Origin of the sequence: Thiohalobacter thiocyanaticus, from assembly GCF_002356355.1 — a bacterium.
GTDB classification, from domain to species: Bacteria; Pseudomonadota; Gammaproteobacteria; order Thiohalobacterales; family Thiohalobacteraceae; genus Thiohalobacter; species Thiohalobacter thiocyanaticus_A.
In genome coordinates this window covers 2,688,909-2,745,534 of the sequence record NZ_AP018052.1, presented here as the reverse complement: position 1 = coordinate 2,745,534, position 56,626 = coordinate 2,688,909, and the positions used below count along the sequence as shown (strand labels likewise).

The following is a 56,626-nucleotide window of genomic DNA, read 5'->3' as shown; positions in this document are numbered from 1 at the left end:
CCAGCATGGCCTTGTCCTTGAAGAAGATGATCTCGCGGTAGGCCTGGCCGCCCAGCTGAAAGCCGAGGGTGACCTGGGTCAGGGTGACGCTGCCGATGGCGCCGCCCTGCCGGAATACCCGGCCCTTGCCGTAGGCGCCCCCGATACCCATGCCGCCCTTGCCGACGGTGGGGAAGACGGCATAGCCATGGGCCTGGTCGAAGAAGACCTGCATGCTCGGGTCCCTGTTCTTGAAGGCGGCGATGGCTTCGTGCACCCCGGCGTCATCACCCGGCTGGTCCGCATCCTTCTCCTTTGCCAGCGGATTCCAGCCGGACTGGGCCGGCAGGGCCGGCAGCAGGCAGATGAGCAGCAGTAAGGGTCTGAGCAGGTTCTTCATGACGTGCCTCGTATGTGAATAGGTCAGATTCAGGCCGCGCAGAAGGCCTCGATGCGTTCGATCTTGTGCCGGTGCCAGAGGCGGTAGAAGTGCCGCAGTTCACGGGTGAGACGCTGACCGCGGCAGGGACGCAGGAACCGCTCGTAGAGGCTGCGGCAGTAGCGCTTGGCATGGTGATTGGCGGTGCTGTAGCGCTGATGTTCACTGCGGTCGAGTTCAGGACTGTAGCGCACCCGCTCGAACAGCAGCGGATGCAGTTCGTCCGGGATGCCGCCGAGCTGGCGGGCGAACAGGGCCGCGGCCAGGCAGTACTTGTCCACCTCGGCCTGCAGCTCCATCTCCAGTTGCGAAATGGGCCGGTCGTGGCCGAGGTTCCAGGCCAGGTAGACGAAGTGACTCACCCCTTCCAGCGCAGTGAGGAATTCGTTCAGGTTGCCACGGTGCAGTGAGTGCAGCGGGTTCTGGGCGCGCAGGCGCTCCACGATGACCTGGTGCAGGTAGAGCGAAACGTCGATGTCTTCGCCTGACTGTTCGATCAACAGCTTTTCCGGGATATCCCGTGGCCGCGGGCTGCGGTCGAGCAGGGCAGCCAGCCGCTGGTCGGTGATGAGAAAATCCTCGACATCCAGCCCGATGTCGATCTCGTAGAGTTGTTCCAGCAGAGATTGCAGGTGGCGCAGCTGCATGCGGATGTCCTCCCTGTCAGGGTAGCGGCAGCCCCGGAAGGATTATTAATGCATACACACGCGCGGCTGAGAAGCCCGTTGCCGCGGTGTGCGCGCCTGTCGAGTGTCCACTCAGTCCTGCGGCGGTGCCTGCGGCTGCAGCCGATAGACCGCGCGCTCCAGTCTGGGCAGCCGGAAATGCTGCTCGCCCGGACGCACCTGGAGGATGAAGTCTTCGGTCCGGAACGGTCCGATCCGGCTGGGTGCCGTCATCAGGCGGTAGTTGCCGGTAGCGAGTTGGCGGGTCTGCAGCTGCCAGTGGTCGCCGGCGTCGTGGAGGCGGTAGCCGCTGAACGGGGCGGCCAGCGGCTCGCCGATGAAGATGCCCTCCCCGGGCATGGCCACGCTCTTCCAGTAGGCCTCGAGCAGGGTCGCGCCCTGCAGGTAGTAGGCCATGAGGATACCGGGATTGGGGAACTTGCCGATGTAATTGCAGGGTTCCTTGACCGCGCCGAAGCTGCCGGTCGCGCCGGCCTCCAGCCAGCGCAGGGCGCTCATCTGCCAGCCGGCCGTGAGCTGGCCGGCGCCCGAGGTCAGGTGATCGGCGATGGCGCCGGGAACGAAGCCGAGGGTATCCAGGCCCTGCACCCGTTTCTGGCCGGTGAAATAGAACAGCACGTCATCGCGGTCGTACAGATGGTCCTGCTGCAGCGATTCGATCCGCAGATAGTTGCCGAACACCTCATGAATGCGTGGGAAAAATGCGGCACGGATGGTGCGCGCCTTGTCCGAGGTGTCCAGCAGATAGGCCGTACCCGACGGCCAGCTGCCATCGCTGGCGACCCCGCGGTCGATCAGCACCCTTGCGGCATCGAAATCCAGAGCGGCGATGGACAGGGTGGGGCGCAGATTGTGATCCTGCCAGGGCTGGAGGCTGGGGCTGTTGTAGTACTCGCCCTGCGCCGTCGGGGTGCATTTGCTGCCGCGCTCCGAACACCACTTCTCATCGAAGCCGCCGTAGGCAATGGCGGTGGTGATGGACATGCACTTGACGCGATAGGGTTCCACCCAGGTCAGGGCATAGGCCTGGACGGAATCAGGGGTCTGCGCCGCGATCCGGGCCTGAATGGAGGCGAATTCCCGGTCGCCGATCTGCTTGCGTCCGGTCGGGATGCGTACATGGATCAGGTTCTGCTCGGGGATGTCGCGTGCCTGCCGGTAGTATTCGGCAATGCGTACGCTCAAGGGGTCCTCGTCGTTTACGATCACGCCCAACTCCTGCGGCAGGATGCGGGCCTTGGGCATCAGGATCTCGGGTTTCGCACCCTCCGCCCGGACCTGGGTCGTGACGACAACGAACAGAAGGGTAAGGAATGTGTTGAGTGTACGGATCGCTGATTTTTTCATGGTCCGGGCTTGTACATGATATGCAAACACTTTGCGCCTCTGCGTCTTCGCGTTCTCCGCGTTATTGCCGCAAACGCTAATAATAGTATCGTAGGTCGGATTAGCCCGGAGGGCGTAATCCGACGTCAGTCATTGAGCTGTCGGGTTGCGCTGCACTAACCCAACCTACGAGACTAATAATAGCTCCGCAGCTTCAGTTCCTCCGGACACATGTGCAGGTAGCTCTGGTTGGCGATATAGTCATTCGGAAACCGGCGGAAATGATGATTCAGCAGGGTGATGGGTACAATACGGGGTACCCGTCCCAGTCGGTAGGCTTCGATGAGTTCCAGCAGTTCCTGCTTGTCGTCGCTGTCGAGCTGCCGCTTCAGATAGCCCATCAGGTGATGCAGGACGTTGGTATGGCGTTTGGCCGTGGCGCGCACCTGCAGGGCGCCCATGAATTTCCCGATATAGGCATCCGCCAGTGGGCGCAGCGGTCCCTTGCCGGCATCGGCGACCAGCTGACCGAGTTCCTTGTAATACTTCGGTCCGTGCGCCATCAGCGCCAGCTTGTGGCGGGTGTGAAAATCGATCAGGGCGCGGACGGTCAGTCGCTGCCGGTTGAGTTCCTGCCAGCGCCGCCAGGCGAAGACCCGTTCCAGCCAGTTGTCGCGCAGCATCGGGTCGCCCAGCCGGCCCTCCTCCTCGCAGGGAAGCAGCGGATGGGCGGCCATGAATTCACGCGCATACAGGCCCACGCCCTGGCTGCTAACGCCGCCCTTGTCGGTGTAGAGCTTGACCCGCTCCATGCCGCAACTCGGTGATTTGCTCTTGAAGATGTAGCCGGTGAGGTCCGTCAATTCCCGCGCCTGCCGGCGGCCGTAGCGGACCAGCTTGTCGGTGACGTCGAGGGAGGCATCCTTCACCCCGACCGCGCGCGGCGCCTCCGGCGCGCCCAGCAGCCGGATGGTCGGCCGTGGCACGCCCATGCCGATGGCGACCTCGGGGCAGACCGGCACGAATTCAAAGAACTCGCCCAGGGTGCCCAGGATATAGTTGTCCTGCTTGTGGTTGGCATCGAAACGCACCCGCTGACCGACCAGACAGCTGCTGATGCCGATGCGGATGGGCAGGCGGTCTGTTTCCTCGTGCGGCATGGTCATCCTTCTTTAAAAAGCGCCACGGAATACACGGAAAGCACGGAAAGGATTGTTGCAGAAACCATGCAGTTCCTCCGTAGGTCGGGTTAGCCCGAACGGGCGTAACCCGACGTGCCTGCCGCGAGTGTCGGGTTACGCTGCGCTAACCCGACCTGCATGGCTGGCCCAATCATGGCATGAATTGCGGTTGTCGTAACCGTCATCGTCATCCCCGCGCAGGCGGGGATCCAGTGACCGCAGCGGTATCTGGATTCCCGCCTGCGCGGGGATGACGGGTAAAGTGTCAGACAGAAGCTGGGCTGATTCATTTGTACTGTCCGTGCTTTCCGTGTATTCCGTGGCGCTTTTTGAATCATCTCTCCGCGCCCAGCGCCTTGGCCCGGCGCAGGCGTCCCTGGCGCATGGTGGCGTAGGCCTCGCTGCTCCAGTTGCCGGCCTCCGGCCAGCCGCTGACCTCGTTGCACACGATCTGGGTCAGGGCCTCGATGTGATCGGTGCGTTCGTTCAGTGCCGGGATATACTCGAAGCGCTTGCCGCCGTGCTCCAGGAACAGGGCCTTGTTCTGCATCTGGATCTCCTCCAGCGTCTCCAGGCAGTCGGCGCTGAAGCCGGGGCAGATGACCTGCACCCGTTCCACGCCGGTTTCGGCCCATTCCTTCAGCGTGGCGTCGGTATAGGGTTTCAGCCACTCCTCGCGGCCGAAGCGCGACTGGAAGGCGAGTTGCCACTGGTCCTCGTTCAGCTGCAGCGCCTCGGCCAGCAGCCGCGCGGTCTTGTGGCACTGGCAGTGATAGGGGTCGCCCTGGTCCAGGTAGCGCCGCGGCAGGCCATGAAATGACATCAGCAGACGGGCGTTGTCACGGCCATGCGCCTCCCAGTGCTCGCGCACGCTCGTCGCCAGGGCCTCGATATAGGCATGCTGATCGTGATAGTGGGTGACGAAGCGCAGCGACGGGACCCAGCGCCAGCGCTTGAGGATATCGGTTACGGCGTCGAAGGTGGAGGCGGTGGTGCTGGCCGAGTAGTGCGGATACAGCGGCAGCACCACGATGCGCCGGGCATTGGCCTGGCGCAGTTCCTCCAGGGCCTCGGCGAGTGATGGCTCGCCGTAGCGCATGCCGAGGCTGACCTTGACCGGTCCGGGCAGGCGCGCCAGCAGCTGGGACTCCAGCGCTTCGCGCTGGCGCCGGGCGATGTTGAGCAGGGGCGAGCCGTCTTCCTCCCAGACCGAGGCATAGGCGTGGGCCACCCTGCCTGGGCGGAAGCGCAGGATCACCCCGTGCAGGATCAGCCACCACAGCGGCCGCGGGATCTCCACCACGCGCGGATCCCAGAGGAATTCGGCCAGATATCTGCGCACGGCCCGGGGCGTCGGTGCCGTCGGGGTGCCCAGATTGGTGATCAGTACGCCCAGCCGTTCGTGCGCGTCGTGGTGGAAGTCGGTTTCGCCTAGGTAGCGGTTCATGGGGTCCCTGCCCTGCGCTGTTGGGGTGATGGGTAGGATGGGTGAAGCACAGCGCAACCCATCGTTGTCCGCCGGCCGGGTGATGGGTTACGGCGCCGCGCGCCTTCACCCATCCTACCTGTTGTTCAGGGGAAGTATACCCAAGTGATACAGGCGTCGACACAACGCCGGAGGGGAGCGGAGAGGCGGGATCAGGCCGAGTCGGGCTGGGAGAACCGGTGCTGATCTTCCTCGACGGGATCGGCCAGCAGGTACTGGATCTTGCCGACCTGTTCCAGCCGGCCGTGGAAGGCCTCCAGGCAGCGGGGGTCGAAGTGGGTGCCGTTGTGCCGATCCATGAAGCTGATGGCCTCGCGCGGGGTCCAGGCCTGCTTGTAGGGGCGGTTCGAGGTCAGGGCGTCGTAGACATCGGCCACCGCCACGATGCGGGCGGCCAGCGGGATCTCGTCGCCGCGCAGACCGTTGGGATAGCCGGTGCCGTTGAACTTCTCGTGATGGCCCAGGGCGATGACCGCCCCCATCTGCAGGAACTGGGAGGGGCTGTCCTTGAGAATCTCGTAGCCGATGACCGTGTGCTGCTTCATGATCTCGAATTCTTCCATCGGCAGTTTGCCCGGCTTGAGCAGGATCTCGTCGGGGATGCCGATCTTGCCGATGTCGTGCATGGGCGCGGCCAGTTCGATGATCTCGCAGTCCTCGCGCGACAGCCCCAGTTCCTCGGCGATCAGCCGGGCGTACTTGGCCATGCGGATGACGTGGTTGCCGGTTTCCTCGTCACGGTACTCGCCGGCCTTCGCCAGTCGCAGCAGGGTTTCCTGCTCGCGCACCCGGATGGCGCTGGTGGCTTCGGAGACCTGTTTCTCGAGCCAGTGGTTGCGGTCGCGGATGATCTTGTGCTGGCTGAACTGGGTGAGCAGGTTGCGGCAGCGCACCCGGCACTCGATATGGTCGATGGGTTCGATCAGGGAATCGGTGGCGCCGGCATCGAGGGCGGAGTAGCGGGCGTACTTGTCGTTGTATTCGGTGAGGATGATCAGGGGGAGGTGGGCGCAGTTGGGAAGTTCCCGGACCCGGCGGATGAATTCCACACCGGTGATCTCCGGCAGATCGTAGCGGGTGATCACCAGGTCGGCCGCATGCCAGGTCAGCCAGCGAATGGCCTCATGCGGATTCAGGAAGGCCTCCACGCGCATCTGATGCTGGAACGTGTGTGCCAGCTCGGTCAGCGTGGTGCGGCTTTCTGACTGATCGTCGACAATCAGAACGGTTGGCATCGAGTTTCCTGTGCCAGTTTTTGTTATCGGGCTCCCCGGACGCCCCCCTTGCTGCATGCGTCCTGATCCGTGGGGAACCTGCGTTTCCTTCCTTGTGCCGCCTGTTAGCGGGTACTCCTCCCTGTGCCTGTGAAGAATACGAGATATCTGATTGATAATGCAACCCGTAGGTCGATACTTACACAGGCAAGAGGAAATATCGGACAGAAGGCGCTGATCCTTGAATAAAAAAACGCCGCGGCCCGGGTGCGGGCGACGCGGCGTTGTCAGGCCTGGCCGATGCTCAGAGTGCGGCGATTTTTTCCTTCTGTGCCATGAGGTTGGCGAGTGCGGTTCGAGTCTCTTCTGCCTTTTCGCGCTCCTTCTGCACCACGGCCTCGGGGGCCTTGTTGACGAAGTTCCCGTTCTCGAGTTTTTTCGAGACACGCTCCAGATCCTGCTCTTTTTTCTCAATTTCCTTTGCCAGTCGCTCCAGTTCGGCGGCCTTGTCGATGAGTCCGGCAAGCGGGATCAGCACCTTCATTTCGCCCACCAGCGCGGTGGCGGCCTCGGGCGGCTCGGCCTCCGGTGCCAGCGGGGTAATGGATTCGGTGCGGGCCAGGAACTCGAGGTAGTGACGGTTGGATTCCAGTCGGGCGCGGTCCGCAGCGGAGCTGTTCTCCAGTACCACCGGCAGCGGCTGGGAGGGTTTGAGGTCGTAGCCGGAGCGGATCCTGCGCACGCCCAGGATGAACTGCATGACCCAGTCCATGTCCTCGATGGCGGCGGTGTCCACCAGGCCGTCATCCGGTTCCGGAAAGGGCTGGCGCATGACGGTCTCGCCGGCGACCCCGGCCAGCGGCGCGACCCGCTGCCAGATCTCCTCGGTGATGAAGGGCATCAACGGGTGGGCCAGGCGCAGCAGGGTCTCCAGTACCTGCACCAGGGTGCGGCGGGTGCCGCGCTGGCGCGCGGCGGGGCTGTCCGGGTGGGTCAGCACCGGTTTGGACAGTTCCAGATACCAGTCGCAGTATTCGTTCCAGGTGAATTCGTAGATGGCCTGGGCGGCATGGTCGAGCCGGTAGGTGCGGATCGACTCGATCACCTCCTGTTCGGCCTGCTGCAGCCGGGCCAGGATCCAGCGGTCGGCCACGGTGAGCTCGACTTCCTTCTCCTCCAGTTGACCGCAGTCCTGACCCTCGGTGTTCATCAGCACGTAGCGGGCGGCGTTCCACAGCTTGTTGCAGAAGTTGCGGTAGCCCTCGATGCGGCCGAGGTCGAAGTTGATGTCGCGCCCGGTGGAGGCCAGCGCCGCGAAGGTGAAGCGCAGGGCGTCGGTGCCGAAGGCGGGGATGCCGTCGGGGAAGTCCCGGCGGGTCTGCTGCTCGATCTTTTTCGCCATCTGCGGCTGCATCAGGCCGCGGGTGCGCTTTTCCACCAGGGCGTCGAGTTCGATGCCGTCGATCAGATCGATGGGGTCAAGCACATTGCCCTTGGACTTGGACATCTTCTGGCCGTGGGCGTCGCGCACCAGGCCGTGGATGTAGACCTCGCGGAAGGGCACGTCCTGCATGAAGTACTGGCCCATCATCACCATGCGCGCGACCCAGAAGAAGATGATGTCGAAGCCGGTGACCAGCACCGAGGTCGGGTACCAGGTCTGCAGCGCCTGGGTCCGCCCGGGCCAGCCCAGGGTGGAGAAGGGCCACAGGGCGGAGGAGAACCAGGTGTCGAGCACGTCGCTGTCCTGCTCCAGTGCCACGTCGGCGTCGAGCTTGTACTTCTCCCGCGCCTCTTCCTCGCTGCGGGCGACGTAGCCGTTGCCGGCCTCGTCGTACCAGCAGGGGATGCGGTGGCCCCACCAGATCTGGCGCGAGATGCACCAGTCCTGGATGTTGCGCATCCACTCGTAATAGGTGTTCTTCCAGTTGTCCGGCACGAAGCGGATGCGGCCGGATTCCACCGCCTCGATGGCCGGCAGGGTGATGCGTGCCCGGCCGCCGGGGCGGCCGTCGGCCTGCTCATCGCGGGTCAGGTCCACGAACCACTGGTCGGTGAGGTAGGGCTCGATGACCACGCCGGAGCGGTCGCCTCTGGGGACCATCAGTTTGTGGTCGTCGATCTTCTCCAGCAGGCCGAGTTCCTTCAGATCATGGATGATGGCGTCGCGGGCCTCGTAGCGGTCCAGGCCGCGGTATTTCTCCGGCCCGTTGGCGTTGATGGCCGCATCCACGGTGAAGATGTTGATCAGGGGCAGGTCGTGGCGGCGGCCGACCTCGTAGTCGTTGAAGTCATGCGCCGGGGTGATCTTCACGCAGCCGCTGCCGAACTCGGGGTCGACATAGTCGTCGGCGATGACCGGGATCTCGCGCCCGGTCAGCGGCAGGGAAATGGTCTTGCCGATGAGGTTGCGGTAGCGTTCGTCCTCCGGGTGCACCGCCACGGCGGTATCGCCGAGCATGGTCTCCGGCCGGGTGGTGGCGACGATGACGTGCCCGGAGCCGTCAGCCAGCGGGTAGCGCATGTGCCACATATGGCCCTGCTCCTCCTCGGAGATGACCTCCAGATCGGAAACAGCGGTGTGCAGCACCGGGTCCCAGTTCACCAGCCGCTGGCCGCGATAGATCAGGCCGTCCTCGTACAGCCGGACAAACACCTCGCGCACGGCCTCCGACAGCCCTGCGTCCATGGTGAAGCGCTCGCGCGACCAGTCCAGCGAGGCGCCCATGCGCCGCAGCTGGCGGGTGATGGTGTTGCCGGACTCGGCCTTCCACTCCCAGATGCGTTCGATGAAGGCCTCGCGGCCCAGGTCGTGGCGGGTCCTGCCCTCGGCGTTGAGCTGACGCTCGACCACCATCTGGGTGGCGATGCCGGCGTGGTCGGAGCCGGCCTGCCACAGGGTATTGTCGCCGCGCATGCGGTGGAAGCGGGTCAGGGCATCCATGATGGTGTCCTGGAAGGCGTGGCCCATGTGCAGGCTGCCGGTGACGTTGGGCGGCGGGATCATGATGCAGAAGGGCGCGCCCTCGCCGCCGGGGGCGAAATAACCCTTGTCCTCCCAGGTCTGGTACCAGCGCTGCTCGATGGCGTGGGGGCTGTAGGTCTTGTCCATGGATCCGACGTCTCCGGGCCGTTGCGGGCAAAGGCGGGATTATACAGGCGGGAGGTGCAGGGCGTGAAACCCGGGATGGCCACGAAACCCACGAAAATCTCCGGTCATGCATTGCCGGGCGCGCCGCGCCACGACAATGGCAGGGAAATCTTTGTGTGCTTTATGTTCCAGTGTTGCTTAGGGGCTCACAGCTTGTGCGAGTGCAGGGGGTAGCCGCGCTCCTGGTAGAAACGGTAGCGCTCGCGGCCGCCGGTGAGCAGCTCCGGCTGCTGGTCGAGGACCTCGGCCAGGCGGGCGAAGCGGCTGAAGAAGGTCGGGACCTCCGGCGCCAGATTGATCAGCAGATCGGTGTGGGTCTGCGGCTCGCGGTCATGGCCGATCAGGACCGGCGGCGGAAACGCTCCGGGGTCGGCGTCGGCCAGGGCATGGGGCAGGAAGCTGCCGGCGCGGAAGGTCCAGAGCAGTTCGTCCAGTTCCCGCGCCGCGGCATCGGAGCCGGTGTGGATGAAGATGCGGTAGTCCTGCTGCCAGGCCTTCTCCGCCAGTTTGCAGGCAAACAGGGCCCGTTCGCGTTCGGCGGCCTGGGGCAGGATGTAGAAATCGATCCTTGTCATGCTTCAGTCGTTGAGCCTGGTTGAAACCTCAACGCAGAGGCGCAAAGGCCGCATGGAAATCATATGTAATTCCGTCATCCCGGCGAAGGCCGGGATCCAGATGCCGCTGCGGTCACTGGATTACTCGCTGCGTTCGCCCTTCGGGCCGCCCTACGGGCGTTCAACGCGCTCCGCGCTTTTGTCCCGCCTTCGCGGGAATGATGGAGAAACTGAAATCCTGCCGATTCAAGCGCCACTCATATTTACTCTGACTTCGCGCCTCTGCGTCTCTGCGTTGAAAAGATCTACTTATCCGCCACCCGATCCAGCAGATACTGGGTCAGCAGCGGCACCGGGCGGCCGGTCGCGCCCTTCTCCTTGCCCTGTTTCCAGGCCACGCCGGCGATGTCCAGGTGGGCCCAGTGATATTTCTTCGTGAACCGGGACAGGAAGCAGGCGGCGGTGATGGTGCCGGCCTCGCGGCCGCCGATGTTGGCCATGTCGGCGAAGTTGCTGTCGAGCTGACCCTGGTAGTCGTCCCACAGCGGCAGCTGCCAGGCGCGGTCGGAGGCGGCCTCGCCCGCCTGCAGCAGGTCGTGCGCCAGCGACGGCTGGTTGCTCAGCAGACCGGCGGCGTGGCTGCCCAGGGCGATGACGCAGGCGCCGGTCAGGGTGGCGATGTCGATCACCGCGTCCGGCTCGAAGCGCTCGGCGTAGGTCAGGGCGTCGCACAGGATCAGCCGGCCCTCGGCGTCGGTGTTGAGGATCTCGATGGTCTGGCCGGACAGACTGGTGACGATGTCGCCCGGCTTGATCGCCTTGCCGCTGGGCATGTTGTCGGTGGCGGGGATGACGCCGATCACGTTGAGCGGCAGTTCCATCCGGATCACCGCGGCCAGGGTGCCGAGCACGCTCGCCGCCCCGCACATGTCGAACTTCATCTCGTCCATGGCCGCGCCGGGCTTGAGCGAGATGCCGCCGGTGTCGAAGGTCACGCCCTTGCCCACCAGTACCACCGGCTTGTCGCCCTTCTTCCCGCCCTGGTATTCCAGGGTGATGAGTTTCGGCGGCTCGTCCGTGCCGCGGGCCACGGCCAGCAGGGCGCCCATGCCGAGCTTTTCCATGTCCTTGCGATCCAGGACAGTGGCCTTGACCTTGCGTTTGCCTTTGGCCAGTTCGCGGGCCTGGTCGCCGAGATAGGTCGGGGTGCAGATGTTGCCGGGGAGGTTGCCAAGCTCGCGGGCCAGGCGCACGCCGGCGGCGATGGCCCGGCCCTCGGTGATGGCGGCCTGGGCGTTGCCGGCGTCTTTCTTGTCGGTCACGCCCAGGGCGAGCTTGCGCAGGGGGCGGCGGACCTTGTCCTTTTCGCTTTTCAGCTGGTCGAAGACGTACAGCGCGGCCTCGGTCGCCTCGACGATCTGGCGCAGCTTCCAGTGCGTATCCCGGCCCTTGACGTGCAGGTCGGCCAGGTAGCTGACCGCGTCAGAGGCCCCGGTCTCGTTCAGACGCTGCGCCGCGGCCGCCACCGCGTTGCGGTATTTGGTCGTATCGAGTTCACGTTCCTGACCGCAGCCGACCAGCAGCAGGCGTTGGCAAGCGGTGCCGGGCACGTCGTGCAGCAGCAGGGTCTGGCCGCACCTGCCGTCCATGTCGCCGCGCTTGAGGACGTTTTTCAGATAGCCGCCGGCGGCCTTGTCCAGGCTGCGGGCCGCCGGAGACAGGCGCCGGGACTCATACACGCCTACCACCAGACAGGCGGTGCGCTGCTTCTCGGGGCTGCCGCTTTTGACGCTGAATTCCATGCTTGACTCCACTGGGTTGTGCTCGCTGGCCGGGCAGGCCGCGATGGCGGTATGATGCGGGCACGCGCATCGCCTGGACCTGACTCACCAGTCTACTGGAAGCGATGTGAATTTACACCGGGGGCATGGGGCCCGTCGGGCTCCCGGTCCGCCCTTCCCGAAACCGCCCGATGCTGTCAGTCCTCGATCGCTATCTGCTCAAGGAGGTCATTGCCAACTGGCTGGCGGTGATGCTGGTGTTGTGGGCCATCGTGGTCACCAACCGCCTGGTGCGCTACCTGGGCGAAGCGGCGGCCGGCGAACTGGCCGGCAGTATGATCCTCACCCTGATCGGGCTGAAATCAGTGGCCTATCTCGCCACCCTGGTGCCGCTGTCGCTCTATCTCGGCGTGGTGCTCGCCCTGGGTCGCTTGTACCGGGACAGTGAGATGGCCGCGCTGGCGGCCTGCGGGGTGGGTTACCGCCGGCTGTACCGCCCGCTGCTGGTGCTGGCCGGGCTGGTGGCCGGCATACTGCTGCTGCTCACCCTGCTGGTGGTGCCGCGCACGGCGGAACTGGGCTACCGGGTCGAGGCCGATGCCGAACACCGGGCCACCATCGAGGCGGTCAGCGCCGGGCGCTTCCAGGAGGCGCGTGGCGGGCGCATCGTCATCTATGCCCGCGAGGTGGCGCCCGATGCCAGTCATCTCAGGCAGGTGTTCGTGCGCAATCTGCAGACCGACCCCCCCATGCTGGTGACTGCCGAACGGGCCCGGCCCGTACGCGACCCGGACAGCGGCGTGCGCTACCTGGTGCTGGAGGAGGGGCAGCGCTACCAAGGGTTTCCCGGGGATCCGGTGTTCCGGGTGCTGGAATTCGAACACCACGGCATCCGCATGGATCAGGACGCCCGGCCCGAGGTCCGCCTCAAGCAGGACGCGGTGCCGACCCGTGAACTGCTGGCCGGCGGCGGCCCGCGGGAGCTGGCCGAACTGCACTGGCGCATTGCCCTGCCGCTGGCCGTGGTGGTGCTGCTGATCCTGGCCGTGCCGCTCAGCCGCACCAGCCCCCGGCAGGGGCGCTATGCCCGGCTGTTTCTCGCCATTCTGCTGTTCATCATCTATTACAACCTGCTGGGCACGGCCCGGATGTGGCTGGAGAAGGGCCAGCTGCCGGGGCTGATCGGCCTGTGGTGGGTGCACCTGCTGCCGCTGGCCGCGGCGGGGTGGCTGTTCCGACAGATGCGGCCGCGCCTGCCGCGGAGACCGCCGGCATGAAGGTGCTGGATCGCTATCTCGGGCGGGTGGTGATCCTCGCCAGCCTGTTGGCTCTGCTGGTGCTGCTGGCGATCGACCTCTTCTTCGGTTTCATCAACGAGATCCAGGACATCGGCCGCGGCAGCTATGGTCTGGGCGACGTGCTGATCTACCTGGGGCTGAGCGTGCCCGGGCGCATCCATGAACTGTTTCCGATGGCGGCCCTGCTCGGCACCCTGCTGGGACTGGGCAATCTGGCCGCCGGGCATGAGTTGGTGGCGATCCGTGCCGCGGGCGTTTCGGTGGGGCGGATCCTGGTGGGCGTGATCAAGGCCGGCCTGGTGTTGCTGGTGCTGGCCGGCGGGATTGGTGAATGGGTTGCGCCGGCCGCCGAGCAGCTGGCGCAGCAGCAGCGCAGCCAGGCCCAGAGCCAGCGCATCACCCATTTCAGTCCCTACGGCTTCTGGGCCCGGGACGGCAACCTCTTCATCCGCATTCGTGAGGTGCATCCCGATGGCCGCCTGGGCAGCCTCGAGGTATTCCAGCTGGGTGAAGACGGCCGGCTGGCATCGGCCTATCGTGCCCGCGCGGCCGAGCATGTCGACGGCCGCTGGCATCTGCAGGGCGTGACCGGCGGTCGTATCGGGGAAGGGCGGCTGCAGCTGGTGCAGGACAGTCGGCTGCAGCTGGAGACACTGCTCGATCCGGCGCTGCTGAACGTCGTCATGATCGAGCCCGGCAGCCTGTCCGCGCGCGATCTGTATCGCTACGTCGAATACCGGCGTCAGAACGCACTGGAGACCGCCCGCTACGAACTGGCGCTGTGGCAACGGCTGGTTGCACCCTTCACCTCGCTGGTGATGCTGTTTCTCGCCGTGCCTTTCGTGTTCGGTCCCTTGCGGGATCGGGGCGCCGGACAGCGGCTGCTGATCGGGGTGCTGGTGGGGCTGGGGTATTACCTGCTGACCCAGACCCTGAGCCATACCGGGCAGGTCTACGGTCTGCCGCCGCTGCTGAGCGTGCTGGCGCCGCCGCTGTTGTTTCTGCTCTGGGGGGCGATCCAGTTGCGGCGCGTGGGCGGGTGAGTGGCGGGCGGGCCGGGCCGATTCATCGGCGCTTCTTCGGCAGGACGACGATCACGGTTTCCGAGAAACGGTCGTGCCAGGTGCCGCGCTCACGATCCAGCAGCAGCCACAGGTAGCCCGCTCCAGCGGCCAGCAATGACACCCAGGCCATCAGGTAACGCAGCATGGCCTGACCCCAGCTGATGGGGCGACCGTCCCGGGTCTGCACCCGCAGTCGCCAGGCACGCATACCCAGCGTCTGACCGCCGTGGATCCAGAACCAGGCGAAAAACAGGAACAGCACCAGGAACAGATAGGCCGTGAACAGCGGGTTGCCGGCCGCGACCGCCTCGCCGCCGGTCAGCGGCAGTACCAGCGCGGCGGCCAGGAACAGCACGGCGCCTGCCAGCAGGCTGTCATACAGGATGGCGGCGAGGCGACGCAGGAGGCCGGCGCGAGGGAGATCGGCATCGACGGGGTGCATGCGGGCTTTAGCGGATCAGACAAAGGATACATTGTTAGCAGAACCCCCGTTGCATCGCAACCGTGACACCTCCCGCGTTTTTGTGTAAACAGAGAGATACAAACACGATAAACAATTACAACGATAGCGAGAGGGAGGTGACATGTCTCTGGTAGCCGATCTGGCCGAGATGCCGGGCGTTATCGCTGCGGGTGAATATTCCTATCGCGGTGACCGCTTCTCCTACAAGGGCCAGCTGACCGAGGAATACGCCCGTATGGCCTCGATCATGTGCCGGGCCACCACCATGGGCGTGCACATGCAGACCGACATCCTGGCGAGTTTTCGTGCCAATACCGGCGTTGACCCTTCCCGTGGCTGGGTGGTCAAGGGGCCGCGTTTCACGGTCTGCGTGCTCTACAACGTCTTCTGTTTCATGGATAACACCAGCGGATCGCTAAATGAAGTTATGAGTCACATGAGTGACGCGCTGGCTGATGCCACGGACGATCTCATCTGATCGCTGTCTGATTGCCGGACACAAACCAATAATATGCGAGGGGAAGGCATGAACGATCTGAGCAAACTGATGCAGCTCAACGGCGCCCTGGCCGCCTTTTGTTTCAATGACCGCGGCGAACTGGCTGAGCACAATATTGCCGAAGGCAGCAATCTGGATGCCGAGGTGCTGGATCTGCTGGCCCATGTGCTGGTGGCCAATACCGCCATCGCCACCATGCAGGCCAGAGGCTGGGAGAAGACGACCGGCCAGTCCGGCTTCTATCCCATCGAGGGCTTCACCATGATCGGCTTCGACTGGTCGGCGGTCGCCCGCGGCAACTGCGGTGTGGTGCTGCAGAACGATCAGGCCGATTACGAGGCGGCCTTTGACGCCCTGTCGGCGTAGGGGGGGGCATGCTCAAGCGATTACTTGCGCTGGACGGGGTCAACGCCATCTGCCAGTTCCGCGATGACGGCGCCTTCGTGGAAGGCTACGGCCTGCTGGATCAGCCGCAGATGGAACACCTGGCGCGCTTCGCGCTGGAGTACAAACGCATCGTGCAGGGCAATGCCGATCAGCTGTCGATGTTCACCCAGATGCGCGGCTGGACGCCGCCGCGCGGCTGGATCGTGCGCGCCGCGCAGGGCACGGTGTGCAGCGTGGGCAACCTGGTCTGTCTGCTGGACACGGCGGAAGGCTCGGTCAACGAGGTGATGCAGGAACTCAACGAGGCCGCGAGCTACTAGGCCTGTTGGACCGGCCGCGGGGCGGGGTGATTGGCGCTCCCTAGGGGACTCGAACCCCTGTTACCGGCGTGAGAGGCCGGTGTCCTAGGCCACTAGACGAAGGGAGCGACGTTGTCCGCATCCTGCGGGGCAGGACGCAGGTGGTGTATTATACGCAGAGTCGGCGGGGAAACAATCACCGCTGTCGGGTCGTGCGTGCCGGACAGGCCCCGGCCGGTTGCATTCGATTTAGAAGGATCCATCCACTATCAGCGCTCAGTCACTCAATATCATCCCGCGTCCGGAACACGGGATCTCGCGCTCCCTGATCAGCCCCAACGCCCTCAAGGTGCTCAACCGGCTGAACCAGGCCGGGTTCCGGGCCTGCCTGGTCGGCGGCGGGGTGCGCGACCTGCTGCTGGGCCGCGAGCCCAAGGATTTCGATGTCGCCACGGATGCCACCCCGGAGCAGATCCGCCAGCAGTTCCGCAACTGTCGCCTGATCGGTCGCCGTTTCCGCCTGGCCCATGTGCTGTTCGGGCGCGAGGTGATCGAGGTGGCGACCTTCCGTGCCGCTTCCGATCCGGACGAGGACGACGAGACCCAGGTCAACGATGCCGGGCGGCTGCTGCGCGACAATGTCTACGGCAGCATCGAAGAGGACGCGTGGCGGCGTGATTTCACCGTCAATGCCCTGTATTACGATATCAGCGACTTCAGCATCCGCGATTATGTCGGCGGCATGGAGGATCTGGAGGCCGGCCGGCTGCGCATCATCGGCGATCCGGAGGCGCGCTTTCGCGAAGACCCGGTGCGCATGCTGCGTGCGGTGCGCTTTGCCGCCAAGCTCGGCTTCACCCTGGACCCCGAACTGCAGGCGCTGATCCCCCGACTGGCCCCCCTGCTGCACGATATCGCCCCGGCGCGCCTCTACGAGGAGGTGCTCAAGCTGTTCCACGGCGGGGTGGCGCTCAATACCTTCGAAATGCTGCGTCACTATCACCTGTTCGAGCCCCTGTTCCCGCTGACCGAGGCGGTGCTGGCCGAGGAGGAGAATCACTTTCCCCACACCCTGATCAGTCATGCCCTGGCCAATACCGATGCCCGGGTGGCCGAGGGCAAACCGGTGACGCCGGCCTTCATGTTCGCCGCCCTGCTGTGGGAGCCGATGCGCCGCGAGATGCCCGACCCGGACCAGCCCGACATGAGCGAGATCCAGGCGATCCAGATCGGCGGCGCGCGGGTGGTCACGCAGCAGGCACGGCATGTTTCCATCCCCAAGCGGTTCAGTCTGCCGATGCGCGAGATCTGGTCGCTGCAGCCGCGGTTCCAGCGCCGCCAGGGCCGCCGGGCCCTGCAACTGCTGGAGCATCCGCGCTTTCGCGCCGCCTATGACTTTCTGCTGCTGCGGTGCGCCGCCGGCGAGGTGGAGCAGGAACTGTGCGACTGGTGGACCGAGATCCAGACGCAGGCGCCGGAGGCGCGCGCCGAGCGGGTGACCGCAGGTCGCCCGCGCAAACGCCGCCGGCCGCGGCGGCGCAAGCCCAGATCCGAGCATGGGTGAGATCGATACCGCGACCGCCTGGATCGGCCTCGGCAGCAATCTCGACGACCCGGTGGCGCAGGTCAGCCGTGCCCTGGATGAGCTCGACGCCATCGAGGCGACCTACCTGCTGCACGCATCCAGCCTCTATGCCAGTCCACCCATGGGACCGCCCGACCAGCCCGAGTATGTCAACGCCGTGGCCGGCCTGCTCACCACGCTGGCGCCGGAGGCGCTGCTGGATGCTCTGCAGGCGATCGAACAGGCCCACGGCCGGGTACGCACCGGGGAGCGCTGGGGACCGCGGACCCTGGACCTGGATCTGCTGCTCTACGCTGACCTGCAACTGGAAACCGCACGCCTGAGCGTGCCGCATCCCGGGCTGCGCCAGCGTGCCTTCGTGCTGCATCCGCTGGCCGAGGTCGCCCCGGAACTGGTGGTGCCGGGACTCGGGCGCGTGCTCGAACTGGCGCGGGCCTGCCCGGCCGACGGGCTGCGCTGCATCGGCAGGGCGGGCCTGTCATAATGAGCGCCAACCCTGGATATCGAACTGGAGTCATGCAGGAACAACGCCCGGACTATATTGTGGTGGAGGGCCCCATCGGCGTCGGCAAGACCAGCCTGGCGCAGCGGCTGGCCGAGAGCTTCGGCTGCGACCTGCTGCTGGAAGGCGCCGACGACAACCCCTTTCTCGAGCGCTTCTACCGCAATCCCAGGGAAGGCGCCCTGCCGACCCAGCTGTTCTTCCTGCTGCAGCGTGCCCAGCAGATGCAGGCACTGCGCCAGGCGGACATGTTCCAACCGGTGCGGGTGGCGGACTTTCTGATCGAGAAGGACCGGCTGTTCGCCCAGCTCACCCTGGACGAGCAGGAGTACCGGCTCTATGACCAGGTCTACTCGCATCTCACCCTGGATGCGCCCAGTCCCGACCTGGTGATCTATCTGCAGGCGCCGGTGGAGGTGCTGCTCAAACGCATCCACAAGCGTGCCCGGCCGCACGAGCGCAGCATCGACGCCGCCTACCTGGAACGGCTGTCCGAGGGTTATATGCGCTTTTTCTATGATTACGAGGCCGCGCCCCTGCTGATCGTCAACGCCGAGCACATCGATCTGGTCAACAGCGACGAGGACTACCAGGCGCTGCTGGAGCAGGTGCACCGGGTGCGGCGCGGCCGGCATTATTTCAATCCCATGCCGGTGAGCCTGTGAGTACGCGTACCCTGGAACAGCTGCAGGCGATGAAGCGTGCGGGCGAGAAGATCGCCTGCCTGACCGCCTACGATGCCAGTTTCGCCCACTGGCTGGATGCCGCCGATGTGGACATCGCCCTGGTCGGCGATTCCCTGGGTATGGTGGTGCAGGGGCAGGCGTCCACCCTGCCGGTGACGGTCGAACAGATGGTCTATCACGCCGCCTGCGTGGCCCGCGGCTGTCGCCAGGCCTATCGTATTGTCGATATGCCCTACAAAAGCTACGACACCCCCGAGCATGCCCTGACCAATGCCCGCCGGCTGCTTCAGGGCGGGGAGGCGATGATGGTCAAGCTGGAGGGCGGGGCGCCGGCGCAGCTGGCGGTCATCGAGTCCCTGCTCGGGGCCGGCATTCCGGTCTGCGGCCATCTGGGGCTGCTGCCCCAGTCGGTGCGCGAACCCGGCGGCTACCGGGTGCAGGGGCGCGAGCCCGAAGCCGCCGAACGCATTCTGAATCAGGCGCAGGCGCTGGAGCGGGCCGGTGTCGGTCTGCTGATCCTGGAGGCGGTGCCGGCGGCACTGGGGCGACGCGTCAGCGAGGCCCTGCAGATCCCGGTCATCGGCATCGGAGCCGGCGTGCATTGCGACGGTCAGGTGCTGGTCCTGTACGACCTGCTCGGCATCACCCCGGGGAAGCGGCCCCGATTCAGCCGCGACTTCCTGGCCGGCGCCGGCTCCGTCGAGGCCGCACTGCGGGCCTATGTGCAGGCGGTGAAGGCGGGCGAGTTCCCGTCCGCGGCGGAGAGTTTCAACTAGGTATGAATCCGTAGGATGGGTGAAGGCGGGAACGCCGTAACCCATCGCTGTCCGGCGAGGGATGGGTTGCGCTTCGCTCCACCCATCCTACAGTGCGTAGGATGGGTGGAAGCGCGTAGCGCTGCAACCCATCGGCATCACGGGCGACGATGGGTTGCGCTTCGCTCCACCCATCCTACAGGTTACCGATTGGTTCGATCTGGCATGAAAACAGTCAATACTGTAGAAGCGCTGCGGGAACAGATCCGCGCCTGGCGCGGCACCGGCGCGCGCATCGGCTTCGTACCCACCATGGGTAACCTGCATGCCGGGCACCTGTCGCTGGTCGAACAGGCCCGGCGCGACGCCGATCGCGTGGTGGTCAGCGTGTTCGTCAATCCCATGCAGTTCGGGCCCGGCGAGGACTACGACAGCTACCCGCGTACCCTGGACGCGGACCGCGCCCGGCTGGAGGCGGCCGGTGCCGATCTGCTGTTCGCGCCGCCGGTGGAGGAGGTCTACCCGGTGCCGCTGGCGGAGATGACCCGGGTCGAGGTGCCGGAGGTCGGTTCCATTCTCTGTGGCCGGTTCCGACCGGGCTTCTTCGCCGGCGTGGCGACGGTGGTGACCAAGCTGTTCAATATGGTCCAGCCCGATCTGGCCGTGTTCGGGGAAAAGGACTACCAGCAGCTGATCGTCATCCGTCGGCTGGTGCGCGATCTCAGCCTGCCGATCCGGATTGAGGGCGCCGCCACGTTGCGTGAGCCCGACGGCCTGGCCATGAGTTCGCGCAATGCCTACCTCACGCCGGCCGAGCGCGAGGTCGCTCCGCAGCTGCATCATGTCCTGGAGGGGCTGATTGCCGCCCTGGGAGCGGGCGATCGCGACTTTCCCGCGCTCGAGCAGCAGGGCATGCAACAACTCGAACTTGCCGGCTTCCGCCCCGATTATGTCAGTATCCGCCGGGCTGTGGACCTGAGCGTGCCTGACCGCGAGGAGGCGGAACTGGTGGTGCTGGCCGCGGCCTGGCTGGGCCGGGCCCGTCTGATCGACAACCTGCGCACCGCCCCGGGGACGGACAGGGCCTGAGGCCGATTGCGCCATTCGGGAGGATGGGCGATAATTCCCTTCCCCACGAATCCTGCACTACATTCCCATGCACCTGACCCTGCTCAAATCCAAGCTGCACCAGGCCCGAGTGACGCACGCCGAACTCGAATACGAGGGTTCCTGCGCCATCGACGCCGCCCTGCTGGAGGCGGCGGGCATCCGCGAGTACGAGCAGATCCAGATCTACAACCTGGCCAACGGCGAGCGCTTCATCACCTACGCCATCCGGGCCCAGGAAGGGTCGGGGATCATTTCCGTCAATGGCGCCGCCGCCCACAAGGCCGGTCCCGGCGACCGGGTGATCATCTGCACCTACGCCATCCTGGACACGGCCGAGGCCGCCGGTTTCAAGCCCACCCTGATCTACCTCGACGCCGACAACCGCATCAGCCGCACCGGCCACGACATCCCCGTTCAGGTCGCCTGACGTTTGCTGGTCCCCTGGTCGCGTTTTTTTCAACGCAGAGGCGCCAAGGCGCAGAGGACGCAAAGGGAAATCCTTTTGTAGGTTGGGCTTCGCTGCGCTCAGCCCAACCTACGACACTCCAGAAACATTTCAATATCTCTGCGTCTCCGCGCCTCTGCGTTGAATAATCCTCCAATCCCACCCGATTTTCAGCCTGGTTTCAGCCAGCCCCCGCATACTGGGCCCCACTGAAACAGGAGGGCTGAATCATGCAATCCGATACCATCAAGGTCTGGGACCCGCTGGTCCGGGTGTTCCACTGGACCCTGGTCCTGGCCTTTTTCACCGCCTATCTGACCGAGGACGACTGGCTGGATCTGCATACCCTGGCCGGCTACACCGTGCTGGGACTGGTCGCTTTCCGGCTGCTGTGGGGGCTGATCGGCACCCGCCATGCGCGCTTCGGCGACTTCGTGAAGCGGCCGCATGAGGTGCTGACTTATATTAAGGAAGTCCTGACCCTGCATCCCCGGCGCTACCTGGGCCACAACCCGGCCGGTGGTCTGATGATCGTGCTGCTGCTGGCGAGCCTGCTGGCCACCACCGGCTTCGGTCTGGCTGTCTATGCGGCCGAGGAGGGCGCGGGACCGCTGGCGGGCATGCTTATCGGCGTCAGTGAGAGCACCGGACATCTGTTCGAAGAGGTGCACGAGTTCTTCGCCAACTTCACCCTGTTCCTGGTCGCGGTGCATGTGGCCGGCGTGATCGTCGAAAGCCTGTTGCACGGCGAGAACCTGGTGCGGTCCATGGTGACCGGACGCAAGCCGGCGCCCTGAATGCGCCACAACATCCACGAAATTCCATCTGCCAGGGAGTGCAACCGTCACAGGGATGTGAGCAACTCTGACTGGAGGTACGCAAGCATGACGAATATGATCAAGAAGGCATCACTTCCCCTGGTTATCAGCCTGCTGCTGGCAGGGGGCGGGCCGGCGCTGGCCGATGATCACGACGAGATCAGGGAGCTGGTACGACAGGGGCAGATTCTGCCTCTGCAGACGGTGCTCGAGCGCTCCGGCATCAATCAGACCGGCCAACTGCTGGAGGCCGAACTGGAGAAGGAGGACGGAATCTGGGTTTACGAACTGGAGGTGCTGCGTGACGACGGCCGGGTATACGACATGTATTATGATGCCAGGACCGGTGAGCCTCTGCCGGAGTTCGATGACGACTGAGTCCGTCAATATCGTGTTGAAGGAGTACCAGGGCCTGTTAACACTAATCTCATCGTCTCTGTTGTGCCTGAAAAAGCGCCAATCGATACCCATAGGGCATAAATACCCATAGGGCATAAATACTCATAGGGCATGAAGGCGCGAGGAGGGTAGTTTGGTGATTCCAAATAAGCGAGAGTCTGCTCCGCGAGCGCAGCGAGTGTTGTGGGTACGAGCAACGACGAGTGGTGTTTTTTCAGGCGCAACCCGCAGGGCTGGGGCTGATTTCCCGCCCAGCGGCGTTATCATTCGCTCATGTAGAGTGACTACACATCGCTCATTCTGCCTTGCTGGACGAAAAATCAGCCCCAGCAGAGGCGATGAGATTAGTGTTAACAGGCCCTAATGCGCCTGCTGCTGGTCGAGGACGACGCGTCGCTGGCCGGCCGCCTCAGGCAGGACCTGCAGGCGGCCGGCTATGCCGTCGATCACTGCGACAACGGCATCGACGCCGAGCACCTGGGCCTGGAAGAGCCCTATGATGCGGTGATACTCGACCTGGGGCTGCCGGGACGCAGCGGACTGGAGGTGCTGGGCCGCTGGCGCCGGGAAGGCCTGGATACGCCGGTGCTGATCCTCACTGCCCGCGATGCCTGGCATGAGAAGGTCGAGGGTTTCCAGGCCGGGGCCGACGATTACCTCGGCAAGCCTTTTCACGTGGAGGAACTGCAGGCGCGGTTGAGCGCATTGCTGCGCCGCGCCAGCGGGCGGGCCGCGGCGCAGCTGAGCGTGAACGGTCTGAGCCTGGACGAGGCGACCCAGACGGTGACCACGCCGGACGGTGCGACCCATGCGCTGACCGGCACCGAGTTCCGGCTGCTGCGCTACTTCATGCTGCACCCGGATCATATTCTGTCCAAGACCGAACTGACCGAGCATGTCTACGACTATGACTCGGACAAGGACAGCAACGTGATCGAGGTCTACGTGCGCCGGCTGCGCAGCAAGCTCGGTGCGGACTTGATTGAAACCCGCCGCGGCCAGGGTTACTGCTTCCCCGCGCGTTGACCATGGAATCCATCCAGCGGCATCTCAATCTGCGTCTGGGACTGGCCCTGCTGCTGGTGTATGTCCTGTTCGGCCTGGCGGCCAGCTACAGCTTCCGGCTGCTGACCGAACACTACATCGGCACCCGACTGGAGCATGACGCTCAGGGCCTGCTGGTGGCGCTCGGGCCACCGGTGGACGGCCAGACGCCGCGGCTGCGGCCCGCGCGCGTCAGCCCCATCTATGACCGGACCTTCTCCGGCCATTATTTCCAGATCGAGTCGGGCGGGCAGGTGCTGCGCTCGCGTTCGCTGTGGGACCAGGCGCTCAGCCTGCCAGCGCTGGAGGCCGGACAGGCGGTCCTGCTGCGCCAGCGCGGGCCCGGGAACCAGCTGCTGCTGGTGCGGGTGCGGCACTACATAAAGGGGGAGCGGGACCTGCTGCTGGCCGTGGCCGAGGACCTGACGCCCATCCACGACAATGTCCGCCGGCTGCAGCTGATCTATGCCCTGCTCGGGCTGGCCGTGCTGATCGGACTGCTGGCCTACCAGCGCCGGGCCCTGCGTCTGGGCTTCGCCCCGGTCAGCCGGACCTGTCGGGAACTGGAACGGCTGCAGCAGGGCGAACTGGCGCGACTGGATGAAAGGGTGCCACGTGAACTGTATCCGCTGGTACAGCAGATCAACCGCCTGCTGGAGGTGCTGCAGGGACGGCTGACGCGCTCGCGCAATGCCCTGGGCAACCTGGCGCATGCCCTGAAGACGCCGCTGGCGCGGCTGCAGCAGGAACTGGATCACCTGCCCGCCGGGGAGGACCCGCAGCTGCGCGAGCGGCTGCAGCAGCAGCTGGATCAGATCCGCGCCCTGATGGAGCGCGAGTTGCGGCGCGCGCGTCTGGCCGGCCGCTCCGCAAGCGCGGCCCGGCTGGCCCTGCGACCGGTCTTCGACGGCCTGCTCGGGGTGGTGCGGCAGGTCTATGCCGACAAGGGGCTGCGCATTGAGTGCGAGGTCGCGGACTCCCTGACCCTGCAGGCCGATGCGCAGGATCTGATGGAGTTGTTCGGCAACCTGCTGGACAACGCCTGCAAATGGGCGCGCGGCCGGGTCAGGGTGCGTGCCGCACGGCAGGAAGGGTGGCTGCGGGTGCGAATCGAGGACGACGGTCCCGGCGTGGATGCCGGGCACCGTGCCAACCTGAGCGAACGCGGCGTGCGCGCCGACGAGCAGGGCGTGGCCGGGCACGGCCTGGGACTGGCCATCGCGGCGGACGTGGTGGAACTCTATGGCGGGCGGATGGCGTTCGGGCAATCCGCCGAACTGGGTGGTTTCAGCGTCGAGGTGGAATTCCCGCAGGCGTAATGCGCCACGAAATCCACTAAACCCACGAAATGATCGATATTGCATTGCCGTGGCGCATCGGCGCCCGGCAATGATGTAGTAAAGTCAGGGAAGCTCTGGTTAATTACGTCATTGCGAGGAGCGAAGCGACGTGGCAATCCCCAGCCGATTGATTTCGCATTACGTGATTGCCGCGCTTTGCTCGCAATGACGGGTGTTTTCTAATTAATCAGGGGTTCCTCAGGATTATTTTTTCGTGGATTTGGTGGTTTTCGTGGCGCATTAATGGGTCTCGAGCTTCCTCAACTCCGCCAGGATATCAAGCACCAGCTTCTCGCTGTTCTCGCCCAGGCCCTCGCACAGCTTGTCCGGATCCCGTTCGCCCAGCACCAGCGGCCGCACCAGGCCGGCCAGTCGCGCCATGTCGCCACCGGCCTGCAGCATCTGATGGGCCATGGCGGCAATGGTATGCAGCGCCTGGTGATCGCCGGTGCGGGCGGAATGGATCAGCGAGGCCAGCCCGGGGGCGGCCAGGTTGGCGTCGAACTGGGCATTCAGATCGGGCAGGGTGTGGGGATCCTGCAGTCCGCGCAGGATGGCCTCGACGATGGCGCGGTCCTCCTCGTCCAGTCCGCGGAAGGCATCGAGGCTGCGCTCACCCTTGAGGATGCGCCGGATCGCGGCCACCAGGTCATACCACTCGTTCTGCTCGGCCTGGCGCAGCAGTTCGTTGACCTCGGGACGCAGATCACGGTTCTGGCAGGCCTGTACCACCCGATGGATCAGGCCGGCATGGGCATGCAGGATCTGCTGGGTCTTTTCCGGGACATCGGGCATCTGAGGTTCCCCGCGAGGTTTCATACTTATTGGTATGCGCCAGTGTACCGACTGGCACCGATGTGACAAGCCATACCCTCACTTGAAAACTTTACAGGGCTTAATCAGGGAGACCCTGATCAATCCGTCATCCCGGCCTGCGCCGGGATGACGAAAAGTGCGCCGGTATGACGCAAGGGAAATTAATCAGAGTTTCCCTGTAGTTATTCTGGATCAATACCTGCTTAAAAATCGTCTGATTAGTCCGTCATTGCGCGGATGCACTGACCCGCAGGACGCACCTTCGCGGCCATGGCTGGCCGTCGTGACTATTCGGATTCCTCCCGCGTATTGATCGGCTGGGTGCCGCTGTCCTGGATGTTGTTCCAGTCCCGCTCGGCGGGGAAGCCGCTGCCGCAGAAATCGCGCCACTGGTTGACGATGGCGCAGAACAGGTCCGCGGTGCGCTCGGCGTCATAGAGCGCCGAGTGGGCCTCGCCCTCGTCCCACTTGATGCCGGCGGCCTGCACGGCACGGGCCAGTACCGTCTGGCCATAGGCGAGCCCGGCCAGGGTGGCGGTGTCGAAGGTGCTGAACAGGTGGAAGGGATTGCGCTTGATGTTGCAGCGCTCGGCGGCCGCCTTGATGAAGGCCAGGTCGAAGGAGGGGTTGTGCCCGACCAGGATGGCGCGGGTGCAGCCGGTCTCCCTGATCTGCTGCCGGATCGGCTTGAACATCTGCGCCAGGGCGTCCTTTTCCGGCTTGGCGAAGCGGAACGGGTGGTAGGGGTCGATGCCGGTGAAGGCCAGGGCGCGCGGGTCGAGATTGGCGCCGGCGAAGGGCTCGACATGCACCGCATGGGTCTCCCGCCGTGTCATGTGGCCGCTGTCGTCCAGTTGCAGGGTGACGGCGGCGACTTCCAGCAGGGCATCCTTGCGGGCATTGAAACCGGCGGTTTCCACGTCCACGACCACGGGCAGGAAGCCGCGGAAACGCCGCGACATGGGGGAGACGGGGGCGGGATCAGACATGCTGTCAGCATACCCAATGCCGGACGGATTTGCGATCATGGCAGTTGGCGACGAATGCTGCGGAGCGGGAGAATGAGGCGAACAAAGTCCGATGCAATGGCCACCCCGGGGTGGGGCGTCACGCTGATCTGGCTGCTGCTGGGGTTGACATGGCTGCTGCCTGTCGGGGCAGAGGCGCAGGGCCGGCTGTGGCGCATCAGCGCTGCGGGCGTCGAGCCGAGCTACCTGTTCGGGACCATGCATTCGGAGCACCCCGAGGTGACTCGTCTGCCGCCGGCCGTCGAGCGGGCCTTTGTCGGTTCCGAGCGACTGGTGCTGGAGATGGTGCTGGACCAGACCGCGATGCTGTCTACGGCCCAGGCCGGTCTGTTCGAATCCGGACGCGATCTCGAGGATGTGCTGCCGCCGGCACTGTACCGGCGCACGGTCGAGGCCATGGCCGACTACGGCGTGCCCGAACCGGTACTGCGCCGGTTCAAGCCCTGGATGATCTTCTCCACCCTGATGCTGCCGCGCTCGCGCACCGGCATGTTTCTCGATCTGCGCCTGTACCAGCAGGCCGTGGCGGCGGACAAACCGGTGGCGGGACTGGAGACGGCCGCCGAGCAGATCGCGGTATTCGACGGCATGAGCATGGCCGACCAGATCAGCATCCTGCGCGATACCCTGGACAACCTGGAGCGCTTCGACGCCTGGTTCGAGGAGATGCGCCGGGTCTATCTGAGCGGGGATCTGGATGCCCTGGCCCGGTTCAGTGACGGCATGATGAGCGATATCGACCCGGCACTGGCGCAGCGTTTTCAGAGGCGGTTTGTCAGCGAACGCAATCACCGCATGGTCGAGCGGCTGCAGCCGCTGCTGCGCCAGGGCGGCGCCTTCGTTGCAGTCGGCGCCCTGCACCTGCCGGGCGAAGACGGCATCATCGCCCTGCTGCGCGAGGCGGGGTATGAAGTGAGGCGTGAGGAGTGAGGCGTAGGATGGGTGGAGGCGCGCAGCGCCGTAACCCATCGTCTTATCGTATAGCGATGGGTTGCGCTGCGCTCCACCCATCCTACAATTGCAGCCGCCAGGCGATCTCCCCGCCCGCGCGCAGCGGAATGACCTTCGCATCCGCCAGCGGATAGCTTTCCGGCACCGTCCAGGGTTCGCGCACCAGGGTGATGGTATCGGTGTTGCGCGGCAGGCCGTAGAAGTCGGCGCCGTGATGACTGGCGAAGCCCTCCAGCTTGTCCAGGGCGTTGGCCTGCTCGAAGGCCTCGGCGTAGAACTCGATGGCGGCATGCGCGGTGTAGAGTCCGGCGCAGCCGCAGGCGCTTTCCTTGGCGTGCTGCGGATGCGGTGCGCTGTCGGTGCCGAGGAAGAACTTCGGGCTGCCGCTGGTGGCGGCGGTGATCAGCGCCTCGCGGTGGCTTTCGCGCTTGAGCACCGGCAGACAGTAGTAATGGGGACGGATGCCGCCGACCAGCATGGCGTTGCGGTTGTAGAGCAGATGATGGGCGGTCAGGGTCCCGGCCACGTTGGGGCCGCTGCCCTGGACGAACTCGATGCCCTGACGCGTGGTGATGTGCTCCAGCACCAGCTTGAGTTCGGGCAGGCGCCGTACCAGCGGTTCCAGGTGGCGCTCGATGAAGACCGCCTCGCGATCGAAGATGTCGATGTCCGGATCGGTCACCTCGCCGTGGACCAGCAGCGGCAGGCCGGCCTCGGCCATCGCCTCCAGGGTGGGCAGGGTGTGCTGGATGTCGGTCACCCCGGCATCGGAATGGGTGGTGGCGCCGGCCGGATACAGCTTGACGGCGTACACATGGCCGCTGGCCGCGGCAGTGCGGATCTCCTCCGGGCTCAGGTTGTCGGTGAGATACAGGGTCATCAGCGGGGTGAAGTCCACCCCCGCGGGCACCGCGGCCAGGATGCGCTCGCGGTAGTCCAGCGCCTGGTGCGTGCTCACCACGGGCGGTTTGAGATTGGGCATGATGATGGCCCGCCCGCACTGGCGGGCGCTGTGCGGCACCACGTCGGCCAGCACCGGGCCATCGCGCAGGTGCAGGTGCCAGTCGTCGGGGCGGGTGAGGGTGAGTTGCATAAAGCGGCTCCGATTCGGTCGCCTGCCGGAGGGTTCCGATGCGCCTCCGGCAATGATAGCGTCCTTGTTTTGGAAGGGTTTTTTTGTTCAGTACTGTGACATGCCTCCGCCCTTCTGCCTTGACCTGACGGGACAAAACACAGATCATATCGCGCTTGTTTTGATTCGGGTATCCCATGCGGACCCCGGCGCGTGTTCCCTGCGCGTCCATATCCAGCTGATGCGCCGTATTTTTGGCGTACTCAGGGTATCCCCAGCGTGAGATCCAAGGGAGTTTCATGAACGTCGCGGACAAGAAACGGCTACTGCGCGAAATGCTTTTTGCGCGGCGCTTTGAAGAACGCTGCTACGAGGCTTATGTCGAGCGCAAGATCGGCGGCTTCCTGCATCTGTATCCCGGCCAGGAGGCCTGCGCCTTCGGCGTGATGGAAGCGGCGCGCCCGGGCCGGGACTATGTGATCACCGGCTATCGCGACCACGTCCACGCCATCAAATGCGGCGCCGACCCCAAGGCCGTGATGGCCGAGCTGTTCGCCAAGGAGACCGGCTGCAGCCGGGGCCGCGGCGGTTCCATGCATATATTTGATGTCGAGCACCGTTTCATGGGCGGCTACGCCCTGGTCGGCGGCCCCTTCCCGCTGGCCGCCGGCATGGCCAAGGCCATCAAGATGAAGGGCGACGACGACATCGCCATCTGCTTTCTGGGCGACGCCGCCAACAACCAGGGCACCTTCCACGAGTCGCTCAACATGGCCGCGCTGTGGGATCTGCCGGTGCTGTATGTGTGCGAGAACAACCTCTACGGCATCGGCACCCGCATCGACCGTTCCACCGCGGTGGTCGAGCAGTACAAGCGCGTGGATGCCTACGGCATCCCCTCGGCCCAGGTCGACGGCCAGGACATCGAGGTGGTGTTCAAGGCCGCGCAGAAGGCGGTCAAGCATGTGCGTTCCGGCAAGGGGCCGTACTTCCTGGAACTGCTCACCTACCGTTACCGCGGCCATTCCATGTCCGACTCCAACGCCTACCGCTCCAAGGACGAGGAGAAGATGTGGAGCAAGCGCGATCCCATCATCATGCTGCGCGACCGGCTGATCGAGGCCGGCGAGATCACCAAGGACGACTACAAGGCGATGGACACCGAGATCCTGGACCAGATCGAGGACGAGATCATCGCCCATGCCGAGAGCTCGCCCGAACCCAAGGTGCAGGAGCTGGAGAAATACACCCTGGCCGAGAACGATCCCTGGGTGCGCGGAGGTAGGAACTGATGGCAGAACTGATGTACTGGGAAGCGATCCGTCGCGCCCACGACGAGGAGATGGCCAACGACCCGCTCGTGATCTGCATGGGCGAGGACATCGGCATGGCCGGCGGCACCTACAAGGCCACCCAGGGCCTGTACGACAAGTACGGCGCCGAGCGGGTCATCGATACCCCGATCTCGGAGAACGGCTACACCGGCCTGGGCATCGGCGCCTCCTTCCTGGGCGTGCGGCCGATCATCGAGATCATGTCGGTCAACTTCGCCTGGCTGGCGCTGGACCAGCTGTTCAACTCCGCGGCCAAGGTGCGCTACATGTCCGGCGGCCAGCTGGAGGCACCGGTGGTGGTGCGCTCGCCCGGCGGCACCGCCCACCAGCTCGGCGCCCAGCACTCGGCGCGCATGGAGAAGGTGTTCATGGGCATTGCCGGCCTGCGCGTGGTGACCCCGAGCAATCCGCGCCAGGCCTACGGCCTGCTCAAATCCGCCGTGCGCTGCAACGATCCGGTCTACATCAACGAACACGAACTGATGTACAACCTCAAGGGCGAGGTGCCGGACGAGGAATACTTCCACCCGCTGGAAGGCTCGGAGGTGGCGCGTGAAGGGAAGGATGTCACCCTGTTCGGCTACAACATCTCCGTGCACTGGTGCCTGCAGGCGGCCGAGACGCTGTCGAAGCAGCACGGCATCGAGGCCGAGGTGGTCGATCTCTATGCCCTGAGTCCGCTGGATCGGGCCGGTATCCGCGCCTCGGTGGGCAAGACCCACCGCGCCGTGATCGTCGAGGAGGCCGAGGCCCCCGTCGGCGTTGGCTCCGAGGTGATGGCAATCATCAATGAAGAGTGCTTCTTCGAACTCGACGCTGCGCCGGTGCGTGTCTCCGCGGCGAATGTTCCCATACCCTACAACCACACCCTGGAGCGGGCGGCGATCCCCAAGGTCGACGACGTGGTGGCGGCCGTGCGGAAGATGTTCGGGAAGTAAAGCGAGACACAAGATACAAGCACGAAACTCTTTGCACTTATCGGATGCTTGTGTCTTGCATAAACGGCGCACGTTCAAGCCGGTTAACACTCGTCATTGCGAGGAACGAAGTGACGCGGCAATCTCCAATCGACTGACTCTGCAGCATGAGATTGCCGCGCTGCGCTCGCAAGGACGACCAGAGCAAGTGCCGTGCGTATCTTGCATCTGTATCTTGCAACTGATCAGAGATCATCCATGTCAGATCCCTACGTAATCAAGATGCCCCAGCTCTCGGACACCATGACCGAGGGCGTGATCGTGAGCTGGGAGAAGAACATCGGCGATCGTGTCAGCCGCGGCGACATCGTCGCCACGGTCGAGACCGACAAGGCCATCATGGATGTGGAGGTGTTCCGCGAAGGGTACCTGTCCGGTCCCGTCGCGCCGGTCGACAGCACCGTGCCGGTGGGCGAAGCCATCGCCTACATCGTCGCTTCCAGCGAGGAAGTGCAGGAAGGCGAGGCCGAGGCGCCCGCCGCGCCGGCAGCCGCTGAAACCGGCGGCGGGGAAGCGCAGGCGCAGGAGGGGGAATCCGCCGCTGCAGCAGAGCCGGCCGCCGCGCAGGCCCCTGCCGGCAGCCGGGAACCCGAAGGCGCTCTGCATACCATCAAGATGCCGCAGCTCTCCGATACCATGACCGAGGGCGTGGTGGTGAGTTGGGAGAAGCAGCCCGGCGATGAGATCAAACGCGGCACCGTGGTGGCCCAGGTCGAGACCGACAAGGCCATCATGGACGTCGAGGTGTTCAAGGAAGGCTACCTGTCCGGCCCCATCGCGCCGGTGGACAGCACCGTGCCGGTGGGTGAGCCGCTGGCCTACCTGGTGGCCGAGTCCGGCCAGGTGGTGACCGGGGAGGCCGCGCCTGCCACCGCGAAGCAGCCGGCCGGGAAGGCGGAAGCCGCTGCGTCCGCGTCGTCCGCGGCGGCCGCCCCGGCCGCGCGGCCGTCCACCCCGGCCTCCGTTCCCGGCGGCACCCCGGCCCCGCGGCCGCAGGGCCGCGGCGCCACACCCTTCGCCCGCAAGGTTGCCGGCCAGCAGGGCGTGGATCTGAACACCGTGCCCGGCAGCGGCCCCGGCGGGGTCGTGGTCGCGGCGGATGTCGCCAACGCGCGGCCCGCTGCCGGCGCCGCCGCCCCTGGCGGCTTCCCCGAGGTGGATGTGCCGGGCGAGGGTCGGAAGATGAACAAGCTGGAGGCGGCCATCAGCCGCTCCATGACCGAGTCACTGTCCATCCCCAGCTTCCATGTCACCAGCCACATCAAGCTGGGTGGCCTGATCAAGGCCGCCAAGGCCAAGGGCGTGTCGGTTACGGTCGCCATCGCCAAGGCCTGCGCCGAGGCGATGCAGCAGCATCCGAAGATGAACTGGTGCTACAAGCCGCAGGATCAGCTGGTCGAGCGCAGTAACGTGGATGTCGGCATGGCCGTGGCCGTCGAGGGCGGCCTGGTGGTGCCGGTGCTGCGCGGCTGTGAGTCGCGCAGCCTGGAGGAACTCAACGAGGACTGGCAGGACCTGGTCGAGCGTGCCCGCAAGCGCCGGCTCAAGCCCGAGGAGTATTCCGGTTCGACCTTCCAGGTCTCCAACATGGGCATGTTCGGCGTCAGCCATTTCGATGCCATCGCCACGCCGGGCATCGCGGCCATACTCGCCATCTCCGCCGACACCGAGCAGGGCAGTCCCTTCACCATCACCGGCGATCACCGGGTGGTGAACGGCGCCGATGTGGCCCTGTATCTCAAGGACCTGAAGGCGCTCATCGAGGCGCCCGAGTCCTGGATGGGCCCGAGCGGCCCGGCCATCCCCGAGGGCGACTGGGACTATGACGTCGTGGTCATCGGCGGCGGCCCCGGCGGCGAGGACTGCGCCCGCGACCTGGCCGGTCACGGCCACAAGGTGGCGCTGATCAACGACTCGCCCTTCCCCGGCGGCGAGTGCCTGTGGCGCGGCTGCATCCCCTCCAAGGCCTGGCGCGCGGCGGCCGACCGCATCCGCGACCGCGGCCATGATGCCGACCTGGGCATCCAGGGCACCAACCAGGCGAAACTGGAATGGAAGACCCTGGAGGCGCATCGGCGCAACGTGCTGGAGACGCGCGGCCAGATGGCGCTGAAGACCGACAAGGGCGTTAAGATCAATTACATCCAGGGCTATGGCCGCTTCGTCGACGATCATCATGTGATGATCGATACCGGCGGCAACCAGGACGATCCGCACAGCCGCGCCACAGCCGGTGACGGCAAGCAGACCAAGACGGTCAGTTTCGGCTGCGCCGTCATCGCCACCGGCGCGCCGCCCTTCGTGCCGCCCATCGACGGCGCCCGCGAGGGCCTGGAGTCGGGTTCTGTCCTGACCTCGGATACCGTCTGGATGCTGGACACCCCGCCGAAAAAACTGGTGGTGGTCGGCGGCGGCGCCATCGGCGTGGAGATGGCGCAGATCTTCCAGGACTTCGGCGCCGAGGTCACCCTGCTGGAGGCGCAGGACCGCATCCTGGCCGAGGTCGAGCCCGAGATCGCCAAGCACCTGACCCAGGTATTGAACGACGATCCGCGCCTTTCCGTGCACACCGCGGTCAAGCTGGAGAAGATCAGCGGCAAGCCAGGCGCGGTGACCGCGAAATACACCGACAGCGAGGGCAAGTCGCACCAGCTCAAGGCCGACTACGTCATCATGGCCACCGGCAAGCGCCCCGAGATCGACGGCCTCAATCTGGACAAGGCCGGCATCGCCACCGACGGCCCGGCCGTGAAGGTCGATGCCCGCTGCCGCACCAGCGTGGGTCACATCTTCGCCATCGGCGATGTCATCGGCGGCCTGATGCTGGCACACACCGCCGCCCAGCAGGGGCGGGTGGCCGCCATGAGCATCCTGGGCGAGGACATGAAGTACGACCAGGACAAGGACTGCGGCGTGATCTTCACCCGCCCCGAGGCCGGCTTCGTCGGCCTGTCGGTGGCGCAGGCGAAGGAGAAGGGCATCGACGCGGTCGAGGCCAAGGTGCCGATGAACATCGATGCCAAGGCGATGATCAACCGGGAGGAGCACGGCCTGATCAAGCTGGTCGCCGACAAGGCCACCGGCCGCATCATCGGCGTGCACTTCCTGGCCGACCACACCGACACCCTGATCGGCGAGGCGGTGATGATGGTCAGCGCAGGACTCACCCTGGAGCAGGTCGGCAACGCCATCCACCCGCACCCGACCCAGACCGAACTGTTCGGCGAACTGGCGCGGCGGCTGCTGTCGCGGTTGCGGCGCAGTGCGAAGGTCAAGGCGAAATAAGGAAGGGTAACCGCCAAGACGCCGAGGGCGCCAAGGAAAGGCGTGAACCGCCAAGGCGCCAAGGGCGCCAAGAAAGTATGTAATGCGAAATTTCGCAGGCACGCACAGGGAGGTGCGTATGGAACCGTCCGTCGAACTGGATGGGGTGGCACGACAGGTTATCGGGGCTGCCATCGAAGTGCATCGTACGCTGGGGCCGGGTTATCTGGAATCCGTATATGAAGAGGCTCTGGCTGTGGAACTGGAGTCCCTGGGTATCGAGTGTGATCGTCAGGTGCCTGTATCCATAGATTACAAGGGCAGGGTTGTTGGTGAGGCCCGGCTGGACCTGGTGGTTGCTGACAAGCTGGTGATTGAACTGAAGGCAGTTGATGCCTTGCTGCCGATTCATCAGGCGCAGGTTTTGTCTTATCTGAAGGCGACCCGGCGACAGCTCGGTCTGCTGATTAATTTCAATGTAGGCGTTCTCCGCAACGGGGTGAAAAGGGTTGTGTTGTCGCAGCGGGCGGAGACTTGATTACCTGCTGCTATGATTGATAATTCGCAGTGCCCGATCATTGAATAACCTTGGCGCCCTTGGCGTCTTGGCGGTTCACAAGTCTTTCCTTGGCGCCCTTGGCGTCTTGGCGGTTCAATAACGAGGTCTACCCAATGTCCAACGTCAACAAAGTCGTGCTGGCCTATTCCGGCGGCCTGGATACCTCGGTCATCCTCAAATGGCTGGAGGATACCTACAACTGCGAGGTGGTGACCTTCACCGCCGACATCGGCCAGGGCGAGGAGGTCGAGCCGGCGCGGGAGAAGGCGAAGGCCATGGGCGTCAAGGAGATCTACATCGAGGACCTGCGCGAGGAGTTCGCCCGCGACTATGTGTTCCCGATGTTTCGCGCCAACACCATCTATGAAGGCGAGTACCTGCTCGGCACCTCCATCGCCCGGCCGCTGATCGCCAAGCGTCTGGTGGAGATCGCCAACGAGACCGGCGCCGACGCCATCGCCCACGGCGCGACCGGTAAGGGCAACGATCAGGTGCGCTTCGAACTGGGCGCCTATGCGCTGAAGCCCGACGTGAAGGTGATCGCGCCCTGGCGCGAGTGGGACCTGCTGTCGCGCGAAAAGCTCATGGCCTATGCGAAGGAACACGACATCCCGGTCGATTTCGCCAAGGCCGGCAAGAAGTCGCCCTATTCCATGGATGCCAATTCCCTGCACATCTCCTACGAGGGCGGCATCCTCGAGGATCCCTGGGCCGAACCGGAGGAGGACATGTGGCGCTGGACCGTGTCGCCGGAGCAGGCGCCGGATACCCCCACCTATATCGAACTGACCTACCAGAAGGGCGACGTGGTTGCCATCGACGGCAAGAAGGTCACGCCGGGGCAGGTGATGGAGCAGCTGAATAAAATCGGCGGCGACAACGGCATCGGCCGCGCCGATATCGTCGAGAACCGCTATGTCGGCATGAAATCGCGCGGCGCCTACGAGACGCCGGGCGGCACCATCCTGCTCAAGGCCCACCGCGCCATCGAATCCCTGACCCTGGACCGCGAGGTCGCGCATCTGAAGGACGAACTGATGCCGCGCTACGCCGAGCTGATCTACAACGGCTACTGGTGGAGCCCGGAGCGCGAGATGCTGCAGGAGATGATCGACGCCTCGCAGCAGACCGTGAACGGCAAGGTGCGGCTGAAACTCTACAAGGGCAATGTCATCGTGGTCGGCCGCCAGTCCGACTCCGACAGCCTGTTCGACGAATCCATCGCCACCTTCGAGGACGATGCCGGCGCCTATGATCAGAAGGACGCCGAGGGCTTCATCAAACTCAACGCCCTGCGTCTGCGCATCGCCGCGCGACGGCGGCGGTGATTATAAAAGAGCGCCACGGAATACACGGAAGCCACGGAAAATTCCATATTGTTCACTTCGAACCTTGTGTAGGTCGGGTTGGCGCAGCGTAACCCGACGGGTTCGGCGCCAATGTCGGGTCACGCCTCACGGGCTAACCCCACCTACGGATCGCAATCATTAAAAAATCAATTTTGTCCGTGTTTTCCGTGTATTCCGTGGCGCTCTTCTCTTTCGATCTTCTCGGTCAGGCCGGCTCGGCGCGCTTGTCCAGCAGCGTGGCCTGGACCGAACGCGCGCGCTGGCGGCCGGTCGGCTGCAGGCGCCTGTAGTCGCCGTCGCGCTGCAGGACCCAGGCCTGGGTATTGTCGGACAGGTACAACTCCAGCCCTTCCTTGATGATCTGCTTCTTCAGCTGCGGCTGTTCGATGGGGAAGGCGATCTCCACCCGGCGGTAGAAATTGCGGTCCATCCAGTCGGCGCTGGACAGGTACAGTTCCTCCTCCTCCCCGCCGTTGCGGAAATAGAACACCCGGGTGTGCTCGAGGAAGCGCCCGACGATGGAGCGGACCTGGATGTTGTCGGACACTCCCGGCACCCCCGGACGCAGGCAGCAGATGCCGCGTACGATCAGGTCGATCCTCACCCCGGCCTGCGAGGCCTGGTACAGGGCACGGATGACCTGCGGCTCGATCAGGGCGTTCATCTTGGCGATGATGCGCGCCGGTTCCCCGGCCGCGGCCCGTTCGGCCTCGCGCTCGATCTTGCGTAGCAACTCCTTGTGCAGGGTGAAGGGCGACTGCAGCAGCTTGCGCAGGGCCTTGACCTTGCCCAGGCTGGTGAGCTGCTGGAATACCCGGTGCACGTCCTCGCCCAGGATCTTGTCGGCCGACAGCAGCCCGTAGTCGGTATAGAGCCGCGCGGTGCGGGCGTGGTAATTGCCTGTACCCAGATGCACGTAATGGCGCAGGCCACGGCCCTCGCGCCGGGTGATCAGCATCATCTTGACGTGGGTCTTGTAGCCGACCACGCCGTAAACCACATGGGCGCCGGCCTCCTGCAGCCGGTTGGCAAGCTGAATGTTGGCCTCCTCGTCGAAGCGCGCCCGCAGTTCCACCACCACCGTGACCTCCTTGCCGGCGCGGGCGGCCTCCACCAGGGCGTCGACGATCGCCGAATCGGGGCCGGTGCGGTACAGGGTCTGCTTGATGGCCAGTACATCAGGGTCGGCTGCCGCCTGGCGCAGGAACTCCACAACGGGGACGAAGGACTCGAAGGGGTGATGCAGCAGGATATCCTTGCGTGACAGGGTATCGAAGATACTCTGCTCGGTGTTCAGGAGACTGCTGCGGCCCGGCTTGAACGGCGGGTACTTGAGGTCCGGGCGCTCGACCAGGTCGGCGATGGCGAACAGCCGGTTGAGGTTGACCGGCCCGTTGACCTGGTACAGGTCAGCCTCGTCGAGTCCGAACTGTCGCAGCAGATAGTTGGCCATGTCCGCGCTGCAGTTGTCGGCCACCTCCAGACGCACGGCATCGCCATAGCGCCGCGCCAGCAGTTCGCCCTCCATGGCCCGCATCAGGTCGTCGATTTCCTCCTCGTCCACGAACAGGTCGCTGTTGCGGGTGACCCGGAACTGGTAGCAGCCGGTGACGGTCATGCCGGGGAACAGGTCGTCGACGAAGGCATGGATGATGGAGGACAGGAACACGTAGTTGTATTCACCGGCGGCGAGGTCAGACGGCAGCGGGATCAGGCGCGGCAGCGAGCGCGGTGCCTGCACGATGGCCACGCCGCTGGAACGGCCGAAGGCGTCCTTGCCCTCCAGCGAGACGATGAAGTTCAGGCTCTTGTTCAGGATGCGTGGAAATGGATGGGCCGGGTCCAGCCCCAGCGGGCTCAGCACCGGCACCAGTTCCCGGTTGAAGTAGTTCCTGACCCACTCGGCCTGCGTCTCGCTCCAGTGGGTGCGGCGCACGAAACGGATGCCGCGCTCGCGCAGGGCCGGGATCAGTTCTTCATTGAGCACGAAATACTGCTGCTCGACCAGCTGGTGGGCCTCACGGCTGATGGCGGCCAGGATCTCGCCCGGACTGAAGTTGTCGGTGCCGGCCTGGACCGAGCCGGATTCGACCTTCTGCTTCAGGCCGGCCACCCGGATCTCGAAGAACTCGTCCAGGTTGGTGCTGGAGATGCAGAGAAACTTCAGCCGTTCCAGCAGCGGGGTGTTGGGATCGCGCGCCTGTTCCAGCACCCGTTTGTTGAACTGCAGCAGGCTGAGTTCGCGGTTGATGTAGAGATCCGGGTGATTGAGATCGGGGGTGTCCATGCGCGCCTTTGCCTCTGGCTCGTTGCCTGCCTTGTGATTATGCCGGATCGGCCGGCGGACGTAATCCTGCAGGCGGGAGTCGTCACGAAATTGTCATGAACCGGTGAGCCTGCACCGGGCCGCTGCATGCGCCCTGACCGGCCGATTTCGACAGTGTAACAAAACTGTCATGTTCCTGGCCTAGGCTGTGCGGCATGTCAGACGTCCCAGCCAATTCCTCCTCCGTCATCGACCGCATCCCCGCGGCCAGCCAGCGGCGCCGGCGCCGCTGGCGCATGTTCAAGGACGGCGCGGCCCGGCACGGCGTCACCGTGGGCGGCATCGGGGTGATCATCGCCGTGGTGCTGATCTTCTTCTACCTGCTTTATGTGGTTCTGCCGCTGCTCAAGCCCGGTTCGGCCGAGCCCGTGACCGACTACACCGCACCCGGCAGCGGTGAGACCCTGCACCTGGCCATGGAGGAACAGGGCGAGATCGCCGTGCGCTTCACCAGCGCCGGCGAAGCGGTCTTCTTCCGGACCCGAAACGGAACCCCGGTGGCTCGCTTCGCAGTGCCGCTGCCGGAGGGTGCGGAGATCAGCACCTTCGCCGCCGGTGCGCCCGAGAGCAGGATCGTGGCCTACGGCCTGTCCGACGGTACCGCGCTGCTGGTCCGGCACGATTACCGGATCAGTTATCCCGGCGATGAGCGCCTGATCACGCCCGAGCTGCACTACCCGCTGGGACGCGAACCGCTGGAGGTCACTCCCGACGGGGCGGCACTGACGCACCTGGCGGTGCAGAGCGGTGAGGAATCGACCACCCTGGTCGGCCTGACGGCCGCTGGCAATCTGCAACTGAGCCGCATCCGCCTGGAAACCTCCTTCCTGGGCGATGAAACCGAAATGGTGCGCAGCCACCAGCGCCTGCCGCTGACCCTGACCGGGCCGCAGTTTCTGCAGGTCAATCCCCAGCAGCGCATTCTCTACGTGGCCAACCGCGACGGTGAACTGGCCCGCTATGACATCGCTGGCGGCGATGCGCCGGTATTGCTCGAGCAGATCTCGATCAGCGAGCACGGCGCGGAATTGACCCGCCTGGAACTGCTGACCGGCGGCATTTCGCTGCTGGCGGGGCATGCCAACGGACGTATCAGCCAGTGGTTCAGCGTCCCGGATCCCGACAGCAAGCGCGAGCAGCTGCGCCGCATCCGAGGTTTCGATGCCCACGCCAGTCCGGTGACCGCCATCGCCCCCGAGCACGCCCGCAAGGGACTGCTCGCGGCCGACGCGCAGGGACGCATCACGGTCTATCACACCACCGCGCACAATATCGTGCTGGACCGGCAGGTGAGCGGGCAGCCCCTGCAGCGGGTGGCGGTCTCGCCGCGGGCGGATTACTGGCTGGCCGAGGATACCGGGGGACGGCTGCATTTCTGGGAGATCGACAACGAACACCCCGAGATCTCCTGGTCCTCGCTCTGGGGCAAGGTCTGGTATGAGAGCTATGACGAGCCGGCCCACATCTGGCAGTCCTCCTCGGCCTCGAACGACTTCGAACCCAAGTTCAGTCTGACCCCGCTGGCCTTCGGCACCCTGAAGGCGGCCTTCTACGCCATGCTGATCGGCACCCCGCTGGCCATCCTCGGTGCCATCTATACCTCCTATTTCATGGCGCCGAAGATGCGCGGCTCGATCAAGCCCACCATCGAGATCATGGAGGCCCTGCCGACCGTGATCCTGGGCTTCCTGGCCGGCCTGTGGCTGGCACCCTACATCGAGGATCATCTGCCCGGGGTATTCAGCCTGCTCATCATCATGCCCTTCGGGGTGCTGCTGTTCGCCTGGTTCTGGCATCGCTTGCCCGAACGCATCCGCACGACCGTGCCCGATGGCTGGGAGGCGGCGCTGCTGATCCCGGTGGTCCTGTTCTGGTCCTGGCTCTCGCTCGGGCTGAGTCCGCTGATGGAGGCATGGCTGTTCGGCGGCGACATGCGGCTGTGGCTGAAAAGCGAACTGGGGCTGGACTTCGATCAGCGCAACTCCATTGTGGTCGGCCTGGCCATGGGCTTTGCGGTGATCCCGACTATTTTCTCCATCGCCGAAGACGCCATCTTCAACGTCCCCCGGCACCTTACCTCGGGCTCGCTGGCGCTGGGCGCCACGCCCTGGCAGACGCTCACCCGGGTGGTGCTGCTCACGGCCAGCCCCGGCATCTTCTCCGCCGTGATGATCGGTATGGGCCGGGCGGTGGGCGAGACCATGATCGTCCTCATGGCCACCGGCAACACGCCGGTGATGGACATGAACATCTTCCAGGGCATGCGCACCCTGTCGGCCAACATCGCCGTGGAAATGCCCGAATCCGAGGTCGCCAGCACTCACTACCGGGTCCTGTTCCTGGCGGCGCTGGTGCTGTTCCTGTTCACCTTTGTGGTCAATACCCTGGCCGAACTCGTGCGTCAGCGCCTGCGGCGCAAGTACGCGAGTCTGTAAGCGAGGTCCATGTCCGTGCAACGCAGCAACATCGGCAACTGGTTCAGGAGCGGCACCCCCTGGATCTGGCTCAACGCGGCTGCGGTCAGCGCCAGCCTGATCATGGTCGTGGGCCTGCTCGGCCTGATCGCGGTGCGCGGGCTGGTGCATTTCTGGCCGAATGCCCTGGTCGAATTCGATTATGTGCAGCCGAATGGTGAAACGCTGCATGTCATCGGCGAGATCCAGGACAGTGAAATCGTGCCGCGGGCTCGCATCGAGGCCTCCGGGGTCGATGTGCCCGGCACTGCCGTCGAGGTGAAACGGCTGCTGATCAAGACCGGCAACCGCGATCACCTCGGCCTGGATTTCCGCTGGCTGGTCGAGCCGCTGGTGCAGGATCGCCGCATGCCCCGGGAACTGATCGCCGTTGAACGCTACGAATGGGGCAATTTCTACGGTTATCTGCAGGCCGTGAAGGAGAACGGCCAGGTGGTCGCGCAGGGCGATGCCGCCTGGCAGGCGTTGCAGGCACGGCTGGCGCGGGCCGGGGAACTGCAGCATCGGATCGAGGCGATCGAGAAAGGCCGCATCGGCGACGTCAACTATGCCATGGAGCAGCTGCGCCTGAAGCAACGCCGCCTGGAACTGGAGGGCCGGGATACACCGGAGAATCTGGCGGCGATCGAGGCGGAGCGGGCGCGCCTGGATGCCGACTACAAGGTGCTGCAGCAGCAACTGGGCGATCTCTACCGCCAGCTGCGCCGCGACAGTTTCACTGCCACCATCATGGACGGCCGCGAGGTGGAAGTGCCGCTGGCCAAGGTGGTGCGCGCCTATCGTCCCAACGCCATGCATCTGGGCGACAAGATCGGTTTCTATTTCGCCAAGCTGTGGGAGTTTGTCAGCGACGAACCGCGCGAGGCCAACACCGAGGGTGGCATCTTTCCGGCCATCTTCGGTACCGTCACCATGGTGATCCTGATGTCGGTGTTCGTCACGCCCTTCGGCGTGATCGCGGCCGTCTATCTGCGCGAGTATGCCAAACAGGGGCCGCTGACCCGCACCATCCGCATCGCGGTCAACAACCTCGCCGGCGTGCCCTCGATCGTCTACGGCGTATTCGGCCTCGGGTTCTTCGTCTATTTCCTCGGCGGCAGCATCGACGACCTGTTCTTCCCCGAGGCGCAGCCGGCCCCGACCTTCGGCACGCCGGGCCTGTTCTGGGCCTCGCTCACCCTGGCTCTGCTGACCCTGCCGGTGGTGATTGTCGCCACCGAGGAAGGGCTGTCGCGCATCCCCAAGTCGATCCGCGAGGGCAGCCTGGCGCTCGGGGCGACCAAGGCGGAGACGCTGTGGCGCACCGTGCTGCCGATGGCCAGCCCGGCCATGATGACCGGGCTGATTCTGGCCGTGGCGCGCGCTGCCGGTGAGGTGGCGCCGCTGATGCTGGTCGGGGTGGTCAAGCTCGCGCCCTCGCTGCCGGTGGACGGCAATCCGCCGTTCGTGCATCTGGAGCGCAAGTTCATGCACCTGGGCTTCCATATCTATGACGTCGGCTTCCAGAGCCCCAACGTGGAGGCTGCCCGGCCGCTGGTCTATGCCACCGCGCTGCTGCTGGTGCTGGTCATCGTGGTGCTGAATCTTGCCGCCATCGCCATCCGCAACCGGCTGCGGGAACAGTTCAAATCGTTTGACCAGGGCTGACCCGGCCCGAGCGAAGGTAATGCAATGATGAGTGAACAGACCAAGACCCATGCCATCGATCCGCATCTGGTTGAGCGACGCGAGGCGCTGAACATCGACCGGGAAGACATCTGCCTGGAGGTGCAGGGCCTGGACCTGTATTACGGCCAGAGCCAGGCGTTGAAACAGATCAGCATGGCCATACCGCGCAATCGCGTGACCGCCTATATCGGGCCCAGCGGCTGCGGCAAGTCAACCCTGCTGCGCTGCTTCAACCGGATGAACGATCTGGTCGACGGCGTGCGCATCGAGGGCAGTATCCGGCTCGACGGCGAGGACATCTATGCCCGCTCCACCAACGTGGCCGACCTGCGCCGGCGTGTGGGCATGGTGTTCCAGAAGCCCAATCCCTTTCCCAAGAGCATCTACGAGAACGTCGCCTACGGGCTGCGGCTGCAGGGCATCAACAGCCGCCGCACCCTGGACGAGGTGGTGGAGAAGTCGCTGCGCGGCGCGGCCCTGTGGGACGAGGTCAAGGACCGGCTGCACGAGAGCGCCATGGGCCTGTCCGGCGGCCAGCAGCAGCGTCTGGTCATCGCCCGGGCCATCGCCATCGAGCCGGAGGTCATGCTGCTCGACGAGCCGGCCTCGGCACTGGATCCGATCTCCACCCTCAAGATCGAGGAACTCATCTACGAACTCAAGTCGAAATACACGATCGTGATCGTTACCCACAACATGCAGCAGGCGGCGCGCGTCTCCGACTATACTGCCTTCATGTACCTGGGCGAGCTGATCGAGTTCGGCGACACCAACACCATCTTCACCAACCCGACCCAGAAGATGACCGAGGACTACATCACCGGGCGCTACGGCTGATCGGCCGCGTTCCCGGACAGGCAGAGGTGAACGGCATGGACAAGAACAGCATCAGCCAGCACATATCGCGTCAGTACAATACCGAGCTCGAGGACATCCGCAACAAGGTGATGTCCATGGGCGGCATGGTCGAGCAGCAGGTCGTCGACGCGGTCCGTTCCCTGGTCGAGGGCGACGAGCGCCTGGCCGACGTCGTGGTCAACAACGACTACAAGGTCAATGCCATGGAAGTGGCCATCGACGAGGAGTGCAACGTCATCCTGGCCCGGCGCCAGCCGGCAGCGGGAGATCTGCGTCTGCTGGTGGCGGTGATCAAGACCATCACCGACCTGGAGCGCATCGGTGATGAGGCCGAGCGTATCGCCCGTATGGCCCTGCACATCAACGACAAGTCGCAGGTGGACCGTTTCCATGGCCGCATCGAGCACCTGGGGGAACTGGCCGGGAAGATGCTCAAGGGGGCGCTGAACACCTTCGCCCGCATGGACGCCGAGATGGCGGTGGAGGTCTGGCGCGAGGACCTGAAGCTGGACAAGGAGTACGACGGCATCATGCGCCAGCTGATCACCCTGATGATGGAGGACAACCGCAGCATCCCCAGCGCCCTGGATACCATGTGGGCGGCACGCTCGCTGGAGCGCATCGGCGACCGCGCCCGCAACATCTGCGAATACGTGATCTACCTGGTGCGCGGCAAGGACGTGCGCCACACCAGCCTGGAGCAGATGGAGGCCGAGGCGCGAAACAAGTAGTCGTCCGGGGACAGTATACTTAATTCTGAATTATGCAGCGGTCAGGAATATTGGCTACAGAACCGAAGACGCCGTCATTCCCGCGCAGGCGGGAATCCATATACCGCCGTGGTTACTGGATCCCCGCCTGCGCGGGGATGACGTTTAGTGTGGCTATATTCCTGACTCCTGAGTAAAAATATACTGTCCCCGCTTTCTAACTCAGCAGGAATTCCAGCAGCGCCTTCTGGGCGTGCAGGCGGTTTTCGGCCTCGTCCCAGACCACGCTCTGCGCGCTGTCCATGACGCCGGCGCTGACCTCTTCGCCGCGATGGGCGGGCAGGCAGTGCATGAACAGGGCCTCGCTGTCGGCGACGGCCAGCATCTCCTCGTTGACCTGAAAATCCTGGAAGGCCTCGCGGCGCTTGGCCTGTTCCTCTTCCTGGCCCATGCTGGCCCAGACATCGGTGGCGATCCAGTGGGCGCCCTGCGCCGCCTCCATGGGGTCGTGGAACAGCTGCACCCGCTCGCCTGCGGCTGCCAGGATGTCGGCATCGGGGGCGTAGTCCTGCGGGCAGCCCAGGCGCAGGTTGAAGTCGAACTGGCGCGCGGCGTTGATATAGGAATGGCACATGTTGTTGCCGTCGCCGATGTAGGTGACGGTGGCGCCGCGCACCTCGCCGCGATGCTCGACGAAGGTCTGCACGTCGGCCAGCAGCTGGCAGGGGTGGTACAGGTCGGTCAGGGCATTGATCACCGGCACCCGGGACTCGAAGGCGAAGCGCTCGATCTTGTCGTGCTCGTAGGTGCGGATGATCACGCAGTCGGCCATGCGCGACAGCACCCGCGCGGTGTCCTCCAGCGGCTCACCGCGCCCCAGCTGGGTGTCGCGCGGAGACAGGAACATGGCATGGCCGCCGAGCTGGGCCATGCCGGCCTCGAACGAGACCCGGGTCCGGGTCGAGGATTTCTCGAACACCATCGCCAGGGTCTTGTTCCTGAGCGGCTCGAAGATCTCGCCGTCATAGTGCTTCTGTTTCAGTTCGATGGCCCGGCGGATCAGGGTCTCCAGTTCGGCCGGAGACAGGTCCATCAGGGTGAGAAAGTGACGCACTGGCATGTTTCACGCCTCCTGCAGGAAGTCGGTGACCAGGGCGCAGACGGTCTCGATCAGTTCATCGCCCTGCTCGTCAGTGAAAATGAGCGGCGGCAGCAGCCGGATGACGCTCTGCGCGGTGACATTGATCAGCAGCCCGCGCTCCAGCGCCCGTTTGACCAGGTCCCCGCAGGGCCGGTCCAGGGCGATGGCCAGCAACAGGCCGTGACCGCGGATGTCGATCACCCCGGCGGTATTCTCCAGCCGGGTGCGGAAACCGGCCAGCAGCTGCCTGCCGAGCCGCTCGGCGCGTGCCGGCAGCTGCTCCCGCTCCATGGTTTCCAGTACGGCGAGCGCGGTGCGGCAGCCCAGCGGATTGCCGCCGAAGGTGGTGCCGTGATGCCCGGGCTGGAACAACTCCGCGGCCGCCCCGCGCGCCAGGCAGGCGCCGATGGGGAAGCCGTTGCCCAGCCCTTTGGCCAGGGTGAGCACGTCGGGCAGGATGCCGGCGTGCTGGAAGGCGAACCACTGGCCGGTGCGGCCGATGCCGGTCTGGATCTCGTCCAGCATCAGCAGCCAGCCGTGCTCGTCGCAGAGGGCGCGCAGGCCGGCCAGGTAATCGGACGCGGGGACCTGGATGCCGCCTTCGCCCTGCACCGGCTCGACCAGCACGGCCACGACGCCCTCGACCTCCGAGGCGGCGCGGCGCACGGCGTCGAGATCGTTGTAGGGCACGCGGGTGAAGCCCTCCACCAGCGGCTCGAAGCCGGCCTGGACCTTGAGGTTGCCGGTGGCGGTAAGGGTGGCCAGGGTGCGGCCGTGGAAGCTGTTCTCCATCACCAGGATCTGCGGTTTCGCGATGCCGCGACCGCGGGCGTGCAGCCGGGCCAGCTTGATCGCCGCCTCGTTGGCCTCGGCGCCGGAATTGCAGAAGAAGGCCCGGTCCAGGCCGGTGCGGCTGCACAAGGCCTCTGCCAGGGCTTCCTGCAGCGGGATCTCGTACAGGTTGGAGGTGTGCACCAGGGTGCGGGCCTGATCGCAGATCGCTTCGCTCACGGCCGGGTGTGCATGGCCCAGGCCGCAGACCGCGATGCCGCTGAGCGCATCCAGGTAGCGCCGGTCCCGGTCGTCCCACAGCCACGCGCCCTCGCCGCGGACGAAGCGAACCGGCAGGCGGCCGTAATTGTGCATCAGGTGGTCATTGCTGCTCATACAGGGGCCCAGAAAGCAAAAAAGCAGCTCGCAAGAGCCGCCATCGGTAAAGGATCAATCCTATCGGGATTGCCCCGGCTTGGCAAACTCGTTGGTAACTGACTGATTGAATGGCATTTAGATCAACTGGATTTTAGTCTGTCCGTCATTCCCGCGAAGGCGGGAATCCAGGCGTCCGTGGAACTGGATCCCCGCCTTCGCGGGGATGACGGAACTGAAGTAAGTGCCATTCGATTTAGTTGCTTGAAAATAGAAAAGGCCCGGGCAAAGCCGGGCCTCTGCGGGTGGATCAGCGGTCAGGGCCGATCAGAACGGCAGGCCGCCGTTGTGATAGTGGCTGGCGGTCATGCACAGCAGCATCGGCAGCGACAGCAGGGTGTTGGTGCGTGAGGCGTACAGGGCCACGGTCTTGGCCTTGGCCTTTTCCGCATCGGAGGCCTGCACCATGCCCAGCACCTTCTTCTGGTTGGGCCAGATCAGCACCCAGACGTTGAACAGCATGATGGTGCCGAGCCAGGCGCCGATGCCGATCACGGCGGCGTTCTGCTTGAGCAGGAAGGCGTCGGCGAAGATGCCGTACTTGCCCAGCGCGGCGGCGCCGGACAGCCAGGTCAGCAGCGCGGCCCAGCGGAAGTACAGCAGTGCCTTGGGGGCGACGTACTTGCCGATGGCGGCCGGGCCGGGGCCGTCCTTGTCGGCCATGGCCTCGGCCTGGGCCGGGACCTGCACGAAGTTGAAGTAATACAGCAGGCCGATCCACATCACACCGACCACGACATGGAACCAGATGGTCCATTCAGTGGTTGAGGGGGGCACGGGGCTGTCGATGACGGCCACGATGATCAGCGCCAGCACGATGCCGACGACAGTGGTGGCCCAGGGCGATTTCAATGGGTTCATGGATCATACCTCCAGATCGTTATTTTTACGGGAAGGGTTGGAATTACCAAAACCTTAGGAAATTAGTAGGGTTCGAGAGAATAGGGTAGCCCCTGACCGATTGCAATAGCCTAACTCCGGCATTTTGTTGGGTTTTGTCCGCTCATGAACATGCAGGAGAAAACCTGTACCATCGCTGCCATGCATTTGACGTCCACATCCTTCCCCAGCCCGGCCCGATGTGCATGGATGCGGTCGAACTGAGCCTGTTCGCCAGCCGCATCGAGGCGGTATGCGAGGAGATGGGGGCGGTGCTGCAGCGCTCCGCCTTCTCGCCCAACATCCGCGACCGGCTGGACTTCTCCTGCGCCGTGTTCGATCCGGCCGGCGAGTTGTGTGCCCAGGCCGCGCACATCCCGGTGCACCTGGGCAGCATGGCCTACGCCATGCGCGACCTGGTGGGCGCGGTCGAGTGGGCGCCGGGCGACATGCTCATCGTCAACGACCCCTACCTGGGCGGCACCCATCTGCCCGACGTGACTCTGATCGCGGCCGTGTTCCTGGAAGAGCGCCTGCTCGGCTTCGTGGCCAACCGCGCCCACCATGCCGACATCGGCGCCGAGGCCCCGGGCTCCATGCCGGTCTCCAGGCGCCTGGACGAGGAGGGGCGTATCATTCCGCCCGCCCTGCTGCTGCGGGGCGGGGAACTGGATGCGGCGCTGTTGCGCGAGATCACCGCCGCCACCGCCGTGCCGGCTGTCACCGAGGCGGATTTCACTGCCCAGATCAGCGCCAACCGGGTAGGGGTCCGGCGTCTGCAGGCCCTGGCCACCGGCATGCCGGCCGGACGCTATCTGCAGGGGCTGGATGCCCTGAACGAGTACGCCGCCCAGTTGGCGTCCCGGCAGCTGCAGCAGATCCCGGCCGGGCAATACTGCTTTACCGACTACATGGACGACGACGGCCAGGGCCATGCGCGGCTGCCGATCCAGGTGTGCGTGACGGTGGCGGAGGGCGGCGTGGAGGTGGATTTCGCCGGCACCGCGGAGCAGGCGCCGGGCAACGTCAACTGTCCGCTGTCGGTGGCAGCCGCGGCGGTCTACTATGTGTTTCGCTGTCTGCTGCCGCCTCAGACACCGGCTTGCGCGGGCAGCTTCCGCGCCCTGCGCATCCGCGCTCCGGAAGGTTCGCTGGTCAACGCCCGCCGGCCGGCGGCGGTCGCGGCCGGCAATGTGGAGACCTCCAGCCGCATCGTCGATGCCCTGCTGGGCGCGCTGGCCCGGGCGCTGCCGGAGCGGATCCCGGCGGCCAGCCAGGGTACGATGAACAACCTGGCCATGGGCGCGCGCGGCCCCGGAGGCGCCTGGGACTATTATGAAACCCTGGGCGGCGGCATGGGCGGCGGCCCGCAGCAACCGGGCCTGAGCGCGGTGCAGACGCACATGACCAATACCCTGAACACGCCCATCGAGGTGGTGGAGCGCTTCTATCCCCTGCGCGTGAATCGCTATGCCATCCGCCGCGGCTCCGGCGGCGCCGGCCGGCATCGCGGCGGTGACGGCCTGGTCCGCGAATACGAGTTCCTGGCCCCGGCGCAGGTGACCCTGCTGACCGAGCGCCGGACCACTGCGCCCTGGGGGCTGCAGGGCGGGGCTGCGGGTCGGCCGGGCGTGAATCTGCTGAACGACAGGCTGCTGCCGCCGAAGGTGGCGCTGGCGGTCGCCGCCGGCGACCGGCTCACCCTGGAGACGCCTGGCGGCGGTGGCTGGGGAATGTAGGATGGGTGAAGGCGCTTGCGCCGTAACCCATCATCGTCGTGCAGGTTGAGGTATTGTGTCGGGATAAGTCGATGGGTTGCGCTGCGCTCCACCCATCCTACCAACTGAGTTAGGAGTATCGATGTATGAACAGGCTCTGGATCGTGTTGCTGTGCGGCCTGCTGCCGGCCCTGTCCGGCTGCGGGGCGCTGGTGGTCGGCGGCGCCGCGGCCGGCGGCTATTATGTCGGCCAGGACGAGCGCACGGCGGGTGAGATCTCGCGCGATGCGACCATCACCTCCACCATCAACACCCGCTATGTACGCGACCGGGAGGTGAAGGCCATGGATATCAATGTCGACACCTATCGCGGTGTGGTGACACTCTATGGCAGCGTATCCAGCCGGCGTTCGGCGGAGCGTGCGGTGGAGATCGCCCGCAGTGTGAAGGGCGTGAAGCAGGTGAATTCGAAGCTCACAGTCATTGATGGCCAGGGCTGAGTGAGTAGGATGGGTGAAGCACAGCGTAACCCATCGCCGTGTGCCGGTCGGGTGATGGGTTACGGCGCCGCGCGCCTTCACCCATCCTACTTGCTTAACCCGGGTATGGTGTGAGTGGTGGAATTAACCGTATTCATATTCCCGTCATTCCGGCACCGGCCGGAATCCAGCACCCGCCGCGGTCGCTGGATCCCCGCCTGCGCGGGGATGACGGGGTACGATCAAAGCCGCCCTGACTTGTGTTCTGTATCTTGAGACCTGGATCCTGACCTGATGTGCGGCATCTGCGGTGAACTGCGATTCGACGGCCGGTCCCCCGACCTGGGGACCGTGCACCGGATGATGGAGCGGCTGGAGCGACGCGGCCCGGACCATGCCGGCAGCCATTCTGACGGCCCGCTGGCGATGGGTCATCGACGGTTGTCCATCATCGATCTGAGCGCTCATGCCAACCAGCCGATGGTCGACCAGGACCTGGATCTGGCCATCGTCTTCAACGGTACCATCTACAACTACCCCGAACTGCGCGAAGAGTTGATCGGGCTGGGTTATCACTTCTTCTCCCACGGCGACACCGAGGTCATCCTCAAGGCCTACCAGGCCTGGGGCGAGGCCTGCGTGGAGCGCCTGCACGGCATGTTCGCCTTCGCGGTCTGGGACAGCGACCGCCAGCGCCTGTTCGTGGTGCGCGACCGCATGGGCATCAAGCCGCTCTATTACCGCTATGCGGACGGCTGTTTCCGCTTCGCCTCCACCAGCCAGGCGCTGATCGCCGCCGGCGGGGTGAGTGCGGATCTGGACTCGGTCGCCCTGCATCACCTGTTCACCCTGCATGCGGTGGTGCCGGCGCCGCGCACCGTGCTGCGCGGAGTGCGCAAACTGGATCCCGGCCATTACCTGGTGGTGGAGGCCGACGGGCGCTGGCGCAAGCAGCGCTACTGGGCGCTCGAGGCGCGGCGTCCGGACCGGTCCCTGGACGAGGCCGAGTGGACCGAGGCCATTCACGCCGCCCTGATGGAGGCCGTGCGCCGGCGCATCGAGATCAGCGATGTGCCGGTCGGGGTGCTGCTCTCCGGCGGGTTGGATTCCAGCCTGCTGGTCGCGCTGCTGGCCGAGGCCGGGGTGCAGGACCTGCTCACCTTCTCGGTCGGCTTCGAGGACCAGCCCGAGGAGAAGGGCAGCGAGTTCGAATACTCCGACCCGGTGGCCGAGCGCTACGCCACCCGCCACCACAAGTACCGCATTCCCAACAGCGAGGTGCTCGACCGCCTGCCCGAGGCCGTGGACAACATGACCGAGCCCATGTTCGGCCAGGATGCCGTGGCCTTCTACCTGCTGGCCGAGCAGGTATCGAAAAGCGTGAAGGTGGTGCAGAGCGGCCAGGGCGCGGACGAGGTGTTCGCCGGCTATTTCTGGTATCCGCGCATGCTGGAGGAGACGGGCGAGCCGCTGGAGCGCTTCCGGGCGCACTACTTCGACCGCGATCACGACGAGTATCTGGAGATGGTCGAGCCGGCGTATCAGGGACTGGACTACACCGGCGCCAAGATCGGCCGCCGCCTGCACCAGCCGGGCGCGGATGAGTTCATCGACCAGGTGCTGCGCCTGGACGTGACCACCCTGATCGTCGACGACCCGGTCAAGCGGGTGGACAACATGACCATGGCCTGGGGCCTGGAGGCGCGGGTGCCCTTCCTCGACCACAGGCTGGTCGAACTGGCCGCGCGCATGCCGCCCGAGTACAAGCTCGGCTCCGGCGGCAAGCAGGTGCTCAAGTCCATCGCCCGCGGCCGGCTGCCGGATGCGGTCATCGACCGGCCCAAGGGCTATTTCCCGGTGCCGGCGCTCAAGTACGTGCGCGGGCCCTTTCTGGACTTCATGCGCGATATTCTCGACTCGCAGGCCTGCCGCGAGCGCGGCCTGTACCGGCGCGAGTATGTGGACAAACTGCTGGATGCGCCCGAGTCGCACCACACCCGCATCCTCGGCAGCAAGCTGTGGCACCTGGCGCTGCTGGAGTACTGGCTGCAGCGCAATGTGGGGTAAGGGCCAGGGCGGTAGGTCGGGTTAGCCCGCAGGGCGTAACCCGACGCACTGCGGTCCTGTCGGGTTACGCTACGCAAACCCGACCTGCGTTCTAAGTTATCCGTCATCCCCGCGTAGGCGGGGATCCAGTTCCGCGGTCGTGTGGATTCCCGCCTTCGCGGGAATGACGCGGAGAGAATCAATGCCATGCGGCCGCGGAGCCTATCCCGGCGTGAGATTCTGCGTCCCTAACTAGCCCGAAAGGAATATTCCCCTTGAAACCGGGCCTTTTTTCCCCCATCTGGGACGAGTAGACTCCGGAAACAGTGGGTTAATCCCGAATTCAAGCTGACGACCCGAGGTAATGACGATGGACGTGATGGACAAGATCAAGCAGGCAGTGGACACCCACCCGGTGGTGATCTTCATGAAGGGCACCCCCGAGATGCCCATGTGCGGCTTCTCCAGCCGCGCGGCCCAGGCCCTGCAGGCCTGCGGCGAGGAGTTCGCCTACGTGAATGTGCTGTCCGATCCCGAGGTGTTCGAGAATCTGCCGCGCTTCGCCAACTGGCCGACCTTCCCGCAGATCTACATCAACGGCGAACTGATCGGCGGCTGCGACATCACCCTGGAGATGTACCAGAACGGCGAACTGGAGAAGATGGTCAAGGAGGCCGTGGCCGGCAAGGCCGGGCAGGGCGACTCCGCCGCCCAGTAAGTCCGTTCGCGGGCTGACCACTGCGACCACGCCCCCGGCTCCGCCGCGGGCGTGGTTTTTTTATGCCTTACTGCTGTCGGGCCTGCGGCCGGCGGCCGATCACGGCCTCCAGCGCCAGCGGCCGGCCGCGCCGCACCGCCTCGATCTGCAGTCGGCTGCCCGGGCGGCTGGCGGCGATGGCATTCATGGCCTGGCGGGAACTGCTCACCGGCTTGCCGTTGAGGCCGACGAGCACGTCACCCGGTTCCAGGCCGGCCTGATCGGCCGGCCCCCCGCGCAGCACACCCGCGATCAGCACCCCGTCGGTGCTGTCCAGTTCGAAGGACTCGGCCAGCTGCGGGCTCAGGTCCTGGGCCTCGATGCCCAGCCAGCCGCGCACCACCTCACCCTGTTCGATGATCTGCTTCATCACGTCCCGCGCCAGGCTTTCGGGAATGGCGAAGCCGATGCCCTGGGAGCCGCCGGAGCGGCTGAAGATGGCGGTATTGATCCCGATCAGTTCACCGTGGGCATTGATCAGCGCCCCGCCCGAGTTGCCGGGATTGATGGCGGCATCGGTCTGGATGAAGTTCTCGTAGGTGCTGATGCCGAGCTGGGTGCGCCCGGTGGCGCTCACAATCCCCTGGGTCACCGTCTGACCCACCCCGAAGGGGTTGCCGATGGCCAGCACCACGTCGCCCACGCGCAGGGCATCGGCCTCGCCCAGCACGATCACCGGCAGGTCGTCGGCCTCGATGCGCAGCACCGACAGGTCGGTCTCCGGATCGCTGCCGACCACCTGTGCCGCATAGCTGCGGCCGTCGGCCAGCATGACCTGGATCTCGTCGGCGTTGCCCACCACATGGTTGTTGGTCAGGATGTAGCCCTGCGGGCTGATGATCACGCCCGAGCCCAGGCTGGTCTGCAGACGCTCGCGCTGCGGGCCGAAGCCGTCACCGAAGAACTGCCGGAACAGGGGGTCGCTGAACAGCGGATGCAGCGGTTCGCGCACCATCTTGGCGCTGTAGATATTGACCACGGCCGGCGCGGCCGCGGCCACCGCGTCGGCATAGGAGACAGGTCCGCCGGCCGGGGCGATGGCCGGGGGGGCGTTGCGCTGGCTCTCCCGGACCTCCACCACCGCCGGCGCCTCGCTGCTGAACAGTTCCGGCTTGAAGACGTAGAGCAGGGCGGCGGCCATCAGTCCCACCACGATGGACTGGGCCAGGAAGGTCAGCAGGTTGCGTTTGGCCATGAGTCGATCCTGTTGTTCGATTTGCGTATGATTTCCATACTCATTGAGTATGACCCTTCACGTCATTCCCGCGAAAGCGGGAATCCATGTCTGCGAAACCTCTGGATTCCGGCCTGCACTGGGATGACGGGGAAGGCAGTAACTCGGAGATTGTCCAAGAATGATTATGCCTGATTTCTCCACCGGCCGGGGACGCACATGGTAACAATCGACGAACTCGTTGCGTACAGCGACGCCCTGTTGCAGGTCGGCGAGTTTCAGGACTACTGCCCCAACGGCCTGCAGGTCGAGGGTCGGGGCGAGGTGCGCCGCATCGTCTCGGGCGTGACCGCCAGCCAGGCCCTGGTCGATGCCGCCATCGAGGCCGGGGCCGATGTCCTGCTGGTCCATCACGGCTACTTCTGGAAGGGCGAGCCGGCGCCCATCGTGGGGATGAAGCGCCGGCGCATTGCCACGCTGCTCGCGCATGGCGTCAGTCTGCTGGCCTATCACCTGCCGCTGGATGCCCACCCGGAACTGGGCAACAACGCCCAACTGGCCGTGGAACTGGAGTTGTACATCGAAGGCTGGTTCGGCGGCGGCCGGGGGCCGGACATCGCCTGCCACGGCCGGCCGGCGCAGCCGCTCACCCCGGCCGAACTGGCCGGATGGCTCGAGACCCGGCTGGGACGGGCGCCGCTGCACCTGCCCGGCCGGCCGGAGCGCATCGAACGGCTCGCCTGGTGCACCGGCGCGGCCCAGTCCTATATCGAGGCCGCCGCCGCCCTGGGCGTGGACGCCTTCATCAGCGGCGAGGCCTCGGAGCAGACCACCCACCTGGCCCGGGAACTGGGCATCCACTACTTCGGCGCCGGGCATCACGCCACCGAGCGCGGCGGCCCCCGTGCCCTGGGGGGGCATCTGGCAGAAAAATTCAGTCTGGAACATCGGTTTATCGATATCGACAACCCGGTCTGAAACCGCGCCGGGTTTGACCTTATTCGCCAGTTCGTGGAAAATCTGCGCTTTTCCGGGGGCCTGTCCGGCACGAGGGCTCTCCCGGCGCGCGAGCCTGATCAACATCAAGTCATTCCGCGGCCAGCCCGCCTAGAATGACCCGCCTGCATGGGCCATAACGAAGCCTTTTAAATATATGTCTGATCAAAATTACCTGGAGAGCCTTAGATGAGTGATGGCGTAGATACCAGCCGGCGCCGCTTCCTCACCGCCGCCACGAGCGTGGTCGGTGCCGTGGGTGCCGTGTATGTGGCCGTTCCCTTCGTCAAGTCCATGTGGCCGAGCGCGCGGGCGCAGGCGGCCGGGGCGCCGGTGGAGGTGGACATCAGCAAGATCGAGCCCGGCCAGATGCTCAACGTGGAATGGCGCGGCAAGCCGGTGTGGATCGTCAACCGCACCGACGAGATGCTGCAGAGCCTGGATGAACTGACCGACCGGGTCAGCGATCCCGACTCCCAGGCCTCCGAGCAGCCCGAATACGCCCAGAACCAGGCCCGCTCCATCAAGGAGAACGTCCTGGTCATGGTCGCCATCTGCACCCATCTGGGCTGTTCGCCCAAATACCGCCCCGATGTGGCCCCGGCCGATCTGGGCAACGACTGGCTGGGCGGTTTCTTCTGCCCCTGTCACGGCTCCAAGTACGACCTGGCCGGGCGTGTCTACAAGGGCATGCCGGCACCGCTGAACATGCCGGTGCCGCCGCATCGCTACATCGGCGATACCGTTGTCCTCGTTGGCGAAGATCAAGGAGCTGCATGATGGCCGGTTCAAACAACGACAAGATTCAGGGCGGCCTGATGGGCTGGATCGACGGCCGCTTCCCGCTGAGTTCGCTGTGGAACGACCACATGGCGAAATACTATGCGCCGAAGAACTTCAATTTCTGGTACTTCTTCGGCTCGCTGGCGCTGCTGGTGCTGGTCATCCAGATCGTCTCCGGCATCTTCCTGACCATGCATTTCAAGCCCGATGCCGAGCGCGCCTTCGCCTCGGTCGAGTACATCATGCGCGACGTGGAATGGGGCTGGCTGATCCGCTACATCCACTCCACCGGGGCCTCGGCCTTCTTCATCGTCGTGTACCTGCACATGTTCCGGGGCATGCTCTACGGCTCCTACAAGCAGCCGCGCGAGCTGATCTGGATCTTCGGCGTGCTGATCTTCCTGGCGCTGATGGCCGAGGCCTTCTTCGGCTACCTGCTGCCCTGGGGCCAGATGTCCTACTGGGGCGCTCAGGTCATCATCTCGCTGTTCGCGGCCATCCCCATCGTCGGCGACGACCTGGCGCTGTGGATCCGCGGCGACTACGTGATCGCCGATGCCACCCTGAACCGCTTCTTCGCCTTCCACGTGATCGCCGTGCCGCTGGTGCTGATCGCCCTGGTGGTGGCGCACATCATGGCGCTGCACGAGGTCGGCTCCAACAACCCCGACGGCATCGAGATCAAGAAGAACAAGGACGCCAACGGCATTCCGGTCGACGGCATCCCGTTCCATCCCTACTACTCCGTGAAGGATATCTTCGGGGTGGGGGTGTTCCTGATCTTCTTCGCCATCGTGGTGTTCTTCGTGCCGGAGATGGGCGGCTACTTCATCGAGCCGCCGAACTTCGAGCCGGCCGACCCGCTCAAGACGCCCGAGCACATCGCGCCGGTCTGGTACTTCACGCCCTACTACGCCATCCTGCGCGCCGTGCCCTCGATCGCCGGCTCGGCCTTCCCCGGCGTGGCGGCCATGGGTGTTGCGGTGCTGATCTTCTTCCTGCTGCCCTGGCTCGACCGCAGCCCGGTGAAGTCGATCCGCTACCGCGGCCCGCTGTACAAGGGCGCGCTGACGCTGTTCGTGATCTCCTTTATCGTGCTTGGATGGCTGGGCACGCAGCCGGCAACGGAAACCCTGACGCTGCTCGCCCGTATCTTCACGGCGATCTATTTCGCGTTCTTCCTGCTGATGCCCATCTACACCAGGATGGATTCCACCAAGCCGGTACCGGAAAGGGTGACACACTAATGAAAAAGATTCTCTTTGCATTGCTGTTCATGCTGACCCCCGTTCTGGCGCAGGCCGCAGGGGGAGGCAATATCCATCTCGACTCCGCCGACATCGACCTGCAGAACAAGGATTCGCTGCGCCGCGGGGCCAAACTGTTCACCAACTACTGCCTGAGCTGCCACTCGGCGCAGTTCCAGCGCTACAACCGCATGGCGCGGGACCTGGGCATGACCGACGATCAGGTGATCAACAACCTGATGTTCGCCAGCAAGGAAGTCGGCGAGACCATGACCATCGCCATGCCGGGCGAGCAGGCCGAGTCCTGGTTCGGGGTGAATCCG

General features: G+C 65.1%; 51 protein-coding genes and 1 tRNA gene (2 of these 52 only partly in view). 33 read left to right on the top strand and 19 right to left on the bottom strand.

Going from position 1 to position 56,626, the window contains the following annotated elements:
* From CFK21_RS12655 to CFK21_RS12615, 9 genes are all read right to left on the bottom strand, one after another.
* Positions 1-379, bottom strand: the 5' portion of a protein-coding gene (locus tag CFK21_RS12655) for a YSC84-related protein (RefSeq protein ID WP_096366997.1). It extends 182 nt beyond the left edge of the window; 379 of the gene's 561 nt are visible here — the first part of the coding sequence; its start codon is at positions 377-379; the stop codon falls past the left edge of the window.
* 29 nt (positions 380-408) lie between these two features.
* Positions 409-1,065, bottom strand: a complete 657-nt coding sequence (locus CFK21_RS12650; protein WP_096366996.1) for a hypothetical protein — start codon at positions 1,063-1,065, stop codon at positions 409-411.
* Between the two features lie 111 nt (positions 1,066-1,176).
* Entirely contained in the window at positions 1,177-2,349 is a 1,173-nt protein-coding gene (locus CFK21_RS12645; protein WP_157745678.1) for a TIGR03790 family protein, read from the bottom strand.
* A 275-nt stretch (positions 2,350-2,624) separates the two neighbouring features.
* Complete coding sequence (locus CFK21_RS12640) at positions 2,625-3,590, bottom strand: YbgA family protein (protein ID WP_369801207.1); 966 nt, start codon at positions 3,588-3,590, stop codon at positions 2,625-2,627.
* 355 nt (positions 3,591-3,945) lie between these two features.
* Entirely contained in the window at positions 3,946-5,058 is a 1,113-nt protein-coding gene (gene hemH, locus CFK21_RS12635; RefSeq protein ID WP_096366993.1) for a ferrochelatase, read from the bottom strand.
* Between the two features lie 191 nt (positions 5,059-5,249).
* Positions 5,250-6,332, bottom strand: coding sequence for an HD domain-containing phosphohydrolase (locus CFK21_RS12630; protein WP_096366992.1), 1,083 nt, complete (start codon positions 6,330-6,332; stop codon positions 5,250-5,252).
* A gap of 283 nt (positions 6,333-6,615) precedes the next feature.
* On the bottom strand, positions 6,616-9,423 hold the full coding sequence (locus CFK21_RS12625) for a valine--tRNA ligase (protein ID WP_096366991.1): 2,808 nt from the start codon (positions 9,421-9,423) through the stop codon (positions 6,616-6,618).
* 185 nt (positions 9,424-9,608) lie between these two features.
* Positions 9,609-10,037, bottom strand: coding sequence for a DNA polymerase III subunit chi (locus CFK21_RS12620; protein ID WP_096366990.1), 429 nt, complete (start codon positions 10,035-10,037; stop codon positions 9,609-9,611).
* Positions 10,038-10,321: 284 nt separating this feature from the next.
* Positions 10,322-11,818 (bottom strand): leucyl aminopeptidase, encoded by a 1,497-nt coding sequence (locus CFK21_RS12615; RefSeq protein ID WP_096366989.1) that lies wholly within the window; start codon positions 11,816-11,818, stop codon positions 10,322-10,324.
* 170 nt (positions 11,819-11,988) lie between these two features.
* On the opposite strand from CFK21_RS12615, the gene lptF reads away from it, so the two are divergent.
* Together lptF and lptG are read left to right on the top strand one after the other, a co-directional pair.
* Complete coding sequence (gene lptF, locus CFK21_RS12610) at positions 11,989-13,074, top strand: LPS export ABC transporter permease LptF (RefSeq protein ID WP_157745676.1); 1,086 nt, start codon at positions 11,989-11,991, stop codon at positions 13,072-13,074.
* Positions 13,071-14,138, top strand: a complete 1,068-nt coding sequence (gene lptG, locus CFK21_RS12605; RefSeq protein ID WP_096366987.1) for an LPS export ABC transporter permease LptG — start codon at positions 13,071-13,073, stop codon at positions 14,136-14,138. Before lptF ends, lptG begins: the two co-directional genes overlap by 4 nt.
* 22 nt (positions 14,139-14,160) lie before the next feature.
* Here the strand turns inward: lptG and CFK21_RS12600 are convergent, their stop codons facing one another.
* The gene (locus tag CFK21_RS12600) at positions 14,161-14,601 is read right to left on the bottom strand and encodes an RDD family protein (protein WP_096366986.1); all 441 of its coding nucleotides are present in this window, start codon (positions 14,599-14,601) and stop codon (positions 14,161-14,163) included.
* Between the two features lie 142 nt (positions 14,602-14,743).
* Between CFK21_RS12600 and CFK21_RS12595 the strand changes: the two genes are divergently transcribed.
* The 3 genes from CFK21_RS12595 to CFK21_RS12585 are packed head-to-tail and all read left to right on the top strand — an operon-like array spanning position 14,744 to position 15,828.
* On the top strand, positions 14,744-15,100 hold the full coding sequence (locus CFK21_RS12595) for a DUF2173 family protein (protein ID WP_096366985.1): 357 nt from the start codon (positions 14,744-14,746) through the stop codon (positions 15,098-15,100).
* A gap of 48 nt (positions 15,101-15,148) precedes the next feature.
* Positions 15,149-15,487, top strand: coding sequence for a DUF2173 family protein (locus tag CFK21_RS12590; RefSeq protein WP_231971514.1), 339 nt, complete (start codon positions 15,149-15,151; stop codon positions 15,485-15,487).
* A gap of 8 nt (positions 15,488-15,495) precedes the next feature.
* Positions 15,496-15,828 carry a DUF2173 family protein gene (locus CFK21_RS12585; RefSeq protein ID WP_096366984.1) on the top strand — a complete coding sequence of 111 codons (333 nt, stop codon included), beginning with the start codon at positions 15,496-15,498 and terminating at the stop codon, positions 15,826-15,828.
* A gap of 31 nt (positions 15,829-15,859) precedes the next feature.
* Here the strand turns inward: CFK21_RS12585 and CFK21_RS12580 are convergent.
* A tRNA-Glu gene (locus tag CFK21_RS12580) sits at positions 15,860-15,935 on the bottom strand.
* A gap of 140 nt (positions 15,936-16,075) precedes the next feature.
* Here CFK21_RS12580 and pcnB point away from each other — a divergent pair.
* From pcnB to CFK21_RS12530, 10 genes are all read left to right on the top strand, one after another.
* The gene (pcnB, locus tag CFK21_RS12575) at positions 16,076-17,371 is read left to right on the top strand and encodes a polynucleotide adenylyltransferase PcnB (protein WP_096366983.1); all 1,296 of its coding nucleotides are present in this window, start codon (positions 16,076-16,078) and stop codon (positions 17,369-17,371) included.
* A complete protein-coding gene (gene folK, locus CFK21_RS12570) occupies positions 17,364-17,876 on the top strand; it encodes a 2-amino-4-hydroxy-6-hydroxymethyldihydropteridine diphosphokinase (RefSeq protein WP_096366982.1) in 513 nt (170 codons plus the stop codon). The genes pcnB and folK overlap by 8 nt, the downstream gene beginning before the upstream one ends.
* A 32-nt stretch (positions 17,877-17,908) precedes the next feature.
* Positions 17,909-18,559, top strand: coding sequence for a deoxynucleoside kinase (locus CFK21_RS12565; RefSeq protein ID WP_096366981.1), 651 nt, complete (start codon positions 17,909-17,911; stop codon positions 18,557-18,559).
* Complete coding sequence (gene panB / locus CFK21_RS12560; RefSeq protein WP_096366980.1) at positions 18,556-19,356, top strand: 3-methyl-2-oxobutanoate hydroxymethyltransferase; 801 nt, start codon at positions 18,556-18,558, stop codon at positions 19,354-19,356. Before CFK21_RS12565 ends, panB begins: the two co-directional genes overlap by 4 nt.
* Positions 19,357-19,560: 204 nt before the next feature.
* Positions 19,561-20,424: a pantoate--beta-alanine ligase gene (gene panC / locus CFK21_RS12555; RefSeq protein WP_096366979.1), complete on the top strand. Its 864-nt coding sequence runs from the start codon at positions 19,561-19,563 to the stop codon at positions 20,422-20,424.
* Between the two features lie 67 nt (positions 20,425-20,491).
* Entirely contained in the window at positions 20,492-20,872 is a 381-nt protein-coding gene (gene panD, locus CFK21_RS12550; RefSeq protein WP_096366978.1) for an aspartate 1-decarboxylase, read from the top strand.
* Between the two features lie 248 nt (positions 20,873-21,120).
* On the top strand, positions 21,121-21,687 hold the full coding sequence (locus CFK21_RS12545) for a cytochrome b/b6 domain-containing protein (RefSeq protein ID WP_096366977.1): 567 nt from the start codon (positions 21,121-21,123) through the stop codon (positions 21,685-21,687).
* An 87-nt stretch (positions 21,688-21,774) separates the two neighbouring features.
* Positions 21,775-22,086: a PepSY domain-containing protein gene (locus CFK21_RS12540; RefSeq protein WP_157745675.1), complete on the top strand. Its 312-nt coding sequence runs from the start codon at positions 21,775-21,777 to the stop codon at positions 22,084-22,086.
* Positions 22,087-22,470: 384 nt separating this feature from the next.
* Positions 22,471-23,133, top strand: a complete 663-nt coding sequence (locus CFK21_RS12535) for a response regulator transcription factor (RefSeq protein WP_096366975.1) — start codon at positions 22,471-22,473, stop codon at positions 23,131-23,133.
* Positions 23,134-23,135: 2 nt separating this feature from the next.
* Complete coding sequence (locus CFK21_RS12530; protein WP_096366974.1) at positions 23,136-24,470, top strand: ATP-binding protein; 1,335 nt, start codon at positions 23,136-23,138, stop codon at positions 24,468-24,470.
* Between the two features lie 261 nt (positions 24,471-24,731).
* On the opposite strand, the gene CFK21_RS12525 is transcribed toward CFK21_RS12530, so the two are convergent.
* Positions 24,732-25,286, bottom strand: coding sequence for a hypothetical protein (locus CFK21_RS12525; protein WP_096366973.1), 555 nt, complete (start codon positions 25,284-25,286; stop codon positions 24,732-24,734).
* Positions 25,287-25,594: 308 nt separating this feature from the next.
* Complete coding sequence (gene rnt / locus CFK21_RS12520; RefSeq protein WP_096366972.1) at positions 25,595-26,296, bottom strand: ribonuclease T; 702 nt, start codon at positions 26,294-26,296, stop codon at positions 25,595-25,597.
* 72 nt (positions 26,297-26,368) lie between these two features.
* Between rnt and CFK21_RS12515 the strand changes: the two genes are divergently transcribed.
* Entirely contained in the window at positions 26,369-27,265 is an 897-nt protein-coding gene (locus CFK21_RS12515) for a TraB/GumN family protein (protein ID WP_157745673.1), read from the top strand.
* Positions 27,266-27,347: 82 nt separating this feature from the next.
* Here CFK21_RS12515 and pyrC read toward each other — a convergent pair whose 3' ends face one another.
* Positions 27,348-28,379, bottom strand: a complete 1,032-nt coding sequence (gene pyrC, locus CFK21_RS12510) for a dihydroorotase (RefSeq protein ID WP_096366970.1) — start codon at positions 28,377-28,379, stop codon at positions 27,348-27,350.
* A 278-nt stretch (positions 28,380-28,657) separates the two neighbouring features.
* Between pyrC and pdhA the strand changes: the two genes are divergently transcribed.
* From pdhA to CFK21_RS12485, 5 genes are all read left to right on the top strand, one after another.
* Positions 28,658-29,650, top strand: coding sequence for a pyruvate dehydrogenase (acetyl-transferring) E1 component subunit alpha (gene pdhA / locus CFK21_RS12505; protein ID WP_096366969.1), 993 nt, complete (start codon positions 28,658-28,660; stop codon positions 29,648-29,650).
* Positions 29,650-30,630 carry an alpha-ketoacid dehydrogenase subunit beta gene (locus CFK21_RS12500; protein WP_096366968.1) on the top strand — a complete coding sequence of 327 codons (981 nt, stop codon included), beginning with the start codon at positions 29,650-29,652 and terminating at the stop codon, positions 30,628-30,630. The genes pdhA and CFK21_RS12500 overlap by 1 nt, the downstream gene beginning before the upstream one ends.
* Before the next feature lie 237 nt (positions 30,631-30,867).
* Positions 30,868-33,954, top strand: a complete 3,087-nt coding sequence (locus tag CFK21_RS12495) for an FAD-dependent oxidoreductase (protein ID WP_096366967.1) — start codon at positions 30,868-30,870, stop codon at positions 33,952-33,954.
* 118 nt (positions 33,955-34,072) lie between these two features.
* Positions 34,073-34,471, top strand: a complete 399-nt coding sequence (locus CFK21_RS12490; protein WP_096366966.1) for a GxxExxY protein — start codon at positions 34,073-34,075, stop codon at positions 34,469-34,471.
* 134 nt (positions 34,472-34,605) lie between these two features.
* On the top strand, positions 34,606-35,820 hold the full coding sequence (locus tag CFK21_RS12485; protein ID WP_096366965.1) for an argininosuccinate synthase: 1,215 nt from the start codon (positions 34,606-34,608) through the stop codon (positions 35,818-35,820).
* Between the two features lie 226 nt (positions 35,821-36,046).
* On the opposite strand, the gene ppk1 is transcribed toward CFK21_RS12485, so the two are convergent.
* The gene (ppk1, locus tag CFK21_RS12480) at positions 36,047-38,128 is read right to left on the bottom strand and encodes a polyphosphate kinase 1 (protein WP_096366964.1); all 2,082 of its coding nucleotides are present in this window, start codon (positions 38,126-38,128) and stop codon (positions 36,047-36,049) included.
* 194 nt (positions 38,129-38,322) lie between these two features.
* Between ppk1 and CFK21_RS12475 the strand changes: the two genes are divergently transcribed.
* Genes CFK21_RS12475 through phoU form a run of 4 tightly spaced genes read left to right on the top strand, consistent with a single transcriptional unit; the run spans position 38,323 to position 43,898 of the window.
* Positions 38,323-40,602 carry an ABC transporter permease subunit gene (locus CFK21_RS12475; RefSeq protein ID WP_197702956.1) on the top strand — a complete coding sequence of 760 codons (2,280 nt, stop codon included), beginning with the start codon at positions 38,323-38,325 and terminating at the stop codon, positions 40,600-40,602.
* A 9-nt stretch (positions 40,603-40,611) separates the two neighbouring features.
* Entirely contained in the window at positions 40,612-42,288 is a 1,677-nt protein-coding gene (pstA, locus tag CFK21_RS12470; RefSeq protein ID WP_172844303.1) for a phosphate ABC transporter permease PstA, read from the top strand.
* A gap of 27 nt (positions 42,289-42,315) precedes the next feature.
* Positions 42,316-43,146 carry a phosphate ABC transporter ATP-binding protein PstB gene (gene pstB / locus CFK21_RS12465; protein ID WP_172844334.1) on the top strand — a complete coding sequence of 277 codons (831 nt, stop codon included), beginning with the start codon at positions 42,316-42,318 and terminating at the stop codon, positions 43,144-43,146.
* Between the two features lie 35 nt (positions 43,147-43,181).
* Entirely contained in the window at positions 43,182-43,898 is a 717-nt protein-coding gene (gene phoU, locus CFK21_RS12460; protein WP_096366961.1) for a phosphate signaling complex protein PhoU, read from the top strand.
* A 196-nt stretch (positions 43,899-44,094) separates the two neighbouring features.
* Here phoU and argF read toward each other — a convergent pair whose 3' ends face one another.
* From argF to CFK21_RS12445, 3 genes are all read right to left on the bottom strand, one after another.
* Positions 44,095-44,997, bottom strand: coding sequence for an ornithine carbamoyltransferase (gene argF / locus CFK21_RS12455; RefSeq protein ID WP_096366960.1), 903 nt, complete (start codon positions 44,995-44,997; stop codon positions 44,095-44,097).
* A gap of 3 nt (positions 44,998-45,000) precedes the next feature.
* A complete protein-coding gene (locus tag CFK21_RS12450; RefSeq protein WP_231971513.1) occupies positions 45,001-46,185 on the bottom strand; it encodes an acetylornithine transaminase in 1,185 nt (394 codons plus the stop codon).
* Positions 46,186-46,491: 306 nt separating this feature from the next.
* Positions 46,492-47,085 carry a urate hydroxylase PuuD gene (locus tag CFK21_RS12445; protein ID WP_096366959.1) on the bottom strand — a complete coding sequence of 198 codons (594 nt, stop codon included), beginning with the start codon at positions 47,083-47,085 and terminating at the stop codon, positions 46,492-46,494.
* Between the two features lie 224 nt (positions 47,086-47,309).
* On the opposite strand from CFK21_RS12445, the gene CFK21_RS12440 reads away from it, so the two are divergent.
* The 4 genes from CFK21_RS12440 to grxD all read left to right on the top strand — a co-directional run bounded on the left by CFK21_RS12440 (position 47,310) and on the right by grxD (position 52,064).
* Positions 47,310-48,842 (top strand): hydantoinase B/oxoprolinase family protein, encoded by a 1,533-nt coding sequence (locus tag CFK21_RS12440; protein WP_096367611.1) that lies wholly within the window; start codon positions 47,310-47,312, stop codon positions 48,840-48,842.
* A gap of 125 nt (positions 48,843-48,967) precedes the next feature.
* On the top strand, positions 48,968-49,321 hold the full coding sequence (locus CFK21_RS12435; RefSeq protein ID WP_172844302.1) for a BON domain-containing protein: 354 nt from the start codon (positions 48,968-48,970) through the stop codon (positions 49,319-49,321).
* A gap of 273 nt (positions 49,322-49,594) precedes the next feature.
* Positions 49,595-51,367 carry an N-acetylglutaminylglutamine amidotransferase gene (locus tag CFK21_RS12430; RefSeq protein WP_096366958.1) on the top strand — a complete coding sequence of 591 codons (1,773 nt, stop codon included), beginning with the start codon at positions 49,595-49,597 and terminating at the stop codon, positions 51,365-51,367.
* 349 nt (positions 51,368-51,716) lie between these two features.
* Positions 51,717-52,064, top strand: a complete 348-nt coding sequence (gene grxD, locus CFK21_RS12425; protein WP_096366957.1) for a Grx4 family monothiol glutaredoxin — start codon at positions 51,717-51,719, stop codon at positions 52,062-52,064.
* Positions 52,065-52,131: 67 nt separating this feature from the next.
* On the opposite strand, the gene CFK21_RS12420 is transcribed toward grxD, so the two are convergent.
* Complete coding sequence (locus CFK21_RS12420; protein WP_096366956.1) at positions 52,132-53,298, bottom strand: S1C family serine protease; 1,167 nt, start codon at positions 53,296-53,298, stop codon at positions 52,132-52,134.
* A 198-nt stretch (positions 53,299-53,496) separates the two neighbouring features.
* Between CFK21_RS12420 and CFK21_RS12415 the strand changes: the two genes are divergently transcribed.
* The 4 genes from CFK21_RS12415 to CFK21_RS12400 form a co-directional block, all read left to right on the top strand.
* The gene (locus tag CFK21_RS12415; RefSeq protein WP_096366955.1) at positions 53,497-54,255 is read left to right on the top strand and encodes a Nif3-like dinuclear metal center hexameric protein; all 759 of its coding nucleotides are present in this window, start codon (positions 53,497-53,499) and stop codon (positions 54,253-54,255) included.
* A 207-nt stretch (positions 54,256-54,462) separates the two neighbouring features.
* Positions 54,463-55,053, top strand: coding sequence for a ubiquinol-cytochrome c reductase iron-sulfur subunit (gene petA, locus CFK21_RS12410; RefSeq protein WP_096366954.1), 591 nt, complete (start codon positions 54,463-54,465; stop codon positions 55,051-55,053).
* The gene (locus tag CFK21_RS12405; RefSeq protein WP_369801206.1) at positions 55,050-56,303 is read left to right on the top strand and encodes a cytochrome b; all 1,254 of its coding nucleotides are present in this window, start codon (positions 55,050-55,052) and stop codon (positions 56,301-56,303) included. The genes petA and CFK21_RS12405 overlap by 4 nt, the downstream gene beginning before the upstream one ends.
* On the top strand, positions 56,303-56,626 hold the beginning of the coding sequence (locus tag CFK21_RS12400; RefSeq protein WP_096366952.1) for a cytochrome c1. Its footprint extends 420 nt past the window's final position; 324 of the gene's 744 nt are visible here — the first part of the coding sequence; its start codon is at positions 56,303-56,305; its stop codon lies off the right edge, out of view. Before CFK21_RS12405 ends, CFK21_RS12400 begins: the two co-directional genes overlap by 1 nt.

Excerpts from the sequence above, each read along its gene's own strand:
- CFK21_RS12640 (WP_369801207.1), bottom strand. The coding sequence starts at position 3,590 with ATGCCGCACGAGGAAACAGACCGCCTGCCCATCCGCATCGGCATCAGC.
- CFK21_RS12590 (WP_231971514.1), top strand. The coding sequence starts at position 15,149 with ATGAACGATCTGAGCAAACTGATGCAGCTCAACGGCGCCCTGGCCGCC.
- CFK21_RS12615 (WP_096366989.1), bottom strand. The coding sequence starts at position 11,818 with ATGGAATTCAGCGTCAAAAGCGGCAGCCCCGAGAAGCAGCGCACCGCC.
- CFK21_RS12485 (WP_096366965.1), top strand. The coding sequence starts at position 34,606 with ATGTCCAACGTCAACAAAGTCGTGCTGGCCTATTCCGGCGGCCTGGAT.
- CFK21_RS12540 (WP_157745675.1), top strand. The coding sequence starts at position 21,775 with ATGACGAATATGATCAAGAAGGCATCACTTCCCCTGGTTATCAGCCTG.
- CFK21_RS12600 (WP_096366986.1), bottom strand. The coding sequence starts at position 14,601 with ATGCACCCCGTCGATGCCGATCTCCCTCGCGCCGGCCTCCTGCGTCGC.
- CFK21_RS12630 (WP_096366992.1), bottom strand. The coding sequence starts at position 6,332 with ATGCCAACCGTTCTGATTGTCGACGATCAGTCAGAAAGCCGCACCACG.
- folK (WP_096366982.1), top strand. The coding sequence starts at position 17,364 with ATGGGTGAGATCGATACCGCGACCGCCTGGATCGGCCTCGGCAGCAAT.
- CFK21_RS12620 (WP_096366990.1), bottom strand. The coding sequence starts at position 10,037 with ATGACAAGGATCGATTTCTACATCCTGCCCCAGGCCGCCGAACGCGAA.
- CFK21_RS12500 (WP_096366968.1), top strand. The coding sequence starts at position 29,650 with ATGGCAGAACTGATGTACTGGGAAGCGATCCGTCGCGCCCACGACGAG.
- panC (WP_096366979.1), top strand. The coding sequence starts at position 19,561 with ATGAAAACAGTCAATACTGTAGAAGCGCTGCGGGAACAGATCCGCGCC.
- CFK21_RS12625 (WP_096366991.1), bottom strand. The coding sequence starts at position 9,423 with ATGGACAAGACCTACAGCCCCCACGCCATCGAGCAGCGCTGGTACCAG.
- CFK21_RS12415 (WP_096366955.1), top strand. The coding sequence starts at position 53,497 with ATGGTAACAATCGACGAACTCGTTGCGTACAGCGACGCCCTGTTGCAG.
- pstB (WP_172844334.1), top strand. The coding sequence starts at position 42,316 with ATGAGTGAACAGACCAAGACCCATGCCATCGATCCGCATCTGGTTGAG.
- CFK21_RS12435 (WP_172844302.1), top strand. The coding sequence starts at position 48,968 with ATGAACAGGCTCTGGATCGTGTTGCTGTGCGGCCTGCTGCCGGCCCTG.
- CFK21_RS12490 (WP_096366966.1), top strand. The coding sequence starts at position 34,073 with ATGGAACCGTCCGTCGAACTGGATGGGGTGGCACGACAGGTTATCGGG.
- CFK21_RS12525 (WP_096366973.1), bottom strand. The coding sequence starts at position 25,286 with ATGCCCGATGTCCCGGAAAAGACCCAGCAGATCCTGCATGCCCATGCC.
- rnt (WP_096366972.1), bottom strand. The coding sequence starts at position 26,296 with ATGTCTGATCCCGCCCCCGTCTCCCCCATGTCGCGGCGTTTCCGCGGC.
- CFK21_RS12430 (WP_096366958.1), top strand. The coding sequence starts at position 49,595 with ATGTGCGGCATCTGCGGTGAACTGCGATTCGACGGCCGGTCCCCCGAC.
- panD (WP_096366978.1), top strand. The coding sequence starts at position 20,492 with ATGCACCTGACCCTGCTCAAATCCAAGCTGCACCAGGCCCGAGTGACG.
- pyrC (WP_096366970.1), bottom strand. The coding sequence starts at position 28,379 with ATGCAACTCACCCTCACCCGCCCCGACGACTGGCACCTGCACCTGCGC.
- lptF (WP_157745676.1), top strand. The coding sequence starts at position 11,989 with ATGCTGTCAGTCCTCGATCGCTATCTGCTCAAGGAGGTCATTGCCAAC.
- CFK21_RS12645 (WP_157745678.1), bottom strand. The coding sequence starts at position 2,349 with ATGCCCAAGGCCCGCATCCTGCCGCAGGAGTTGGGCGTGATCGTAAAC.
- CFK21_RS12515 (WP_157745673.1), top strand. The coding sequence starts at position 26,369 with ATGAGGCGAACAAAGTCCGATGCAATGGCCACCCCGGGGTGGGGCGTC.
- argF (WP_096366960.1), bottom strand. The coding sequence starts at position 44,997 with ATGCCAGTGCGTCACTTTCTCACCCTGATGGACCTGTCTCCGGCCGAA.
- CFK21_RS12420 (WP_096366956.1), bottom strand. The coding sequence starts at position 53,298 with ATGGCCAAACGCAACCTGCTGACCTTCCTGGCCCAGTCCATCGTGGTG.
- pstA (WP_172844303.1), top strand. The coding sequence starts at position 40,612 with ATGTCCGTGCAACGCAGCAACATCGGCAACTGGTTCAGGAGCGGCACC.
- CFK21_RS12405 (WP_369801206.1), top strand. The coding sequence starts at position 55,050 with ATGATGGCCGGTTCAAACAACGACAAGATTCAGGGCGGCCTGATGGGC.
- CFK21_RS12475 (WP_197702956.1), top strand. The coding sequence starts at position 38,323 with ATGTCAGACGTCCCAGCCAATTCCTCCTCCGTCATCGACCGCATCCCC.
- CFK21_RS12650 (WP_096366996.1), bottom strand. The coding sequence starts at position 1,065 with ATGCAGCTGCGCCACCTGCAATCTCTGCTGGAACAACTCTACGAGATC.
- CFK21_RS12530 (WP_096366974.1), top strand. The coding sequence starts at position 23,136 with ATGGAATCCATCCAGCGGCATCTCAATCTGCGTCTGGGACTGGCCCTG.
- CFK21_RS12450 (WP_231971513.1), bottom strand. The coding sequence starts at position 46,185 with ATGAGCAGCAATGACCACCTGATGCACAATTACGGCCGCCTGCCGGTT.
- CFK21_RS12595 (WP_096366985.1), top strand. The coding sequence starts at position 14,744 with ATGTCTCTGGTAGCCGATCTGGCCGAGATGCCGGGCGTTATCGCTGCG.
- ppk1 (WP_096366964.1), bottom strand. The coding sequence starts at position 38,128 with ATGGACACCCCCGATCTCAATCACCCGGATCTCTACATCAACCGCGAA.
- CFK21_RS12495 (WP_096366967.1), top strand. The coding sequence starts at position 30,868 with ATGTCAGATCCCTACGTAATCAAGATGCCCCAGCTCTCGGACACCATG.
- petA (WP_096366954.1), top strand. The coding sequence starts at position 54,463 with ATGAGTGATGGCGTAGATACCAGCCGGCGCCGCTTCCTCACCGCCGCC.
- phoU (WP_096366961.1), top strand. The coding sequence starts at position 43,182 with ATGGACAAGAACAGCATCAGCCAGCACATATCGCGTCAGTACAATACC.
- CFK21_RS12565 (WP_096366981.1), top strand. The coding sequence starts at position 17,909 with ATGCAGGAACAACGCCCGGACTATATTGTGGTGGAGGGCCCCATCGGC.
- grxD (WP_096366957.1), top strand. The coding sequence starts at position 51,717 with ATGGACGTGATGGACAAGATCAAGCAGGCAGTGGACACCCACCCGGTG.
- CFK21_RS12440 (WP_096367611.1), top strand. The coding sequence starts at position 47,310 with ATGGATGCGGTCGAACTGAGCCTGTTCGCCAGCCGCATCGAGGCGGTA.
- hemH (WP_096366993.1), bottom strand. The coding sequence starts at position 5,058 with ATGAACCGCTACCTAGGCGAAACCGACTTCCACCACGACGCGCACGAA.
- CFK21_RS12545 (WP_096366977.1), top strand. The coding sequence starts at position 21,121 with ATGCAATCCGATACCATCAAGGTCTGGGACCCGCTGGTCCGGGTGTTC.
- CFK21_RS12445 (WP_096366959.1), bottom strand. The coding sequence starts at position 47,085 with ATGAACCCATTGAAATCGCCCTGGGCCACCACTGTCGTCGGCATCGTG.
- CFK21_RS12585 (WP_096366984.1), top strand. The coding sequence starts at position 15,496 with ATGCTCAAGCGATTACTTGCGCTGGACGGGGTCAACGCCATCTGCCAG.
- lptG (WP_096366987.1), top strand. The coding sequence starts at position 13,071 with ATGAAGGTGCTGGATCGCTATCTCGGGCGGGTGGTGATCCTCGCCAGC.
- CFK21_RS12535 (WP_096366975.1), top strand. The coding sequence starts at position 22,471 with ATGCGCCTGCTGCTGGTCGAGGACGACGCGTCGCTGGCCGGCCGCCTC.
- pdhA (WP_096366969.1), top strand. The coding sequence starts at position 28,658 with ATGAACGTCGCGGACAAGAAACGGCTACTGCGCGAAATGCTTTTTGCG.